The sequence below is a fragment of the Sphingobium sp. CFD-2 genome (assembly GCF_024611135.1).
Classification (GTDB): Bacteria; Pseudomonadota; Alphaproteobacteria; order Sphingomonadales; family Sphingomonadaceae; genus Sphingobium; species Sphingobium fuliginis.
The window spans coordinates 2,535,536-2,590,832 of record NZ_CP084405.1 but is presented as its reverse complement, the minus strand read 5'-3'; the positions used below and the strand labels follow the sequence as shown (position 1 = coordinate 2,590,832).

61 protein-coding genes (2 of these 61 cut by a window edge) are annotated in these 55,297 nt (G+C 66.1%); 51 read left to right on the top strand and 10 right to left on the bottom strand.

Features of this window, described 5'->3' with window-relative positions; all coding sequences use genetic code 11:
• The 4 genes from rsmI to LDB29_RS12780 all read left to right on the top strand — a co-directional run.
• On the top strand, positions 1–282 hold the final stretch of the coding sequence (gene rsmI, locus LDB29_RS12795) for a 16S rRNA (cytidine(1402)-2'-O)-methyltransferase (RefSeq protein ID WP_025547019.1). It extends 561 nt beyond the left edge of the window; the window shows 282 of its 843 coding nt (coding positions 562–843); its start codon lies off the left edge, out of view; its stop codon occupies positions 280–282.
• A gap of 14 nt (positions 283–296) precedes the next feature.
• On the top strand, positions 297–650 hold the full coding sequence (locus LDB29_RS12790) for a YraN family protein (protein ID WP_025547016.1): 354 nt from the start codon (positions 297–299) through the stop codon (positions 648–650).
• 135 nt (positions 651–785) lie between these two features.
• Positions 786–1,763, top strand: a complete 978-nt coding sequence (gene gshB / locus LDB29_RS12785; RefSeq protein WP_025547014.1) for a glutathione synthase — start codon at positions 786–788, stop codon at positions 1,761–1,763.
• Between the two features lie 76 nt (positions 1,764–1,839).
• Entirely contained in the window at positions 1,840–2,439 is a 600-nt protein-coding gene (locus tag LDB29_RS12780; protein WP_025547012.1) for a DedA family protein, read from the top strand.
• A gap of 57 nt (positions 2,440–2,496) precedes the next feature.
• Here LDB29_RS12780 and LDB29_RS12775 read toward each other — a convergent pair whose 3' ends face one another.
• Entirely contained in the window at positions 2,497–3,393 is an 897-nt protein-coding gene (locus LDB29_RS12775) for a tyrosine recombinase XerC (RefSeq protein ID WP_025547010.1), read from the bottom strand.
• Positions 3,394–3,458: 65 nt separating this feature from the next.
• Here LDB29_RS12775 and LDB29_RS12770 point away from each other — a divergent pair, with 65 nt between their 5' ends.
• Genes LDB29_RS12770 through nadC form a run of 5 tightly spaced genes read left to right on the top strand, consistent with a single transcriptional unit; the run spans position 3,459 to position 7,099 of the window.
• Complete coding sequence (locus tag LDB29_RS12770) at positions 3,459–4,337, top strand: MBL fold metallo-hydrolase (RefSeq protein ID WP_037481434.1); 879 nt, start codon at positions 3,459–3,461, stop codon at positions 4,335–4,337.
• A complete protein-coding gene (locus tag LDB29_RS12765; protein WP_025547006.1) occupies positions 4,322–5,041 on the top strand; it encodes a DUF4230 domain-containing protein in 720 nt (239 codons plus the stop codon). The genes LDB29_RS12770 and LDB29_RS12765 overlap by 16 nt, the downstream gene beginning before the upstream one ends.
• Positions 5,042–5,082: 41 nt before the next feature.
• Positions 5,083–6,069 carry a quinolinate synthase NadA gene (nadA, locus tag LDB29_RS12760; RefSeq protein WP_044660157.1) on the top strand — a complete coding sequence of 329 codons (987 nt, stop codon included), beginning with the start codon at positions 5,083–5,085 and terminating at the stop codon, positions 6,067–6,069.
• A gap of 8 nt (positions 6,070–6,077) precedes the next feature.
• A complete protein-coding gene (locus tag LDB29_RS12755; protein WP_257554304.1) occupies positions 6,078–6,254 on the top strand; it encodes a hypothetical protein in 177 nt (58 codons plus the stop codon).
• Entirely contained in the window at positions 6,251–7,099 is an 849-nt protein-coding gene (gene nadC / locus LDB29_RS12750) for a carboxylating nicotinate-nucleotide diphosphorylase (RefSeq protein WP_025547002.1), read from the top strand. The genes LDB29_RS12755 and nadC overlap by 4 nt, the downstream gene beginning before the upstream one ends.
• Positions 7,100–7,174: 75 nt before the next feature.
• On the opposite strand, the gene LDB29_RS12745 is transcribed toward nadC, so the two are convergent.
• Positions 7,175–7,597 carry a DUF4112 domain-containing protein gene (locus tag LDB29_RS12745; protein ID WP_025547000.1) on the bottom strand — a complete coding sequence of 141 codons (423 nt, stop codon included), beginning with the start codon at positions 7,595–7,597 and terminating at the stop codon, positions 7,175–7,177.
• 32 nt (positions 7,598–7,629) lie between these two features.
• Positions 7,630–9,144, bottom strand: coding sequence for an ABC transporter substrate-binding protein (locus tag LDB29_RS12740; RefSeq protein ID WP_020821201.1), 1,515 nt, complete (start codon positions 9,142–9,144; stop codon positions 7,630–7,632).
• A gap of 201 nt (positions 9,145–9,345) precedes the next feature.
• Between LDB29_RS12740 and LDB29_RS12735 the strand changes: the two genes are divergently transcribed.
• The 4 genes from LDB29_RS12735 to LDB29_RS12720 all read left to right on the top strand — a co-directional run bounded on the left by LDB29_RS12735 (position 9,346) and on the right by LDB29_RS12720 (position 11,791).
• The gene (locus tag LDB29_RS12735; RefSeq protein ID WP_025546998.1) at positions 9,346–10,284 is read left to right on the top strand and encodes a right-handed parallel beta-helix repeat-containing protein; all 939 of its coding nucleotides are present in this window, start codon (positions 9,346–9,348) and stop codon (positions 10,282–10,284) included.
• A 76-nt stretch (positions 10,285–10,360) separates the two neighbouring features.
• Entirely contained in the window at positions 10,361–10,777 is a 417-nt protein-coding gene (locus tag LDB29_RS12730) for a DUF5990 family protein (protein ID WP_025546996.1), read from the top strand.
• A gap of 80 nt (positions 10,778–10,857) precedes the next feature.
• Positions 10,858–11,061 (top strand): hypothetical protein, encoded by a 204-nt coding sequence (locus tag LDB29_RS12725; RefSeq protein ID WP_025546994.1) that lies wholly within the window; start codon positions 10,858–10,860, stop codon positions 11,059–11,061.
• A 121-nt stretch (positions 11,062–11,182) separates the two neighbouring features.
• Positions 11,183–11,791: a hypothetical protein gene (locus LDB29_RS12720; RefSeq protein ID WP_257554303.1), complete on the top strand. Its 609-nt coding sequence runs from the start codon at positions 11,183–11,185 to the stop codon at positions 11,789–11,791.
• 67 nt (positions 11,792–11,858) lie between these two features.
• Here LDB29_RS12720 and LDB29_RS12715 read toward each other — a convergent pair whose 3' ends face one another.
• Positions 11,859–13,256: a short-chain fatty acyl-CoA regulator family protein gene (locus LDB29_RS12715; protein WP_044660152.1), complete on the bottom strand. Its 1,398-nt coding sequence runs from the start codon at positions 13,254–13,256 to the stop codon at positions 11,859–11,861.
• Between the two features lie 149 nt (positions 13,257–13,405).
• Between LDB29_RS12715 and LDB29_RS12710 the strand changes: the two genes are divergently transcribed.
• The 9 genes from LDB29_RS12710 to LDB29_RS12670 all read left to right on the top strand — a co-directional run bounded on the left by LDB29_RS12710 (position 13,406) and on the right by LDB29_RS12670 (position 21,590).
• Positions 13,406–14,998 carry an isocitrate lyase gene (locus LDB29_RS12710; protein ID WP_025546991.1) on the top strand — a complete coding sequence of 531 codons (1,593 nt, stop codon included), beginning with the start codon at positions 13,406–13,408 and terminating at the stop codon, positions 14,996–14,998.
• A gap of 223 nt (positions 14,999–15,221) precedes the next feature.
• Positions 15,222–15,908: a glutathione S-transferase family protein gene (locus LDB29_RS12705; protein ID WP_025546990.1), complete on the top strand. Its 687-nt coding sequence runs from the start codon at positions 15,222–15,224 to the stop codon at positions 15,906–15,908.
• A 139-nt stretch (positions 15,909–16,047) separates the two neighbouring features.
• On the top strand, positions 16,048–17,502 hold the full coding sequence (gene leuC / locus LDB29_RS12700) for a 3-isopropylmalate dehydratase large subunit (RefSeq protein ID WP_099186126.1): 1,455 nt from the start codon (positions 16,048–16,050) through the stop codon (positions 17,500–17,502).
• A 109-nt stretch (positions 17,503–17,611) separates the two neighbouring features.
• Positions 17,612–18,205 carry a 3-isopropylmalate dehydratase small subunit gene (leuD, locus tag LDB29_RS12695; RefSeq protein ID WP_048575443.1) on the top strand — a complete coding sequence of 198 codons (594 nt, stop codon included), beginning with the start codon at positions 17,612–17,614 and terminating at the stop codon, positions 18,203–18,205.
• Positions 18,206–18,265: 60 nt separating this feature from the next.
• Positions 18,266–18,589: a DUF1476 domain-containing protein gene (locus LDB29_RS12690; RefSeq protein WP_025546988.1), complete on the top strand. Its 324-nt coding sequence runs from the start codon at positions 18,266–18,268 to the stop codon at positions 18,587–18,589.
• 19 nt (positions 18,590–18,608) lie between these two features.
• Positions 18,609–18,842: a BolA/IbaG family iron-sulfur metabolism protein gene (locus LDB29_RS12685; protein ID WP_025546986.1), complete on the top strand. Its 234-nt coding sequence runs from the start codon at positions 18,609–18,611 to the stop codon at positions 18,840–18,842.
• Positions 18,843–18,899: 57 nt separating this feature from the next.
• On the top strand, positions 18,900–19,232 hold the full coding sequence (gene grxD, locus LDB29_RS12680; protein ID WP_025546984.1) for a Grx4 family monothiol glutaredoxin: 333 nt from the start codon (positions 18,900–18,902) through the stop codon (positions 19,230–19,232).
• A 481-nt stretch (positions 19,233–19,713) separates the two neighbouring features.
• Entirely contained in the window at positions 19,714–20,082 is a 369-nt protein-coding gene (locus LDB29_RS12675) for a BlaI/MecI/CopY family transcriptional regulator (RefSeq protein WP_025546982.1), read from the top strand.
• Complete coding sequence (locus tag LDB29_RS12670; RefSeq protein ID WP_025546980.1) at positions 20,079–21,590, top strand: M56 family metallopeptidase; 1,512 nt, start codon at positions 20,079–20,081, stop codon at positions 21,588–21,590. Before LDB29_RS12675 ends, LDB29_RS12670 begins: the two co-directional genes overlap by 4 nt.
• Before the next feature lie 163 nt (positions 21,591–21,753).
• On the opposite strand, the gene hemW is transcribed toward LDB29_RS12670, so the two are convergent.
• The gene (hemW, locus tag LDB29_RS12665) at positions 21,754–22,929 is read right to left on the bottom strand and encodes a radical SAM family heme chaperone HemW (protein ID WP_025546977.1); all 1,176 of its coding nucleotides are present in this window, start codon (positions 22,927–22,929) and stop codon (positions 21,754–21,756) included.
• Here hemW and LDB29_RS12660 point away from each other — a divergent pair.
• Positions 22,928–23,563, top strand: coding sequence for a CAP domain-containing protein (locus tag LDB29_RS12660; RefSeq protein WP_025546975.1), 636 nt, complete (start codon positions 22,928–22,930; stop codon positions 23,561–23,563). The genes hemW and LDB29_RS12660 overlap by 2 nt on opposite strands.
• 57 nt (positions 23,564–23,620) lie before the next feature.
• Here LDB29_RS12660 and rnhA read toward each other — a convergent pair whose 3' ends face one another.
• The 3 genes from rnhA to ispH are packed head-to-tail and all read right to left on the bottom strand — an operon-like array spanning position 23,621 to position 25,993.
• Positions 23,621–24,067 carry a ribonuclease HI gene (gene rnhA, locus LDB29_RS12655; protein ID WP_025546973.1) on the bottom strand — a complete coding sequence of 149 codons (447 nt, stop codon included), beginning with the start codon at positions 24,065–24,067 and terminating at the stop codon, positions 23,621–23,623.
• Entirely contained in the window at positions 24,064–25,041 is a 978-nt protein-coding gene (thrB, locus tag LDB29_RS12650) for a homoserine kinase (RefSeq protein WP_025546971.1), read from the bottom strand. The genes rnhA and thrB overlap by 4 nt, the downstream gene beginning before the upstream one ends.
• Before the next feature lie 4 nt (positions 25,042–25,045).
• The gene (gene ispH, locus LDB29_RS12645) at positions 25,046–25,993 is read right to left on the bottom strand and encodes a 4-hydroxy-3-methylbut-2-enyl diphosphate reductase (protein ID WP_025546969.1); all 948 of its coding nucleotides are present in this window, start codon (positions 25,991–25,993) and stop codon (positions 25,046–25,048) included.
• A 154-nt stretch (positions 25,994–26,147) separates the two neighbouring features.
• Between ispH and LDB29_RS12640 the strand changes: the two genes are divergently transcribed.
• From LDB29_RS12640 to tatC, 9 genes are all read left to right on the top strand, one after another.
• A complete protein-coding gene (locus LDB29_RS12640; protein WP_037481428.1) occupies positions 26,148–26,756 on the top strand; it encodes a hypothetical protein in 609 nt (202 codons plus the stop codon).
• Between the two features lie 119 nt (positions 26,757–26,875).
• Positions 26,876–28,603, top strand: a complete 1,728-nt coding sequence (gene argS / locus LDB29_RS12635; protein ID WP_025546965.1) for an arginine--tRNA ligase — start codon at positions 26,876–26,878, stop codon at positions 28,601–28,603.
• A 19-nt stretch (positions 28,604–28,622) separates the two neighbouring features.
• Positions 28,623–29,339 carry an SPOR domain-containing protein gene (locus LDB29_RS12630; protein WP_025546963.1) on the top strand — a complete coding sequence of 239 codons (717 nt, stop codon included), beginning with the start codon at positions 28,623–28,625 and terminating at the stop codon, positions 29,337–29,339.
• 176 nt (positions 29,340–29,515) lie between these two features.
• Positions 29,516–30,529, top strand: a complete 1,014-nt coding sequence (gene nagZ / locus LDB29_RS12625) for a beta-N-acetylhexosaminidase (RefSeq protein ID WP_025546962.1) — start codon at positions 29,516–29,518, stop codon at positions 30,527–30,529.
• A gap of 37 nt (positions 30,530–30,566) precedes the next feature.
• Positions 30,567–31,349, top strand: coding sequence for a ScpA family protein (locus LDB29_RS12620; protein WP_025546960.1), 783 nt, complete (start codon positions 30,567–30,569; stop codon positions 31,347–31,349).
• Entirely contained in the window at positions 31,346–31,939 is a 594-nt protein-coding gene (gene scpB / locus LDB29_RS12615; RefSeq protein ID WP_025546958.1) for an SMC-Scp complex subunit ScpB, read from the top strand. The genes LDB29_RS12620 and scpB overlap by 4 nt, the downstream gene beginning before the upstream one ends.
• Before the next feature lie 130 nt (positions 31,940–32,069).
• Complete coding sequence (locus LDB29_RS12610) at positions 32,070–32,300, top strand: twin-arginine translocase TatA/TatE family subunit (RefSeq protein WP_007685564.1); 231 nt, start codon at positions 32,070–32,072, stop codon at positions 32,298–32,300.
• A gap of 30 nt (positions 32,301–32,330) precedes the next feature.
• Positions 32,331–32,768 carry a Sec-independent protein translocase protein TatB gene (tatB, locus tag LDB29_RS12605; protein WP_025546955.1) on the top strand — a complete coding sequence of 146 codons (438 nt, stop codon included), beginning with the start codon at positions 32,331–32,333 and terminating at the stop codon, positions 32,766–32,768.
• The gene (gene tatC / locus LDB29_RS12600) at positions 32,765–33,550 is read left to right on the top strand and encodes a twin-arginine translocase subunit TatC (RefSeq protein WP_025546953.1); all 786 of its coding nucleotides are present in this window, start codon (positions 32,765–32,767) and stop codon (positions 33,548–33,550) included. The genes tatB and tatC overlap by 4 nt, the downstream gene beginning before the upstream one ends.
• 36 nt (positions 33,551–33,586) lie before the next feature.
• Here the strand turns inward: tatC and LDB29_RS12595 are convergent, their stop codons facing one another.
• Positions 33,587–33,715 carry an entericidin A/B family lipoprotein gene (locus LDB29_RS12595; protein ID WP_025546951.1) on the bottom strand — a complete coding sequence of 43 codons (129 nt, stop codon included), beginning with the start codon at positions 33,713–33,715 and terminating at the stop codon, positions 33,587–33,589.
• Between the two features lie 385 nt (positions 33,716–34,100).
• On the bottom strand, positions 34,101–35,069 hold the full coding sequence (locus LDB29_RS12590; RefSeq protein WP_025546949.1) for a cell wall hydrolase: 969 nt from the start codon (positions 35,067–35,069) through the stop codon (positions 34,101–34,103).
• Between the two features lie 174 nt (positions 35,070–35,243).
• On the opposite strand from LDB29_RS12590, the gene LDB29_RS12585 reads away from it, so the two are divergent.
• The 19 genes from LDB29_RS12585 to ftsA form a co-directional block, all read left to right on the top strand.
• Positions 35,244–36,239, top strand: coding sequence for a cysteine synthase A (locus tag LDB29_RS12585; RefSeq protein WP_044662761.1), 996 nt, complete (start codon positions 35,244–35,246; stop codon positions 36,237–36,239).
• A 41-nt stretch (positions 36,240–36,280) separates the two neighbouring features.
• Positions 36,281–36,586, top strand: coding sequence for a hypothetical protein (locus LDB29_RS12580; RefSeq protein ID WP_020821203.1), 306 nt, complete (start codon positions 36,281–36,283; stop codon positions 36,584–36,586).
• Between the two features lie 43 nt (positions 36,587–36,629).
• Complete coding sequence (locus tag LDB29_RS12575) at positions 36,630–37,904, top strand: hypothetical protein (RefSeq protein WP_244968611.1); 1,275 nt, start codon at positions 36,630–36,632, stop codon at positions 37,902–37,904.
• Between the two features lie 185 nt (positions 37,905–38,089).
• A complete protein-coding gene (locus LDB29_RS12570; RefSeq protein ID WP_025546944.1) occupies positions 38,090–38,587 on the top strand; it encodes a division/cell wall cluster transcriptional repressor MraZ in 498 nt (165 codons plus the stop codon).
• Complete coding sequence (gene rsmH, locus LDB29_RS12565) at positions 38,584–39,564, top strand: 16S rRNA (cytosine(1402)-N(4))-methyltransferase RsmH (protein ID WP_099186124.1); 981 nt, start codon at positions 38,584–38,586, stop codon at positions 39,562–39,564. The genes LDB29_RS12570 and rsmH overlap by 4 nt, the downstream gene beginning before the upstream one ends.
• The gene (locus LDB29_RS12560; RefSeq protein ID WP_025550614.1) at positions 39,561–40,214 is read left to right on the top strand and encodes a hypothetical protein; all 654 of its coding nucleotides are present in this window, start codon (positions 39,561–39,563) and stop codon (positions 40,212–40,214) included. The genes rsmH and LDB29_RS12560 overlap by 4 nt, the downstream gene beginning before the upstream one ends.
• A complete protein-coding gene (locus LDB29_RS12555) occupies positions 40,215–41,915 on the top strand; it encodes a penicillin-binding protein 2 (protein ID WP_025550616.1) in 1,701 nt (566 codons plus the stop codon).
• A complete protein-coding gene (locus tag LDB29_RS12550; protein ID WP_025550618.1) occupies positions 41,915–43,357 on the top strand; it encodes a UDP-N-acetylmuramoyl-L-alanyl-D-glutamate--2,6-diaminopimelate ligase in 1,443 nt (480 codons plus the stop codon). The genes LDB29_RS12555 and LDB29_RS12550 overlap by 1 nt, the downstream gene beginning before the upstream one ends.
• On the top strand, positions 43,354–44,730 hold the full coding sequence (gene murF / locus LDB29_RS12545; RefSeq protein WP_025550620.1) for a UDP-N-acetylmuramoyl-tripeptide--D-alanyl-D-alanine ligase: 1,377 nt from the start codon (positions 43,354–43,356) through the stop codon (positions 44,728–44,730). Before LDB29_RS12550 ends, murF begins: the two co-directional genes overlap by 4 nt.
• The gene (mraY, locus tag LDB29_RS12540; protein ID WP_025550622.1) at positions 44,730–45,803 is read left to right on the top strand and encodes a phospho-N-acetylmuramoyl-pentapeptide-transferase; all 1,074 of its coding nucleotides are present in this window, start codon (positions 44,730–44,732) and stop codon (positions 45,801–45,803) included. Before murF ends, mraY begins: the two co-directional genes overlap by 1 nt.
• Positions 45,804–45,808: 5 nt before the next feature.
• Positions 45,809–47,134 (top strand): UDP-N-acetylmuramoyl-L-alanine--D-glutamate ligase, encoded by a 1,326-nt coding sequence (murD, locus tag LDB29_RS12535; RefSeq protein WP_025550624.1) that lies wholly within the window; start codon positions 45,809–45,811, stop codon positions 47,132–47,134.
• Positions 47,135–47,160: 26 nt separating this feature from the next.
• Positions 47,161–48,363: an FtsW/RodA/SpoVE family cell cycle protein gene (locus tag LDB29_RS12530; protein ID WP_025550626.1), complete on the top strand. Its 1,203-nt coding sequence runs from the start codon at positions 47,161–47,163 to the stop codon at positions 48,361–48,363.
• On the top strand, positions 48,360–49,541 hold the full coding sequence (murG, locus tag LDB29_RS12525; RefSeq protein ID WP_025550628.1) for an undecaprenyldiphospho-muramoylpentapeptide beta-N-acetylglucosaminyltransferase: 1,182 nt from the start codon (positions 48,360–48,362) through the stop codon (positions 49,539–49,541). Before LDB29_RS12530 ends, murG begins: the two co-directional genes overlap by 4 nt.
• A gap of 58 nt (positions 49,542–49,599) precedes the next feature.
• On the top strand, positions 49,600–51,021 hold the full coding sequence (gene murC / locus LDB29_RS12520; protein ID WP_025550629.1) for a UDP-N-acetylmuramate--L-alanine ligase: 1,422 nt from the start codon (positions 49,600–49,602) through the stop codon (positions 51,019–51,021).
• Entirely contained in the window at positions 51,021–51,218 is a 198-nt protein-coding gene (locus LDB29_RS12515; RefSeq protein WP_025550630.1) for a hypothetical protein, read from the top strand. The genes murC and LDB29_RS12515 overlap by 1 nt, the downstream gene beginning before the upstream one ends.
• On the top strand, positions 51,215–52,135 hold the full coding sequence (gene murB, locus LDB29_RS12510; protein WP_099186123.1) for a UDP-N-acetylmuramate dehydrogenase: 921 nt from the start codon (positions 51,215–51,217) through the stop codon (positions 52,133–52,135). Before LDB29_RS12515 ends, murB begins: the two co-directional genes overlap by 4 nt.
• Positions 52,132–53,097 (top strand): D-alanine--D-alanine ligase, encoded by a 966-nt coding sequence (locus tag LDB29_RS12505; protein ID WP_025550631.1) that lies wholly within the window; start codon positions 52,132–52,134, stop codon positions 53,095–53,097. The genes murB and LDB29_RS12505 overlap by 4 nt, the downstream gene beginning before the upstream one ends.
• Positions 53,090–54,037 (top strand): cell division protein FtsQ/DivIB, encoded by a 948-nt coding sequence (locus tag LDB29_RS12500; RefSeq protein ID WP_025550633.1) that lies wholly within the window; start codon positions 53,090–53,092, stop codon positions 54,035–54,037. Before LDB29_RS12505 ends, LDB29_RS12500 begins: the two co-directional genes overlap by 8 nt.
• Before the next feature lie 6 nt (positions 54,038–54,043).
• Positions 54,044–55,297: the 5' portion of a cell division protein FtsA gene (gene ftsA / locus LDB29_RS12495; RefSeq protein ID WP_025550635.1), read on the top strand. Its footprint extends 33 nt past the window's final position; only the first 1,254 of its 1,287 coding nucleotides appear in the window; it begins with the start codon at positions 54,044–54,046; the stop codon falls past the right edge of the window.

Below are 55,297 nucleotides of genomic sequence, written 5' to 3'. Positions count from 1 at the left end.
GCCGCCGTCTCGCGGGAGATCAGCAAGGCCTTCGAGGAAACCGCCACGGGCACGCTGAGCGAACTCTCCGCCCGCTATGCCGACGCCCCGCCCAGGGGGGAGATCGTCGTCACCGTCGGCCCCCCCGGCGAGGCGCCGCCCGCCAGCGCCGAGGATGCCGACGCGGCGCTGCTGGAGGCGATGGAACGCCTCCCCCTGTCCAAGGCGGCTGGGGAGGTCGCGAAGAAGCTCGGTCTCGACCGCCGCGCCCTCTATGATCGCGCGCTGGAACTCAGGGGGTGACGGGAACTCGGGGGGTGAAGCGCCGGGCAGCCGAAAAGCGCGGAAAACAGGCGGAGCGCATCGCCGGCTGGTGGCTGCGGCTCAAGGGCTGGCAGATCGTCGGCCGCCGCCTGCGCACGCCCGCGGGGGAGGTCGACCTCGTCGCCCGGCGCGGCAGGATGCTGGCCTTCGTCGAGGTCAAGGCAAGGGCGACGGATGCCGATCTTCACCTCGCCATAGACGAACGCCGCCTCTCCCGCGTCGCGGCGGCGGCGGAAATCCTGTTCCACGACCTTGCAAAACCGGGCGACGACATGCGAATCGACGTGATGCTCCTTGCGCCGGGCCGCCCGCCGCGCCATCTGGCCAATGTCTGGCACGGGGGGTAGGTTGAACCGATCCTCCCGTTCCGTTCGCCCTGAGCCTGTCGACCCGAAGGCCGAGCTTGCTCAACGGCGAAACTTCTCTTCAGGAAAGGGATGGGCTTCGACAGGCCCAACCCGAACGGTAGGAAAAGCAAGTCGATGACGACCGAACTCAACCCGCTCACCGTCGCCGTGCAGATGGACCCGATGGAGGGCATCAGGATCGGCGGCGATTCGACCTTCCACATCATGCTGGCGGCGCAGGCGCGGGGACACCGGCTCTATCATTATCTCGCCCCGGACCTCACCTATCGCGACGGCCGCGTGCTGGCGCGGGCGCGCCCGGTCAGGGTGCAGAAGGTGGAGGGCGATCATTTCGCCTTCGGGGAGGCGGAGGTGCTGGACCTTGGCCGGGACGTCGACGTGGTCCTGATGCGGCAGGACCCGCCCTTCGACCTCAGCTACATCACCGCCACGCACCTGCTGGAGCGCGTGCAGGAAGAAACGCTGGTGGTGAACGATCCCGCCTCCGTCCGCAATGCGCCGGAAAAGCTGTTCGTGCTCGACTATGCGCGCTTCATGCCGCCGACGATGATCACCCGCGACCTGGAGGAGGTGAAGTCCTTCCTCGCCCAGCATGGCGAAGTCGTGGTGAAGCCGCTCTACGGCAATGCGGGCAATGCCGTCTTCCATGTCGGGCGGTCCGGCGCGAATCTCTCCGCGCTGGTGGAACTGTTCAAATCCTCCTGGGTCGAACCCTTCATGGTGCAGGCCTTCATCCCCGGCGTCGCGGAAGGCGACAAGCGGATCGTGCTGGTCGACGGCGAAGTCGCGGGCGCGGTCAACCGCATTCCCGGCGCGGGCGAGATCCGCTCCAACCTCGCCGTGGGCGGTTCGGCCGCGAAGACGGTGCTGACCGAACGCGAACTGGAAATCTGCGAAGCGCTGGGCCCGGAACTCAGGCGGCGCGGCCTGCTGTTCGTCGGCATCGACGTGATCGGCGGCGAATGGCTGACGGAAATCAACGTGACGTCCCCGACCGGCATCGTCTCCATCGACGCCTTCAATGGCACGGACACCGGCGGGATGATCTGGGACGCGATCGACGCCCGGCTGGCGGCGCGGGCAGCCGCTTGAATCGATATGGCGTCATCCCGGCCGGGGCGGGGACGCCGTGCGGCAGGGCCGACCGCGCGACGGGATGGGCGATCGGATGACCGACTGGGTTCTCCGCCTGATCGATGCGGGCGGCTATTGGGGCATATTCGTCCTGATGGTGCTGGAAAATGTCTTCCCGCCGATCCCGTCCGAACTCATCATGGGCATTGGCGGCATCCGCGTGGGGCAGGGCCGGATGGAGATGGGATGGCTGCTGTTCGCGGGCACCGTCGGGACCACCATCGGCAATTATTTCTGGTATATGATCGGCCACCGGCTGGGCTTCGGCCGGTTGAAGCCGATCGTCGACCGCTATGGCCGCTGGGCGACGCTGGAGTGGAAGGATGTCGAGGCGCTCGATCATATCTTCGGCAAATATGGGCAGATCGTGGTGTTCGTGTTCCGCTTCATGCCCGCCTTCCGCACGATGATCTCGCTGCCCGCCGGCCTGTTCCGCATGGGGCATGTCCGCTTCCTGCTCTGGACCAGCGGCGGCGCGCTGGTGTGGAACATCGTCCTTGCCTATGCGGGCTATATATTGGGCCAGAATTTCCGCGACATCGACAAATATGTCGGACCCGTGGCGACCGCCTGCGTGGTCGGGGCGGTCCTCTTCTATCTCTGGCGGCTGGCCACCTGGAAGCCGAGGGGGTGATCCCGGATCGTCATGCTCCCGCGCGGGCAGGAACCCGGTCCGGACGAGGAAACGGCTTCACGCCCGGGGATGGGCGTTGCGATAAATATCCAGCAGATGCGCCGCATCGACCTGCGTATAGATCTGCGTCGAGGACAGGCTGGCATGGCCCAGCAATTCCTGCAACGACCGCAGGTCCGCCCCGCGCCCCAGCAGATGCGTCGCGAAACTGTGGCGCAGCGCATGGGGCGTCGTCCGGTCCGACAGGCCCAGCCGTCCCCTCGCGCCCTGCACGGCGCGGCGGATCAGCGCCGGCGAAAGCGGCCCGCCCCGCGCGCCCCGGAACAGCGGCCCGTCCTTCTCCTGCCCAAAGGGACAGAGCGACACATAGGCTTCCATCGCCTCCCGCACCTGCGGTAATAACGGCACGATCCGGGTCTTGCCCCGCTTGCCCGTGACGCGCAGGGTTTCCCCCAGGGGCAGCACCGCGCCGGTCAATCCCATCGCCTCCCCGATGCGCAGTCCCGCCCCGTAAAGCAGCAGCAGCACCGCCCAGTCCCGCGCGCCGATCCACGGCTCCCGCGCGGTTTCGGCTATGTCCCCGGCCAGCGCCACGGCCTCGTCGGGCGACACGGGGCGGGGCAGGCCGCGCTTCACCCGCGGCCCCTTCAGCATCGGGACGCGGGCATCCTCGCCGCCCACGAACCGCAGGAAACCGCGCACCGCCGACAATTCCCGCGCCGCCGAGACGTTGCCGATGCCGTCCATCCGCCGCACCGTCAGGAAAGCGCGCAGATCGGCCTGTTCGATGCCCGCCAGCATGGCCGCCGTCACCGCTTCGCCGCGATGCTCCTCCAGGAAGGCCAGTAACCGTTCGGCGGTCGCCACATAGGCGCGCACCGTATGCACCGACCGCCGCCGGTCCAGCGCCAGATGCCGCCGCCATTGTTCGCAAAGATCGTCCGAAGCCGCCATGGCGCCATGATAGGGCAGGGGATCGCCCTTGAAAACCGCCCGGAAATGGGCACATGGGATCGGACATGGCAACACCCTTCGATCCGGCCGACCTGCCCACCGGCGCGCTGATGCGGCTTTCTACGCTGGTGGGTCGCGTGCTCGCGCCCAATCCCTCGCCCTTCACCTATACGGGCACGCAGACCTATCTGGTGGGCGTGGAGGATGTGGCGGTCATCGATCCCGGCCCCGACGACGCGGCGCATCTGGCCGCGCTGCTCGACGCGATCGGCGGGCGTCCGGTCAGCGCGATCCTCTGCACCCACACCCATCGCGACCATAGCCCCGCCGCCGCGCCGCTCAGCGCCCGGACCGGCGCTCCGGTCGTCGGCTGCGCGCCGCTGACGCTGGACGACGACGGACCCCGCGCCGATGCCGCCTTCGACGCCGCCTATCGTCCGGACCGGGTGCTGGCGGATGGCGAACAGCTTGGCGGCCGGGGCTGGACGCTGACGGCCGTCGCGACGCCGGGCCATACCTCCAACCATCTCTGCTTCGCGCTGGCGGAGGAAAATGCCCTGTTCACCGGCGATCATGTGATGGGCTGGTCCACCAGCGTGGTTTCCCCGCCGGACGGAGACATGACCGCCTATATGGCCTCGATGCAGCGGCTGCTCGACCGGACCGACGCGGTCTATTATCCGGCCCATGGCGATGCGGTCGACAATCCGCAGCGGCTGGTGCGCGGCATGATGGGCCACCGAAAGCAGCGCGAAGGCCAGATATTGCGCTTTCTGGAACGCAACGGCGCATCGGAAATCCCCGCCATGGTCACGGAAATGTACAGGGGCGTCGATCCCCGGCTGCACAGCGCGGCGGGGCGTTCGGTGCTGGCGCATCTCATCGACCTCGACGGGCGCGGCATCGCCGCCGCGACGGGGGACGGACGATGGCAGTTGCGCTGAAGCGCTTCGCCGGCCCCGTTCTGGCCGTCCTGGCCCTGCTCGCCGCGGGGGCGGCCATGCTGGTCGGCTGGCACCGCTATGAACGCGACTATGCGGTGACGGTGGAGGAGGACGGCTCGGCCGTCACCAGGGTCATCGCGGAACGTTTCGCGGGCGCCTCCAGCCTCAAGGTGTCGGAACTGTCCGGCACGATACAGAGCACGGCGCAGGATGTGCGCGGCTTCGGGCTGCTGAAGTCGGACCAGCTGGTGAAGATGCCCTTTTCGGTCGCCTATTTCATCGACGTCGGCGGCATCGGCGCCGGCGATCTGGAATGGAATGAAAAGACCCGGACGCTCATCGTCAACGCGCCGGACGTGAAGCCGGGGCAGCCCAATATCGACGAAAGCCGCCGGACGCTGGTGCAGACCAACGGCCTGTTCGTGACCCGGCAGGCGGGGGAGGAACTCAGCCGCCGCACCTCGCTCCACGCGCAGGGACGCGCGGACAGGGAAGCGCGCTCGCCCGAACGCATGGCGCAGGCGCGCGATTATGGCCGCGCCGCGCTCGGCAGGCTGCTCGGCGCGCCGCTGGGGGCGCTGGGCTATGGCGACGCGCGGGTGATCGTCACCTTCCCGCCGGAACGCGCCGACCGCGACCGGGATCGATGGGACGTGACGACGCCCATCAACGATGTACTGGCCAACAGCCGCAACGCCCGTTAGGGGGCGCTGGACGAAGGCCCTTCAAGGAGCAGGGTAGGGACATGAACGCCATCACCGGAATCCCGCAGGGGATCGACCTGCGCGCGGAGATCGACCGGCTGCGCAAGGAACGCAACGCCGTCATCCTCGGCCATTATTACCAGAAGCCGGAGATCCAGGACCTGTCCGATTTCGTGGGCGATTCGCTGGAACTCTCGCGCAAGGCGGCGGAGACGGACGCCGATGTCATCGCCTTCTGCGGCGTGCGCTTCATGGCGGAAACGGCGAAGATCCTCTCGCCGGAAAAGATCGTGGTGCTGCCGGACATGGATGCGGGATGCAGTCTGGAGGACAGTTGCCCGCCCGCCCAGTTCAAGGCCTTTCGGGAGGCGCATCCCGACCATATCGCGCTCAGCTACATCAACTGCTCGGCGGAGGTGAAGGCGCTTTCCGACATCATCGTCACCTCCTCCTCGGCGGAAAAGATCCTGGCGCAGATTCCGAAGGATCAGAAGATCATCTTCGGCCCCGACAAGCATCTGGGCGGCTATCTGAAGCGCAAGCTGGGCCGCGACATGCTGCTCTGGCCGGGCGTCTGCATCGTGCATGAGGCGTTCAGCGAGACGGAACTGCTGAAGCTCAAGGCCCAGCATCCCGGCGCTCCTGTCGCCGCGCACCCGGAATGCCCGCCGCATATCGTCGACCATGCCGATTATATCGGCTCGACCAGCGGCATATTGGAATTTTCCAAGACCATGCCCGGCGACACGCTGATCGTCGCCACCGAACCGCATATCATCCACCAGATGCAGAAGGCGGTGCCGGAAAAGAATTTCATCGGCGCGCCCGGCGCGGACGGCAACTGCAACTGCAATATCTGCCCCTATATGGCGCTCAACACGATGGAGAAGCTCTATCTGGCGCTGCGCGACCTGCAGCCGCGCATCGAGATGGAGGAGGGGCTGCGCCTCGCCGCCAAGAAGAGCCTCGACCGCATGCTCGAAATGGCGAGCGGCACGGTCGGGCAGGGCGATCTGGGCACGCGCTGATGGAACGGATGGTCACGGCCGTGGAAGTCGCGCGCCGCCACCATATATCGGACAAGCGGTTGCGCGGCATTCTGCGCCGCGACTGGCCATGGCCGCGGCGCAAGCACGACTTCTGGACGTTCCCGGCCGGCAGCGAGCAGGCAGCCATGATGGAAATGATCGCAAAAAGGCTGGCGGCAGCATGACCTTCGCTCTCCCCGGCTTCGATCTCGACGCCTTCATCGCCTCGACCCTGGCGGAAGACCTTGGCCCCGATGGCCGCGACGTCACCAGCGAGGCGGTGATCCCCGCCGACGCGGTCTTCGACGGGGTGATGGACAGCCGCGACGCCGTGACGCTGGCGGGCCTGCCGATCGCTGCCGCCTTCTTCCGCGCGCTCGATCCGGCTGTGGAGATCGAACTGCTGAAGGAGGACGGCGATCGCGTGCCTGCGGGCACCGACATCATGCGCATCCGCGGCAAGGCCCGCGCCATGCTGACGGCCGAGCGGTCCGCCCTCAACACCGTCCAGCACCTGACCGGCATCGCGACCATGACCCGCGCCTATGTCGACGCGATCCTCGGTACCGGCGCGACGCTGCTCGACACGCGCAAGACCATTCCGGGCCTTCGCGTGCTGGAAAAATATGCGACCCGCATGGGCGGCGCGACCAATCACCGCATGGGCCTGTGGGACGCGGCGATGATCAAGGACAATCACGTCGCCGTCGCCGGATCGGTGGAGGAGGCCGTCCGCCGCGCCGCCGCCGCCGGAATCGCCAGCATCATCGTGGAGGTGGACCGCGTCGACCAGATCGAACCCGCGCTCGCCGCCGGGGCCACGCACCTCCTGCTCGACAATATGGACGCGCCCACCCTGCGCGGGGCGGTCACGCTGGTCGGCGGCCGCGTCCCCACCGAAGCATCGGGCGGCGTTACGCTCGACACCATCCGCGCCAGGGCGGAAACCGGCGTCACCTATATCAGCGTCGGCCGCCTCACCCAGTCGGCCCCCGCCGCCGACATCGGCCTTGATTTCGCCTTTGCCTGAAGTCGCGCATGCGCCCCGGCGCTTGCCCGCCGCTGGGCGCATTTGCAGGCCGCCAGGGCTGCATGTCGATACAGCCTAACCCTCGACGATCACGGTCGATGGATGATGCCGGTCCAGATGGTTGCGGATGATGCGCAGATTCTTCGTATTCGACTTGTAGAAGAAATCGAAAACATCCCCGGCAAAGGGAATGGCGCCGATCAGCGTATCGAAGCCGACATTGGCCGCCATGCGCGTGAGCTGCCATTTCGACATGCCCAGGTTCCGCGCTTCCCACACGATCCACGCCCCCATGGCGGCCGTGGCGAAATCGCCCACCACGGGGATCAGCCCCACCAGACTGTCCAGCCCGACCCGCCGGTTGGTGCCGGGAAGGACGAACAGCCCCTCCAGCATCGCCTCCATCATCTCGATCCGCCTGCGCACCGAAGCCGGATCGCGGCCGAATCCGGGCATGTCGCGCACGATCCGGTCGAACTGGTCCTGCGAAATCGCCATCATCCGTCCTCCAAGCATCGGCTTTCGTTGCTCTAGTTGGTGCTCCTGAACAGATGGTTCAATGGGTGCCGCGCCCGGGGCGAAGCCATGAAGCCGGTCAGCCGCCGCGCCACCAGCGACCAGCGCACCGGCGCGCCCAGCGCGATGAAGCCGTTATGCGCCTGCATCAGCGCCTCCGCCCGCGCCACGCGGGCCATGCGCTCGTCCAGGCTGGCGGAAAGGCTCGCCGCCTGCAATTGCGCCTCCGCCTCCGCCGAGCAATGCACCTTCCGGGCGCAGCCGATCCGCCCCAGATACCAGAGCGCGCTGTCATAGGCCGCAACCTCGTCGACCAGCCGCAGATCGGCATCGGCCGCCATGTCGACCCGCTCGACAGCCAGGCCGATCATGCCCAGGTCATGCCGCACCAGCCCGAACAGCAGGGTGGAGCCCGGCCCCCTGGGCAGTGCCACGCGCAACGCCGGCGGATCGCCATGCTCGCTGCGCCAGCGTTTCATGACCGCCTGTCCCTGCGCCCAGCGTTCATCCTGCGACAGGCGGGACCAATCCGGCACGGCGGGCGGCGCGGGCAGGTCGAGCTGGCCCGGCACGATCTGCTCCGTCGTGGCCCAGCCGCCGACGGGGAACATCACCGGCAGGCGGCTGCGGTCGATCGCCATGTTGATCGCCCGCCGCACGCCGTCATCCTCCAGCAGCTTGCCGCTCGCCCCGCTCCGGCCCGTCACCGCCAGTCCCAGCAGCCCCTGCACCGGATCGATCCGCACATCGTCGCGGTCGACCCCCGCCGGCACCAGCAGCGGCAGGTCGGAAAAGCGCCCGCCCAGCACGAGCGCGGCCTTGCCCTGCTGGAAACGGGTGATGGCGAGCGCGGCCCGCTCCGCCCGGACGATCCGGGTCTGCCAGGCGGGCACCGGCAGTTCGTCGCCGGATTCGTTCGTGGCCCGCTCCACCGGCGTCAGCACCAGCGCCTTCCCCGGAACGCCGCCCCGCTTCTCCCGCCGATAGGGGCCGGTTCCCCCCTCCCGCGACAGGATCGCCATCTGCGGCTGGGCCAGCATCTGCAACACATAGGGGCGCGGCGCCGCCAGCCTGATCTCGATCACCTCGCCCGTCATCGCCACCACGTCCTGCACCGCGTCCAGCGGCCCGGCGGGGTCCAGCCGGCGCAGCGCCTCTATCCGCGCGGTCAACAGCCGCCCGACATCCTTCGCCAGCACCTTGCTGCCATCGGGCCAGAAGGCGCGGCGCAGGCGGAAGATATAGCTGCGGCCATCGTCCTCCACGATCCAGCGCTGGGCGAGGGCGGGCAGGATCTCGCCGCCGGCATCGAACGCCACCAGCCCCTGCGCGGTGGTTTCCAGGAACAGCTTCGATCCGGGGTCCGGCAGATTCTCCAGGGGCGTGGCGAAATCGGCGGGGCTGCCGATCACGCTGACCGTCACCGGTCCACTCCCCTCGTCAGAGCAGCCGCCCGTCATCGCCGCCATCAGGGCGGCTCCGCAAAGGGTCAGCCAGGCGGGAAAGGGACGGGAGGGGGCGGAAACCATGTCCGGACAAGGCTTAACCCGCAACCGCGCCCGCGCCAACCGTCATGATGCGGCATGTGCGGGGACCGCTCAAAGTCGCGAAATCGCGGGAACCCAGCCGGGCGCAAGGGGGCGTTTTCCCGCTGTCCCATAGCGGAACAATATTTCATTAACCATGACTCCGCATTGGCCGCAGAAAGGCGCTCCTCTATATCCTTGGATATGCGCCTTTTTTCGACTCTCCTGCTTGTATCCGCCGCCGTGACGGCAACCGCGCTGGCGCAGGGGGTGACGTCGCCCTTCACCGTGGCGGAAAGCGGGCGAAGCTATGCAACGCTGGGGGACGCGATCAGGGCGATCGGCAATGGCCGCGGCACGGTGCTGGTGGCGCCGGGCAGCTATGCGCAATGCGCGGTGCAGCAGGGCGGCGACGTCACCATCCGCGCGCAGAAGCCGGGCACCGCCATCCTCGACGGCGTGGCCTGCGAGCAGAAGGCGGCGCTGGTGCTGCGCGGCCGGTCGAGCACCATAGACGGCCTCATCTTCCAGAATCTGCGCGTGCCCGATGGCAATGGTGCGGGCATCCGGCTGGAAAGCGGCAACCTGACCGTCGCCAACAGCCTGTTCCGCAACAGCGAGGAAGGCATTCTGACGGGCGACGCGCCGGGCAACGCGATCAGCATCGACAGGTCGACCTTCCGCCATCTGGGGCGCTGCGACCGCGACCTCGCCTGCGCCCACGGCATCTATGCGGGCCGCTACGGCAGCCTGACCGTCACCCGCTCCCGCTTCGACCAGGGCGATGGCGGTCATTATCTGAAAACCCGCACGCCCCGCGTCATTATCACCGACAACAGCTTCGACGACAGCGGCGGGCGGCTCACCAACTATATGATCGACCTTTCCAACGGCGCGAGCGGGACGATCAGCGGCAATGAAATGGTGCAGGGCCGCGACAAGGACAATTACAGCGCCTTCATCACCGTGGCGCCGGAGGGGCGGGAGCAGGACAGCACGAACCTCTCCATCGCGAACAACCGCGCCTCCTTCGTGCCGGGGTTGCAGCGCAACAGCAGCTTCGTCGCCAATTTCACCGACGATGCGGTGAAGATCGGCCCGAACCGTCTGGCAAGCGGCATCAGGATCACCGATCGCCGCTGACAGCGCCAAATTCCGCCATCGGCTCGCATTCTCCTATAGGTTGACCCTTTCCGAAGCGATTGGAGGGCAAGCGATCATGGCGAAGCGGACGATCATTCTCCGTCTGGTGATCGACAATCCGGTTCCGGATGTCACCTATAGCCTGCAAGACAGAAAGGGTGCGCCGGTAGGCCCTGTGGTCGCGCGCAACGAAGCCCTTCGCTTCGATGTGCCGGTCCAGCTGGCTCCGGGGCCGAAGCTCAGCGGCGAGTTCGTCCGCCGGGAAGGTCCAGAGCGCCGCTTCGTCTATATCGCCATCGGCGGTCAGGCCGGCGATCCTGCGTCACCGTGGAGCCGCCGTGCCAAGATCGACGTTCACGATATTTCTCATGATCTTCTGGAACAGGCTGCGCCGCCTGCGGCGCTGGAATGTCACTTGCCCGGCCGCGCCAGGGATGACGGCCCGTCCTGCGCCACCATTCAGCCGCTCGACGGCTGGCGGGTTGCGATCTGAGGAGCAAAGGTTGCTTCTCACCCCGAAATGCATCCGATCCGACTTGCATGGCCTGACCGCCGCGCCGATAATCCCCGCCCATGCGCACCACCTACAACTCGGCCACCGTCCGCCTCTATCATCTTAGCGACGCTGACGGCGGCGGCGCGGCGACGACGCTCTTTTACGGCCCGTTGAGCGAAGCCCTGCGCATCGCGGAGCAGCAGCCGCAGGATGTGCAGGACGGCCTTTTCCTCGCCACGGACAATGACGTGGTGGCTTATCTCGATCTTATGGAGGGTTAGCTTTCCGGGGCCATCGGCGCCTCTCTCGACCCCGGAACAAAGCCCGGCAAAACAGGTTGATCCCGTGCAGGCGGCGGGCGTCGACAGCGGCTTTGCGAAGGCCGTGGAGGAGAGAGATGTCATGGTCACTCTGACCCCGCTGGAAGTCGGCCTGGCGCTTCTGGCGCTTGTTCTTGTCGTGGCGGTCGCCGTCTTGGCCGTCGCCCATCGCCGCCGCGCCGATCTGCGCGCCCGGTTCGGCCCGGAATATGGCCGGACCGTGGAAATGACCGGCAGCGCGCGCAAGGCGGAGGCGGAACTGCAACAGCGTGAGAAGCGCGTCGCCGCCTTCCCCATCCGTCCGCTTTCGCCGCAACAGGCCGATGCCTTCACCGACGCCTGGGTGCGGGTGCAGGCGCAGTTCGTCGACGATCCGCAGGGCGCGGTCTCGCGGGCCGACGTGCTGCTGGCCGAGGTGATGGAGGTGCGCGGCTATCCCGTCGTGGACTTCGAGCAGCGTTCGGCCGACCTGTCGGTGGACCATCCCGAAGTCGTCCAGAATTATCGCGCGGCCCATGACATCGCCCTGCGCCATGCGCGGGGCGACGCGGATACCGAAGACCTGCGCCGCGCCATGATCCATTATCGCGCGCTGTTCGACGATCTGGTGCATGAGCCGGTCGATCACCGCATGGCGCCTTCGGTCTCGCGGCTGAGGCAGGACGATGTGCGCGGGCCTGATCCGCGCTGAAGCCAAAAAGGGGCGGACGGGTCCGGCGCAGGTCAGCCGGACCCGCCACGATCCGCCGCCGCCGCGCTCACCCGTCGGCGAAACCGAAGGGCGCGTGGGTTCGCCGGAAATCCTCCGGCAGCATGTCGCGCCCGATGGGCGGGGCGGATCGCGCCATGCACTGGCTGCGATGGCACAGGCGGCAGGTGACGCCGATCGGCGTGGGTTCGGGCGTGGCCTCGCCGGTCGTGTAGATCAGCCGATGGGCGTGCTCCGCCGCGCAGCATAGCGCGATCGCCCGCTCGATCTTCGGCGCGCCCCAGCCGCCGCCGCCCGCCGTCACCGTCCGCGCGATGGAAAAGAATCGCTGCCCGTCGGGCAGTTCTAGCCATTGCGTCAGCAGTTCCCTGGGCCGCTCGAACGCATGATGCACCGACCAGAGCGGGCAGGAGCCGCCATGGCGCGCAAAGGGAAAGCCCGCGCTGTCCAGCCGCTTGCTGACATTGCCCGCATGGTCGACGCGCAGGAAGAAGAAGGGAACGCGCTCCTGCCCCGGCTTTTGCAGCGTGGTGAGGCGGTGGGCCGTCTGCTCGAAGCTCGCGCCGAACTGACGGGCCAGCGCCTCCACATCGTAACGCCGCGCCTCCACCGCCTTGGCGAAGGCGGTATAGGGCATCAGGATCGCCGCCGCGCCATAGCTGGCCAGCGCCCGCCGGGTCAGCCGCCGCCCGCTCTCGCTCGCGAACTGGCCGTCCTTCAGCACCGCGTCGAAATCGCGGCGCATCTCCAGATAGGCGATCTGCAACGCCAGTTGGAACTGGGTGCTCGCCCCGTCCAGCGCGTCGTCCAGCAGCACAGCGTCGCGGTGCCGGTCCAGCCGCCGCATCGATCCCGCCATGACGTCGGGCGGCAGGCGCCGGACCCGCAGATTATGCTTCGCCTTCAGCCATGCCGACAGGCTCCCCGCCGCCTCCACCTCCTGCGCCAGCTTTTCCCCCGCATCGTCCAGCAGCGGAAAGCTGTTGCGCCGCGCGCCCAGGAATCGCCGCGATTCGGCCACCGGATCGGGCGCCTCGGCGGCATCTTCCCGCTCCACGCCCCGGTCCGCCAGCGCCAGTTGCTCCTCGCGATAGGCGGTGTGCAGCCGCAGCAAAGCCTCTGTGATCCCCGGATAATTGACCGCGACATCCCCGGTCGCCAGCACCGGCAGGTCGATGTCCGCGAACATCGGGTCCCTCAGCACCGCCTGCAATCGCGCGGTCTGCTCGGCGCCGCCGTCGCCCGCCAGCTCGCTCATGTCCATCTTGTAGGTGCGGGCAAGGCGCAACAGCATGTCGGCGGTCAGCGGCCGCTGGTTGCGCTCCAGCAACGCCACATAGCTGGCGGAAATCTCCAGATCCGCCGCCATGTCCGCCTGCGTCAGACCCAGTTCGCGCCGCAGCCTGCGCAGCCGCGGCCCCATGTAAACCGGTCGATCCTTGGCCATTCGTCAAGCGCTCCTGTGCAGCCTTTACAACTTTACACGCAATTCTTGTAAAGTTCTACAACTGAACTTCACGCCCCCTGCCGCACCCGCGAAAGCCCGATTAGAAAAACGCCATTCATTCACCACATCGTTCATGGGATCGAGCTGTCATGACCTACCAACAGGAAATCACGAAGGCTGGCGCCACCATCGGGGGTCAGGGCCATTGGGACGGCATCGCGGCCGAATCGGTCGCCCGCATGCGTCTCCAGAACCGTTTCCACACCGGCCTCGACATCGCGCGCTACACCGCCGGCATCATGCGCCGCGACATGGCCGCCTATGACGCCGATCCGGCCAACTACACCCAGTCGCTGGGCTGCTGGCACGGCTTCATCGGCCAGCAGAAAATGATCAGCATCAAGAAGCATTTCGGCACGACCAAGGGCCGCTACCTCTACCTCTCCGGCTGGATGGTCGCCGCGCTGCGCAGCGAATTCGGCCCGCTGCCCGACCAGTCGATGCATGAGAAGACCAGCGTCCCCGCGCTGATCGAGGAACTCTACACCTTCCTCCGCCAGGCCGACGCCCGCGAACTGGGCATGATGTTCCGCGACCTCGACGCCGCCCGCGAAGCCGGCGACGAAGTCAAGGCGCAGAAGATCAGCCATGACATCGACAATTACGAAACCCATGTCGTCCCGATCATCGCGGACATCGACGCGGGCTTCGGCAATGCCGAGGCGACCTACCTGCTGGCCAGGAAGTTCATCGAGGCGGGCGCCTGCTGCATCCAGATCGAGAATCAGGTTTCGGACGAAAAGCAGTGCGGCCACCAGGACGGCAAGGTCACGGTTCCGCATGAGGACTTCCTCGCGAAGATCCGCGCGGTCCGCTACGCCTTCCTGGAGCTGGGCGTCGACGACGGCATCATCGTCGCCCGCACCGACTCGCTGGGCGCCGGCCTCACCAAGCAGATCGCCTACAGCAAGGAAGATGGCGACCTGGGCGACCAGTATAACAGCTTCCTCGACGTCGAGGAGGTCACCGACTTGGGCAGCCTGCGCGGCGATGTCGTCCTGGCCCGCGGCGGCAAGCTGTTCCGTCCCAAGCGCCTGCCGTCGAACCTCTTCCAGTTCCGCACCGGAACCGGCGAGGACCGCGTCGTGCTCGACTGCATCACCTCGCTCCAGAACGGCGCGGACCTGCTGTGGATCGAAACCGAAAAGCCGCATGTCGAGCAGATCGCCGGCATGGTCGACCGCATCCGCGAAGTCGTGCCCAATGCGAAGCTGGTCTACAACAACTCGCCCTCGTTCAACTGGACGCTGAACTTCCGCCAGCAGGTCTTCGACGCCTGGACCGCCGAGGGCAAGGATGTCAGCGCCTATGACCGGGCGAAGCTGATGAGCGCCGATTACGACGCGACGGACCTGGGCCGCGAGGCCGATGAGAAGATCCGCACCTTCCAGAAGGATGCGGCGGCGCGGGCCGGCATCTTCCATCACCTCATCACCCTGCCGACCTATCACACTGCCGCTCTGTCGACCGACAATCTTGCCAGGGAATATTTCGGTGAGGCAGGCATGCTCGGCTATGTCGAGGGTGTTCAGCGCAAGGAAATCCGCCAGGGTATCGCCTGCGTCAAGCATCAGAACATGGCCGGTTCGGACATTGGCGACGACCATAAGGAATATTTCGCGGGTGAAGCGGCGCTGAAGGCCGGCGGCGCGCACAACACGATGAATCAGTTCGCAGCCTAGGGGCTGCGGCGGGAACCAGTTTGCAGCCCGAAGGCTGCCGAACGGTCCGGATCGCGGGAGTGCAGTTCCCGTGATCAGGGTGGAAGGACTTGGCGGCCCGGAGCCTCGCGCTCCGGGCCGTTTTTTTGCATAAGGCCAGCTTGTGAAACCCTTGTCCCGTTCCGGCTTTCGCCGGGCGGCAGGCAGGTCTATTCCGGACGCTCCGTTCCACCGGGAGAAGCCGATGTCCTACACCCTCGTCACCGCCAACCGGAATTATTCGAGCTGGTCGCTGCGCCCCTGGGTGCTGATGAAGGCGCTGGGCATAGCCTTCGAAGACCGGATGGCGCCATTCGCCGCCGCCGAAAACTACGCTGCCTTCCGCGAATTTTCGCCAACGGGCCAGGTGCCTGCCCTGATCGACGGGGACCGGACCGTCTGGGATTCGCTGGGCATCACGCTCTATCTGGCGGACAGGCATGCGGAAGTCTGGCCGAAGGAAGAAGCGGCGCGGGCGTGGGCGCAATCGGCCGTGGCGGAAATGCACAGCGGTTTCGCCGCCCTGCGCAATGATTGCCCGATGAATGTCGGCGTGCGGGTGGAACCGCACCTGCCTTCGCCCTCCCTGAACCGCAACATCGCCCGGCTCACCGAATTATGGGGGGAGGGGTTGTCCCGCTTCGGTGGGCCGTTCCTGGCCGGGCCCGCCTTCACTGCCGCCGACGCCTTCTATGCACCGGTCGTTTTCCGGGTGCGCACCTATGGCCTCGATGTCGGTCCGGTGGCGCTTGGCTGGGTCGATCATATGCTGGCGCTGCCCGCGATGCGCGAATGGGAAAGCGCGGCGCTGGCCGAAACCTGGCGCGAGGAAAGCCATGAAGCGGAACTCGGCGCTGCGGGGCGCATCGTGCGGGACGACCGGGCGATTTGAGCCCGATGTCCAGCGTGCACGCCGCGTCCGGCTAACCCGTTGGCGCGGCGTCCTGCGGTCGGGCTATCTCCAGCGTCAGCAAAAAATGGCCGCTTTTCCCCTTTTCCCCTGTCCTGTCTGGGTCTAGGGGGAAATCACTATGGTCAAGCCCCGCACACTCTATGAGAAGATCTGGGACGCGCATGTCGTCGAGCGCCGTCCCGATGGAACCTGCCTGATCTACATCGATCGCCATCTCGTGCATGAGGTGACGAGTCCCCAGGCGTTCGAGGGGCTGCGGATCGCCGGGCGCAAGGTGCGCCGTCCCGAACTGACGCTGGCGGTGCCGGATCACAACCTGCCGACCACGGCGCGGCGCGACGCCGCGGGCCGCCGCATTCCCATTGCCGATCCGGAAAGCGCGCAGCAGCTTGCGGCGCTGGAGCGGAACGCGCCGGAATTCGGCGTCCGCCTGATCGGGGATGCGGACCCCGAACAGGGCATCGTGCATGTCGTCGGGCCGGAGCAGGGCTTCACCCTGCCGGGGACGACTTTGGTCTGCGGCGACAGCCATACCAGCTCGCACGGCGCGCTGGGGGCGTTGGCCTTCGGCATCGGCACGTCGGAGGTCGAGCATGTGCTCGCCACCCAGACGCTGCTCCTGAAGCAGTCCAAGACCATGGAAGTCGTGGTCGAGGGCGAATTGGGCTATGGCGTCACGCCCAAGGATGTCGCGCTGGCGATCTGCGGGCGGATCGGCACGGCGGGCGGCACCGGCTATGTCATGGAATATCGCGGATCGGTGTTCCGCGACATGTCGATCGAGGGACGGCTGACCGTCGCCAACATGTCGATCGAGGCCGGCGCGCGTTCCGGCCTGTTCGCGCCTGACGAAAAGACTTTCACTTATCTGGAAGGCCGCCCGATGGCCCCCAGGGGCGCGGAGTGGGATGCCGCCGTCGCCTATTGGAAGACGCTGGCGACGGACGAAGGCGCGGTTTTCGACAAGAGCGTGGTCATCGACGCCGCCGACATCGTGCCGAGCGTCACCTGGGGCACCAGCCCCGAAGATGTCGTGCCGGTCACTGGCGTGGTGCCCGATCCGGAAAGCTTTGCCGACGCCTCCAAGCGCGCGGCCGCGCAGAAGTCCCTCGACTATATGGGCCTCTCCGCCGGACAGCGGATGGAGGATGTGGCGATCGAACATGTCTTCATCGGCAGTTGCACCAACAGCCGGATCGAGGATCTGCGCGCCGCCGCTGGCCTGCTGAAGGGCCGCCGGATCGCCAGCGGCATCAAGCATGCCATGGTCGTGCCCGGTTCCGGGCTGGTCAAGCGCCAGGCGGAAGCCGAAGGCCTGGACCGCATCTTCACCGAAGCCGGTTTCGAATGGCGGGAGCCGGGCTGCTCCGCCTGCCTGGGCATGAACCCGGACAAGGTGCCCGCCGGCGAGCGCTGCGCATCCACCAGCAACCGCAATTTCATGGGCCGGCAGGGGCCGGGGTCGCGGACGCATCTCGTCTCGCCCGTCATGGCCGCCGCTGCCGCGATCACCGGACATCTCACGGACGTACGCGAACTGATGGGTGAAAAAAGGGGAGAGGCGGTCGCATGAAGAAGGTATTCTGGCTGCTGGCGCTGGGCGCGCTGGCAAGTGCCGCCATGGCGGCGACCCTGGGGCGCGCGGAAGACACGCCGCGCCCGGCGAGCAAGCAGGCGCATTGATGGAAAAGCTGAATATCGTCGACGGCCGGGCCTATCCGTTCGGGATGAAGAATGTCGACACCGACATCGTCATCCCGGCGCATTGGCTCAAGACCATTTCCCGTGCGGGCCTGGGCAAGGGCGCCTTCGAAGTGCTACGCAAGGAACCGGGCAATGTCTTCGACGATCCCGACTATGCGGGCAGCCCGATCCTGATCGCGGGCGACAATTTCGGGTGCGGGTCCAGCCGCGAGCATGCCGCCTGGGCGCTGGCCGACCTTGGCATCAAGGTGGTGATCGCGCCCAGCTTCTCGGACATTTTCTCCGGCAATGCCTTCAAGAACGGCATATTGACGGTCGTCCTGCCGCAGGAGGCGATAGACCGGCTGATGGAGGTGGCCAGGACGGACCCCATCCATGTCGATCTGGAGCATCAGACCGTCACGACACAGTTTCAGGACCGCTTTCAGTTCGAGATCGATCCCTTCCGCAAGCATTGCCTGCTCGGCGGTCTGGACGAGATCGGGCTGACATTGGGGCAGGCGGACGCGATCGGCGCGTTCGAGGCGAAGGACGCCGGAACGCGTCCCTGGCTCGTCCCCGCCGTTGCGTAAGCGTCCCGATCTTCCTATTTCGGATCGGATGATCCATTTCACCTTTTACAGGGCACAGGCATGACAACCTTCGACGACCGCGAAAAGGCCTTTGAAAACATGTTCGCGCACGATCAGGAGATGCAGTTCCGCATCCAGGCGCGGCGCAACCGCCTGCTCGGCGAATGGGCGGCGGCGAAGATGGGCCTGACCCCCGAAGAAACGGACGCCTATGCCAAAGCGGTCGTGCAGGCCGATTTCGAGGAAGCGGGCGACGAGGATGTGATCCGCAAGCTGCTGGGCGACATGACGCAGGCGGGCATCGACATCGACGAGGCAGGCGTTCGCGCCGCCTTGGACGAGCAGCAGGTCATCGCCCGCCGCATGTTCATCGAAGCCCAATAAGCGTCAGGACCCTTTCGCCATGCCGATGGCAGCCGAGGAAATAGCGGACATGATCCGCGCCGCGATCCCCGATGCGGAGGTCGAGATCACCGACCTTGCCGGTGATGGCGATCATTATGCGGCGCGTGTCGTGGCGGAGAGTTTCCGGGGCATGAGCCGCATTGCGCAGCAGCGGGCGGTCTATGCCGCGCTGGGCGGCCGCATGGGCGGCGTGCTCCACGCCTTGCAACTGACCACCGCCGTTCCCAATTAACGGCCATTGGACGAAATGCGCCTTGATAGCGGCGCCTGACAGGAATGGACCCAGATAATGACCGACGCCGTGCAGCAGCGGATTGCGGAGATCGTCAACGGCAATGATGTCGTGCTTTTCATGAAGGGCACGCCACTATTCCCGCAATGCGGCTTTTCCAGCCGCGCCATTGCGATCCTGGAACATCTGGGCGTCGCCTATGAAAGCGTCGACGTCTTGCAGGATCAGGCGGTTCGCCAGGGGATCAAAGCATTTTCCGACTGGCCGACCATTCCCCAGCTCTATGTGAAGGGCGAATTCGTCGGCGGCAGCGACATCATGATGGAAATGTACGAGGCCGGCGAGTTGCAGCAGTTGATGGCCGATCAGGGCGTCGCCGCGGCCAATTGAGCGCTGGCTAAAGCGAATGGAGCGGGCGGTTCGGTCATCCGGGCCGCCTTTTTCATGCCTGTCAGGTCCTGATGCGGCCCTTCGGATGACGGGATGCTGAGAGGGGACGGAGCTTGTCGAAGGCCGTATGGGAACATGGCCGTCGAGACCGGTCCTTCTTCGACGAGTTCGGCCGCCATCGAGGCAAGGCAGTCGACAGGTCTGGTTTAAGGCCTGGCGCTGCACGGGAAACCCGGGTGGGAGGATGCGGCGGAGACTGGTGCCGCATCCTCCCGGGTAGTCGAACGATCGGGTATGTCTGAAACGACGCAAAGCCTGTGCCAACCATCGCGAATAGCCCGTTCCCGCGCTTTGAAAAGGTTAATGCCTGTCCGGCCGATACCGGCGCTGTAAACCGCACCGACAGTTCATGACATGCACTTGACTACAGATGTAATCAATGCGATTACGTCTGTAGTCGATTCTGATGCGGACGAGTCCCTTGAGCGAGAAGATCAGCGAAGCGGAACTGGTGGTGATGGAGGCGCTGTGGGAACGTGCGCCGCAGACCGCCGCTGATGTTGCGGACCGCGTCGCCGCCGGGCGCGACTGGAGCGTCCAGACCGTCAAGACGCTGCTGTCCCGGCTGATGGCCAAGGACGTCATCGCCGCCGATCAGGATGGCCGCCGCTTTTTATATCGCCCGCTCGTCGCGCGGGAGGAGTATGTTGCCAGCGAGTCGGGGCGGTTGGTGAACCGGCTGTTCGGCGGACGCGTGTCGCCGCTGGTGGCTCAGCTCGCCAGCCAGGACCAGTTGACGGCGGAAGATATTGCCCAGCTTGAGGAAATCCTGAAGGGGTTGAAATCATGAGCGTCTGGATCGCGGAAACGCTGATCGCCATGACCCTGCTGATGGCGCTGGTCATGCTGCTGCGGCAGCCGGTGGCGCGCTGGCTGGGTGCAGGGGCGGCCTATTGGCTATGGCTGCTGCCCTTCGCTCGCATGGGCTTGCCGGCCCTGCCGCGAGAGGTCGCCAGCCCTTCGCCCCTGCAACGGGCGGTTGACCAGGCGGGCTTGCCGACCTTGCTGGATGCGGCGCCGGTGGCGCTTCCGGTCAGGTCGGACTGGAGCATTCCCTGGCTGGAGATCGCGGTGTCGATCTGGCTGCTGGGCGTGGTCCTTTTTCTGATCGTCCAGGCGGTCGGCTATGTCCGCTTCCGGCGTTTCATCCTGAAGGGCGCCACGCCGATCGGGGAAGAAGGCCGCATCCGCATCGTCACCGGCCCACGGGCGGGCGGACCGCTCGCCTTCGGAGTGTTCCGCCCCGTCATCGTGCTGCCCGTTGATTTTGCGTTGCGTTTCGATCCCCAGGAACAGGCCATGGCCATCGCCCATGAGCGCGCCCATCATCAGGGCGGCGACCTAGTCGCCAATATGGTCGCGCTGTTGCTGCTGGGCCTGCACTGGTGCAATCCCGTCGCGTGGATTGCCTATCGCGCCTATCGGGCGGATCAGGAACAGGCCTGCGATGCCCGGGTCCTGTCGCTCTACGGCCGGGATCAGGCGCATGCCTATGGCCGCGCCATCTTGAAGGCTGCGGGCGGCCGCCAGTTTGCCGGCGCCTGTCATCTCAATCGCATAACCGCACTCAAAGGGAGGCTGAAAATGCTCTCTGCCCATGAAGTGTCGCTGCGCCGCATCAGCTGGGGCATGGCGGCGGTCGCCCTGGTGACCGCGTCCGGCTTGGCGCTGACCGCGTCCGGCAGCCGGGCGGCGCAGCAGGTCGCCGCGATCACCGACAAGGTGGATTCGATGAACTTCGGCAGGCTGGCCGATCTGGTCGCCCAGCCTGCCTCCGCCAGCGAGATCGCCCTGACCGAAGCGCCGAAAGCCGCGGCCACGCCCCCGTCCCCGTCCTCGTCCGATGCGAGAGATGCTGAGGAGATGGCCGTCCTGCCGCCGGCGCCTCCTGCTCCGCCTGCTCCTCCGGCGCCCGTTGCCGACATGGCGCTGCCGGCGCCGCCGGTTCCCCCGGCGCCGCCCGCCGGCCTGCGCGACGAGGGCGACCGCGCCTTGAGCCACGCCATGCCGAGCGAGGCTGAAATCCGCCGCATGGTGCCGCATGTCGACGTCGCCAATGGCTGCGAGAACGGCAAGAGCGTAAGCCAGCGGGAGACGGTGGATGCCGATGGCCGCCGCCATATCCGCGTCCGCATCTGCCAGGACCAGATCGAGGCGCAGGCCCATCGCGCCGCCCGGGCCGGATTGATGGCCGCCCGCGCCCAGATCGCTGCGGCTGCGCGGATGTCGGACAAGGTCCGGGCCGAGGTGTTGCGCGATCTGGACAAGGAGATCGCGCATATGGATGGCGAGGATTGACGGGCGAGATCCGGAGGGCGCCGCCGCCACTATCCCATGCGCCGGCCTCCTCGGATTGTTCCGGCATCCATTTCTCTCCGCAGGCATAAGCTGCCTGAAGGCAGGATGGATGCTGAAAACGGGTTCAGCATGACGCGTTTGTAGCGGATGCCGCGCCCCTCGTTCAGACCGCCACGATCTCCGGCAGGATGGCGTCGAGCAGCAGCATCCCGGCAGGCTCGATGCGGAGCCGCTGACCCTCTCGCCGCACGAGCCCATGGCTGGCCAGCCGCGTCACCGCCTCGGCATCCACCAGAGCCTCGACCGCCATCCTCGACATCCGCGCAATCCTCTCCAGCTCTACGCCTTCGCCCAGCCGCAGCCCCATCAGCAGCGCTTCCCTGGCCCTGTCATGCCCGTCGAGCGGGTCTTCGCTTTGCAGGCCATGGCCATTGCGCGCGACGGCGTTCATCCAGTTTTCCGGTTTCCTGTGCCGCAGCGTCGCCAGCCCATCGCGCCGGCCATGGGCGCCGGGGCCTATGCCGACATAGTCGCCATAGCGCCAATAGGTAAGGTTATGCCGGCTTTCCTGCCCCGGCCGGGCGTGGTTGCTGATCTCATAGGCGGGAATGCCGGCGGCGGCCGTCATCGCCTGCGTCCGTTCGTAAAGGTCGGCGGCATGGTCCGGATCGGCGGGATTCAACTCGCCCCGCGCCACCAGCGTCGCAAAGCGGGTGCCAGGTTCGATGGTGAGCTGATAGAGCGAGAGATGATCGGTGCCGAAGGACAGTCCGCGCGCCAGTTCGCTTTCCCAATCCGCCAGGCTCTGGCCGGGACGGGCATAGATCAGGTCGAAATTCACCCGGCCGAACACCGATTGCGCCACGTCTAGCGCGGCCAGCCCCTCCCGCACGTCATGGGCGCGGCCGAGGAAATGTAGCGCCTCATCCTCCAGCGCCTGAAGGCCCAGAGACACACGGTTCACCCCGGCCGCCGCCAGATCCGCGAAGCGGGCGGCCTCGACCGAACTGGGATTGGCCTCCAGCGTGATCTCGATGTCGCTCGTCGGCCGCCAATGGCGCGTGGCCGCGTCGATCAGCGCCTCCACGATGTCGGGCGGCATCAGCGACGGCGTGCCGCCGCCGAAGAAGATCGAGGAGAGCGGCCGGCCGCCGCTCAGCGCCGCTTCATGGGCAAGGTCGCTCAGCAGCGCCGCGCGCCAGGCATCGCTGTCGATCTCGGCCCGAACATGACTGTTAAAATCGCAATAAGGACATTTGGAAACGCAAAATGGCCAATGCACATATAAGGCCAGGGGCTCATCGGGCGCGGCAGCGGGGATAAAGGGGTCGGGCGACATGAATGGGGGCCTTCTTAAACGGCTTTGGCCTGCGCGGCTAGCGCTGCTCGGCCTGTTGGCGGCAGCGCCGGGGCAGGGCGGCGCGGAGCCGTCGCCCGGGGCGCGGCAATTGCCTCCCGCCCGGCCCGCTTCCTATTACGGTCTTGAGGAAGCGGATCGGGACGAGGGTCTGATGCGCGACGTCGTGCTGGGCATGCACAATGAGGAACGGGAATCGCTGGGGCTTTCGCCCTTGGCCTGGGATAGCGCCCTGGCCGCCGATGCGGCCCGCTATGCCCGGCAGATGGCGCAGACCAACATCTTCCGCCATTCCGCCCGCGCCAGCCGCGCCGTTCCCAGCGGCGAGAATCTCTGGATGGGATCGCGCGGCCTCTATGATTATCAGCTGATGGTGGGCTCCTTCATCGATGAGAAGCGGCTGTTCCGGCGGAGCGGCAAGCTGCCCGACCTCAGCGTCACCGGCCGATGGGAAGATGTCGGCCATTATACCCAGATCATCTGGCGCGGCACCCGCAAGGTCGGCTGCGCCCTGGCGGAGGGGCAGAGCTACGACTATCTCGTCTGCCGCTATTATCCGGCGGGCAATATATTCGGCCGCAACCCCCTGGATGGGGAGGATGGCGTCCAATCCTGACGGGATGGAGCCAGTCGAGGGGGCCAGCGGCGCCGCCCGTCGGTTGGGTCAACCCATTTACTTGCGGAATTGCTCCGCCGCCGCGCAGGCGAGTTGATCGGCCCGCTCATTTTCGGGGTGGCCGGCATGGCCTTTCACCCATTGCCACGTCACCTTGTGGCGGGCTGCGGCCCTGACCAGCTCCTGCCAGAGTTCCGCATTCTTCACCGGCTTCCTGTCGGCCGTCTTCCATCCATTCTTCTGCCAGCCGAACACCCATTTTGTGATGCCGTCCATCACATATTTGCTGTCGGTATAGAGCGTCACCTGGCATGGGCGCTTCAACGTCTCCAACGCCTGCATGGCCGCCATCATCTCCATGCGATTGTTGGTCGTCTGCGCTTCACCGCCGGAGATTTCCTTCTCCGTCTCGCCAAAGCGCAGCACGGCGCCCCAGCCGCCGGGGCCGGGATTGCCCTTGCACGCGCCGTCGGTGAAGATCTCGACCTGGGGAAGGGTGCTCATGCGCCGAGCAGCATGGCCGGATCGGCAGCGGCGTAGAATTCCAGGCGGCGCAGATAGGCCAGCGGGTCCTTGCGCGTCACCAGCGCATCGGCGGGCGTATTGATCCAGTCATAGGCGCGCGTCAGCAGGAAGCGGAGCGCCGCACCCCGGCAGAGGACGGGAAAGGCGGCCCGTTCGGCTTCGGTCAGGCCGTGCGTTTCCCGATAGCCGGCAGCCAGCGCCGCCGCCCGATCGCCGTGCCATGTCGCGCCGTCATTGCTGAACACCCAGGCGCTGTGGGTGACGGCCAGATCATAGGCGCGGATATCGGTGCAACTGAAATAGAAGTCGATGAGGCCCGTCACCCGATCGCCCAGCATCAGCACATTGTCCGGGAAGAGGTCGGCATGGATCACGGAGCGAGGCAGCTCGGCGGGCCAGTGGGCGTCGAGGAAAGCGAGTTCCTCCGCCACGCGGGCCTTGAGACCCGGCGCGATCCGGTCGAAGTCCGCGCCGCATCTGGCGGCCAGATCATGCCAGCCGGGGAGATCGAGGGCATTGCGGCGCGTGCCGGCAAAGCCCTCCGCCGCCCGGTGCATCGCGCCCAGCGCCGCGCCCGCGGCCCGGGCCTGGCCCGCGGTCGGTTCGGTCACGGAGATGCCGGTCAGGAACTCGATCAGGCAGGCGGGGCGACCGGCAAGCTGTTGAAGCCGCCTGCCTTCCCGGTCCGCGATGAAACGGGGGACGAGGCAACCGCGTGCGCCCAGATGGTCGAGCAGGTCCATGAAGAAGGGCAGGTCCGCCTCGTTCACCCGCTTTTCGTAGAGGGTGAGGATATAGCGATGACCATTGCCGTCCGGGCCGGTGGTCTCCAGCAGATAATTGCTGTTCTCTACTCCCTCCGCAATGCCCTTGGCGGAAACGAGGCGTCCGGCGTCGTAGCGGGTGAGGAAAGCGTCGATCTCTTCGGCGGGAACCTGGGTATAGACGGCCATGGAGTTATGCGGCCTCCAGTCCGCGGGGGAGTTTGAACGCAATGCTTTCCCGCGCGGTTTCGACCTGTTCCTCCGCCACGGAAAATCTTTCGCCGATCCGGTCCACCACTTCCCGCACCAGCACTTCGGGGGCGGATGCGCCGGCGGTAAGGCCCAGCGTGTTCACGCCCTTCAGCCAGGCGAAGTCGATCTCGTCCGCGCGCTGGATCAGGCGAGCGGGCGTGCCTTCGCGCTCCGCAACCTCGACCAGCCGCAGCGAGTTGGAGCTGTTGGGCGCGCCGATCACATAGACGGCGTCGCACCGGGCGGCAATGGCCTTCACCGCCGCCTGCCGGTTGGAGGTGGCGTAGCAGATGTCCTCCCCCTTGGGCGCATGAATGGTGGGGAAGCGGCGCTGGAGCGTGGCGACGATCGCGGCGGTGTCGTCGACGGACAGCGTCGTCTGCGTCAGGAAGGCGAGATTGTCGGGATCGGCAGGGGTAAAGGCCTCTGCATCCTCCACCGTTTCGACAAGGGTCATATGCCCCGCCTCGACCTGACCGAAGGTGCCGATCACCTCCGGATGGCCCTTATGGCCGATGAAGAGGATATGGCGCCCCGCTTCCACCTGCCGTTCGGCCTGGCGGTGGACCTTGCTGACCAGCGGGCAGGTGGCGTCCAGATAGTCGAGCCCGCGCTCCTCCGCCTTGGCCGGGACCGTCTTGGGAACGCCGTGGGCGGAAAAGACCACGGGCAAGCCGTCGGGAACCTGGTCCAGTTCCTCGACGAAGATCGCGCCCTTCGCCTTCAGCCCGTCGACCACATATTTGTTGTGGACGATCTCGTGCCGGACATAGACAGGCGCGCCATATTTCTCGATCGCCCTTTCGACGATGACGATGGCGCGGTCGACACCGGCGCAAAAGCCGCGCGGGGCGGCGATCAGCAGCTTCATGGGCGGAAGATCGGTCATGCCTGCCGCTTAGGCCAATGTGGCTTTGGAGGAAAGCCGCTTCCTTGCCGCCCTGTGCAGTTTGAGTTGCGTGGGGGACGGGCTATGGATAAGAAGCCCAACGCCTGTTCCCAAGGGATTGCCTGTGACCTTTTCTCGATTTGCGCTGACCGGAATGATCGCCATGGCCCTTGCGGGCTGTTCCCAGCGGGGCGAAATCGATCCCACCGGCGGCATCGTGGCCGTGCGATCGGCCTGTCCCGTCGCGGCGATCCCGGCGCAGACCGGCGACGTCACCCTGTTCAATCCGGCGGGCAGCACGGATGCCCGTGCGATCGACGTGGTGGCGGAGATCACCAACCTGCGCTCCACCTGCTCGGAAGGGGACCAGCTTTACACGGAGGCGACCTTCACCGTGAACGCCCGCCGCAGCGATGCGGGCGCGGCGCGGCAGGTGACGCTGCCTTATTATTCCGCCGTGGTGCGGGGCGGCAACGCCGTCGTCGCCAAGCGTGTGGGCCAGGTGGTGCTCGACTTTCCGGCCGGGCAATATCGCGCCACCACGACCGCCAAGGCCGGCTCCTATGTGAACAGGGCCGCCGCGACGCTGCCGGCCGACATCCAGCGCAAGATCACGGAGAAGCGCAAGGCGGGGGATGCCGACGCGGCGATCGACCCCTTCGCGCAGCCGGACGTCAAGGCGGCCTTGCAGCGAACCAGCTTCGAGCTGCTCGTGGGTTTCAACCTGACCCAGGATCAGCTCCGTTACAACGCGACCCGCTAAGCTTAGCTCAGTTCATTTCCCCGTTCGGGCCGAGCTTGTCGAAGCCCTTGTTTCTTGAAGAAAAAGGGCGACCCTTCGACAGGCTCAGGGTGAACGGGTCCTGGTAGAAAGTTCGCCCAGTGTCTCTTTACAACCGCTTCACCGCCCATCTCGATGCCGTGCTCGACGCGCTGGAGGCTGACGGCACGCTGCCCGCCGGCCTCAACCGCAAGCCGGTGACGGTCGAACCGCCGCGCGATCCAGGCCATGGCGACCTTGCCACCAACGCCGCCATGGTGCTGGCCAAGCCCGCCGGCAGCAATCCGCGCGCACTGGCGGAGAAGATCGTCGCGGGCCTGGAAAGGCTGGACGAGGTAGAGAGCGCATCGATTGCCGGCCCAGGCTTCATCAACCTGAAGCTGACCGACGCCACCTGGCGGGCGGAACTCGCCGCGATCCATGCGGAGGCGGAGGAATATGGCCGCTCCTCGACGGGCGAGGGCGTGACGGTCAACGTCGAATATGTCTCCGCCAATCCGACCGGCCCGATGCATATGGGCCATTGCCGGGGCGCGGTGGTGGGCGACGCGCTCGCCACGCTGCTGGAGCATGTCGGGCACAAGGTGATCCGCGAATATTATATCAACGATGCCGGCGGGCAGGTGGACGTGCTCGCCCGGTCGGCGCATGTGCGCTATCGCGAGGCATTGGGCGAGGCGGTAGGAGAGATTCCCGAGGGTCTTTATCCCGGTGATTATCTGGTACCGGTGGGGCAGGCGCTGGCCGCCGAATATGGCGACAAATATGTCGGTGCGCCGGAAAGCGAATGGCTGATGCCGTTCCGCACCAGAGCGGTCGCGGCGATGATGGAGATGATCCGCAGCGATCTGGCGCTGCTGGGCATCCATCATGACATATTCTCTTCCGAGGCCGAGTTGCAGGCGGCAGGCAAGCCCGAAGCGGCCGAAAAATGGCTGCGGGCGCACGACCTCGTCTATGACGGCGTGCTGGAAGCGCCCAAGGGCGAGACGCCGGAGGATTGGGAGCCCGTCGAACTGCCGCTGTTCCGCTCGACGAAATTCGGGGACGATCAGGACCGGCCGATCAGGAAGTCGAACGGAAGCTGGACCTATTTCGGCGCCGACATGGCCTATCATTTCCAGAAGGCGCAGACGGCCGACCAGTTGATCGACATCTGGGGCGCGGACCATGGCGGCACGGTGAAGCGCATCCAGGCCGCCGTCGCCGCGCTGACGGAGGGCAAGGCGCGCTTCGACGTCAAGCTGATCCAGATGGTCCGCCTGCTGCGCGACGGCGAGCCGGTGAAGATGTCCAAGCGCGCCGGCAATTTCGTGACGCTGGCCGATGTGGTTCGCGAAGTGGGCAAGGATGTGGTCCGCTTCACCATGCTGACGCGCAAGGCCGACGCGCAGATGGACTTCGACTTCGCCAAGGTGGTGGAGGCGTCGAAGGACAATCCGGTCTTCTATGTGCAATATGCCCATGCGCGCATTTCCTCGCTCGGACGGCGGGCGGAGGAGGCGGGGATCGACCTGCCCGTGCCCGACCTGTCCCGCCTTGGGACGGAGGAGCTGGGGCTGGTGAAGCTCGCCGCGCAGTTCCCGCGTGTGGTGGAGGGGGCGGCTTCGGCCCGTGAACCGCATCGCATTGCCTTCTATCTCAATGACTTGGCTTCGGCCTTCCATAGCTGGTGGAATCTGGGCAACGACAATCCGCGGGCGCGGGTCATCCTGACGGACGACCCGGCCACCACTTCCGCGCGGCTTTTCTTGAGCCGGGGAATCGGGCAGATCATCCGCAACGGGTTGGCGCTGATGGGCGTTGCGGCCCTGAACGAGATGCAATGACCGGCGGAGTTTGATCGAGATGGGCGATTATGCGCGGGGAAGGCTGGACCTGGACGATGAGGAGCGTCTGCCCTGGCTGGAACCCGCCATCGAGGATGAGGAGGAGCCGGGGCTGTCGCCGCTGCGGCTGCTGGGCTTCATTCTCTTTGGCCTGGTGCTGATCGGCGCGGTCGTCGCGGGGGTCTGGCTGATCCAGAACCGGACGGGCGGCGCCGGGGGCGAGGGTAAGCTGATCGCCGCGCCTGCCGGCGACTATAAGATTCCGGCCAAGGAAGCCGACGCCAAGAAGTTCGATGGTGAGGGCGATGCCAGCTATGCCGCGAGCGAGGGCGTGGCGCGTGACGGGCGAATCGATCCGACCCGCGTGCCGGAGGCGCCGATCACGCCGACCGGGACAGCGGATAATGCGCGCCCTGCGGTGCAAGGCAAGCCGTCGCAGAGCGTCACGGCGCGCGTGGCGGACGAGACCAGCGCCAGGCCGGCGACGGCGGCGGCCCGGCCGGCGGGCGGCGGCATGATCCAGCTTGGCGCCTATGGCAACCAGGCTTTCGCCAAGGATGCATGGAAGCGGCTGTCCAAGCGCTTCACCTATCTGGAGCCGTTGCCCATGTCGATCGAGCAGGCCGAGGTGGGCGGCAGCACCGTCTACCGCCTGCGCGCGGCGGCGGGCGGGCAGGCGAGTACGCTCTGCGGCAAGCTCAAGGTCGCGGGCGAAAGCTGCATGGTGGTGAATTAGGGGAATGGGGACTTGGCCGGGAATGGCCGTCCTGAGGCATTCCTCCTCCCGCAGGCGGGAGGGGGAATGTCTTGGACCCGCCCATTTATGTCCCTCGGCCAAATCCCACCGATCCTGCGGCAAGGCCGGAACAACCCCTTCGACAGAGCCGCTTTCAGCCGCTACCATCGCTCCGCATGAAACCCGTTATCTTCGGCCTTTCCGGCGAGACACTGACTTCCGATGAACGCGCCTTCTTCGCGGAGGCCGATCCGGCGGGTTACATCCTCTTCCGCCGCAATATCTTGGATCGGGGGCAACTTCGCGCGTTGACCGACGATCTGCGCGCGCTGCATGGCCGGGACGATCTGCTCATCATGATCGATCAGGAAGGCGGCCGGGTCGCGCGGATGCAGGCGCCGGTCTGGCCCAGCTTTCCTCCTGGCGCGGTGTTCGACAAGCTCTACGAAATCGCTCCGTCCAGCGCCATCGCGGCGGCCCATGCCAATGCGCGGGCCATTGCCATCACATTGGCGGAAGTCGGCATTACCGTCGATGCGCTGCCGTTGCTCGACGTGCGGCAGGAAGGGGCAAGCGACATCATGGGTGACCGCACCCTTGGCGCGGAGCCGATGCGGGTCGCCGCGCTGGGGCGGGCGGTGATCGAAGGGCTGGCCGATGGCGGCGTGGTCGGCATCGTCAAGCATATGCCCGGGCATGGCCGGGCGATGGTCGACAGCCATCATGAACTGCCCATCGTCACCGCCGACGAGGATGCGCTGGCGATCGATCTGGCGCCGTTCCAGGCGTTGAAGGATGCGCCCATGGGGATGACGGCGCATGTCGTCTATACGGCCTGGGACCCCGACCTGCCGGCCAGCCTCTCCCGTTCCGTGATCGACACGATCATCCGTGGGCGGATCGGCTTCGCCGGGCTGCTGATGTCCGACGATCTGGACATGAAGGCGTTGAAGGGCAGCATCCCGGAACTGGCGGCGGCAACGGTGGCGGCAGGCTGCGATCTGGCGCTCAATTGCTGGGGGCGGATGGACGATATGGTCGGCATTGCCCGCCTGCTGCCGGACATCGGGACCGAGGCGAAGGCAAGGCTGGACCGGGCGATGGCGTCGAGCGGCGCACCGCCCGGGGGACCGCCGCTGGAGGAACTGCTCGCCACCCGCGACGCCTTGCTGGCGATGGTGCCGGCGTGAGGCGGGGCGCCGATTGCCGGAAAGCGCCCTGCTAGCGATGGACGACCTCTTCGCCCCTGCCGCCGCGGCCCGGCCCGACATGCTGACCGTCAGTTTCGAAAGCTGGGAGGGGCCGCTCGACCTGTTGCTGGCGCTGGCGCGGACGCAGAAGGTCGACCTGCGCGAAATCTCCATCCTCGCGCTGGTCGAACAATATCTCGCCTATATAGAGGGCGCGCGGAAGCTGAAGCTGGAACTGGCGGCCGACTATCTGGTGATGGCGGCGTGGCTGGCCTATCTCAAATCCTCGCTGCTGCTGCCGAGGGAGGCGCAGCCCGAACCCAGCCCCGAGGAACTGGCGCTGCGTCTGCAATTGCGGCTCCAGCGGCTTCAGGCGATGCGGGAGGCGGGCGCCCGGCTGATGGCGCGCGACCGCATCGGCCGCGACGTGTTCGTCCGCGAAAGGCCCGAAGGCCTGCGCCTCGTCCGCAAGGCGAAATGGGCGGCCAGCCTGTTCGACCTGATCCAGTCCTACGGCCAGGTCCGTGCGCGGACGCAGCCGGTGGTGCATATGGTCGCGGTGCGGCCGGTCATGACCCTGGACGAGGCGATACAGCGCGTCGGCGCGCTGGTGGGGGCGGCGATCGACTGGACCGCGCTTGAAGCCTTCCTGCCGAGCGGGCAGGATGGGCCGATGGCACGATCGGCATTGGCCAGCAGTTTCGTCGCCGCGCTGGAACTGGCGCGGCAGGGGCGGCTGGAAATCCAGCAGGACGGGATTTTCGAACCCATTTTCCTGCGGGCCGCCGTGCCGGAACCGAATGCGGGGCGCCTATTGTGATCGAGGAACAGGACGATTTCCTTCGTGCGGTGGAGGCCGTGCTGTTCGTATCGGAACAGCCGCTGACCCTGGGCGAAATCAAGCTGCATGTGGGGGAGGCGGGCGATCTTGCCGCCGCGCTGGCGACGATCAGCGGTCATTATGCGGGGCGCGGCGTCAATCTGGTCGAGCGGGGCGGGCGCTGGCATTTCCAGACGGCGGCCGACCTTTCCCATATCCTTCGCCGGGAGAAGGACGAGACGCGCAAGCTGTCGCGCGCCGCCATGGAGACGCTGGCGATCATCGCCTATCATGAGCCTGTCAGCCGGGCCGAGATAGAGGCCATTCGCGGCGTTCAGGTGGCGAAAGGCACGCTGGACGTGCTGATGGAGGCGGGCTGGGTCAGGCCCGCCGGACGCCGGGAGGTGCCGGGAAGGCCGCTGATCTACGCCACCACGGTAGAATTTCTGTCACATTTCGGCCTTAGCAGCCGCAGGGACCTGCCGGGTATCGACGACTTGCGGGCCGCCGGCCTGCTCGATCCCGTCGATTTGGCGCTTGAGGGTCTGGGCGCCCAATCCGTTGTGGAAAATGATGAGGAAGACGCCTAGATCATGCTTGGGCCCCTGCCGGGCCGAAACATGATCTGCGGGTTTGTTCGCCGTGATTTCCGGGCCGTGAAATATTTCCATTTCACGCGAAATCACTCTAGATAAGACGCAGTTTCAGGAGTGTGTTCAAATGGGTTCCTTTTCGCTGATGCACTGGGTCATCGTTCTCCTGGTGGTCATGCTGCTGTTCGGCGGCGGCCGCATCTCCGGGTTGATGGGCGACGTTGCCAAGGGCATCAAGAGCTTCAAGAAGGGCATGGAGGACGACGACGTGCCCACCAAGCCCGCCACGCGTATCGAGGGCCATCGCGTGCCCGAACAGGACGCGCCCACCGCGACGGAAGAAAAGACCAAGGCCTGATTTTTCCTTCGGCCGGGGCGGTAGGCACGCATGTTTGGTATCGATTCGTCTGAACTTCTGGTGATCGTCATCATCGCGGTGATCGTCATCGGCCCGAAGGACCTGCCGCGCGCGCTCTACAAGGTGGGGCAGATCGTGGGCAAGGCGCAGTCCATGGCGCGCCATTTCCGCACCGGCATCGATGCGATGGTCCGCGAGGTGGAGCTGGAGGAACTGGAGAAGAAATGGGCCGCGCAGAACAAGCGGATCATGGAAGAGCATCCGCCGGAGACGCTTGCGCCTGAAACCGCCGGTGAAACCGGAGCCTTGCCGGCACCCGCCGCCGCAGCGGCAGCCGGAGAGGTGCCGCCCTTCGTCGCTGAATCGGCCCCGGCGAGCGAAGCGCCCCCCTATGTCGCCCCGCCAGCGACGGACGGACCGCCCTATGTGGCGCAGGAACCGGTGCGGAAGGACGACGCGGCGGCATGAAGGACATCGACGACAGCAAGGCGCCTTTGCTCGACCATCTGATCGAGCTGCGCGGACGGCTGCTCAAATGCGTCTATGCGCTGTTCATAACGGGCGCGATCTGTTTCTATTTCTCCGAGCAGTTGTTCGCGATCCTGGTCCATCCGCTGAAGGAAGCCTTTGGCGACGATGGCGGGCGGCTGGTCTACACCAAGCTGTATGAAGCCTTTTTCGTTCAGGTGAAGATCGCGGTCTTCGGCGCTTTCTGCCTGTCCTTTCCGATCATCGCGAACCAGCTCTGGGCCTTTGTCGCGCCGGGGCTCTATGCGAAGGAAAAGAAGGCGCTGCTGCCGTTCCTCATCGCCACGCCCTTCCTCTTCGCCATGGGCGCATCGCTGGCCTATTTCGTGGTGATGCCCACGGCCTTCCACTTCTTCCTTGAATTTCAGGGCAACAGCAGCGGCCTGCAGGTGGAGGCGTTGCCCAGCGCGGACAGTTATCTGGGGCTGGTGATGCAGTTCATCCTCGCCTTCGGCATCAGCTTCCTGATGCCGGTGCTGCTGATGCTGCTCAACCGCGCCGGTTTTGTGAGCCGGGCGCAGTTGATTGGCCTGCGCCGCTACATGATCGTGGCCGCCTTCGTGCTGGCGGCGGTGCTGACGCCGCCGGACGTGGTCTCGCAGCTCATGTTGGCGATTCCGCTGCTGGCGCTTTATGAAATCACCATCGTCGCCATCTGGTTCACCGACCGGAAGCAGGCCAAGGATCTGGCCACCAGCGAAGCGGCGGACGCTGCGGGTTGAAAAAAGGCTCGCTGTGAAGCGAGCCTTTCCATCGGATCAGTTGGCGGCGTTTTCGACCGCCTGGCCGGCGCTTTGCACGTCCTTGCCGGCGCCTTCGACCGTGTTGCAGGCCGCGACCATCAACGAACCGGTCAATAGAAGGGCGGCCAATATCTTCCTGGTCATCATCGTCTCCTTTTCAGAGCCTTTGTCCTGCATAGCTGGCAGGAAATGCTTCAACCGGGCGTCATGCCGGTGACCACTGAACAACCCGCTGCCCGGAAAAGCGTTCCGAGAGCGAAAATATCTCTGATTTCCGGGAGTTGTCTAAAAAATTCTGAGCCCGGAACGCGTCGGGGGGGGAGATGCGTTCCGGGCTCATGTTTTTTTGGATAGCAAGAGCGGGGGGCAAAAGATTTGCTATCCGCAGTGCAGAACCCATGAAGGAAGGATTAGGTTCCCCAGGTCCGAAAAAATGATGAGAAATTTATTTCGTTATTTTTCAACGGTTTGATTGGTTTCTAAAACGGTAACCATAAAATAATCGGCATTTTTCCGCAAAAAACGCTCGTCAGATCAGCGGTCGGCCGCTGTTGCGATATTCGGGGCGGATCGTCGATTGGGGAAGGCCCGGCGCATCGGGGGACAGAGGGACAAAAGGCCCGGTGACGGGCACGGCGGGCGCGGGGGATGCCGTGACGGGTTCCGCCACCATGGGATCGAACATCGGGGACTTCGCGGTCAATGCCAGTCGGGCAGGCCCCGACTGTGTTTCGCGCCCCGAATAAGCCATGCGGAAAGCGGCGGCCGTGCCACCGGCACCGGGCGGGCGGTAGAAGATATGCGCGCCGATCACGGCAACCGGCCGCATCGCGCCGGCCCATTCGGGTCGCACCGCCAGCGTATGATAATAGGTGGCAAGGCCGACGGGCCGATAGACCATGCCGGAAAGCGCCTGAGCGGCGATGCGGCGGGCGCGCGCCCATCCGTCCGCGCTCGCGCCGCGCGCCATGGAGCCGTCGCAGCTGAAGGTGAACTGGCAGCGATAGTCGGTGCGTTCCGACCCCTGGTAGATGACGCCGCACACGCTCTTGGGCCAGGCGGGGTTGCGGACGCGGTTCAGCACCACCTGCGCCACGGCGCGTTGCCCGTCCTCCGGCTCGCTCCCCGCCTCATAATAGACGGCGGATGTCAGGCAGTTGAGCGCCCGATAGCTGTCGAGCGCGGTCAGGCCCCGGAAAGCCATGGCGGGAGCAGCCTGCACGGCATCAAGCCCAAGTACATGCTCGCTTCGCAGCGTTGCGGCGCCGGGCGCGGGATCGAAGGCGCCCTGCGCGAAGAAGAAGGCGGATCCGGGGAAATTCTCACCGGGCTTCTCCGCGGGATCATCCTGCGCATGGTTGGCGGCCAGCAGGTCAAGCGGTGCCGCTGTGATCAGGCGCGGCGCGGCGAGGGCGAGCAGCGCCAGCGCGGCGACGACACCGTGCCTCACCCCTGTCCGCTGGCCCTTCAAAGCCCCGTTTCCCCCGAAAATCCGCATGTTGGCGCTTATCATAGGGGAAAAGCCTCGCCAGTTCCCCCGCGGAATCCGGCCTGTCCCGCTCTGAGACGGTGGAGGATGCAAAGCTTAACGAGTCCAGCGACAATCCCGACTTTCGTGCGGCCATCAATCCGTTGCTTGGCAAGCGCGTATCTGGTCCGCTATGCGGAAGCCATGCTGGTTCAGAAAGATAGTCTCGCCCTGATTGGCAACACGCCGTTGGTGCGCCTTGCCGGCCCTTCGGAAGAGACGGGTTGCGACATTTACGCCAAATGCGAATTCGCCAATCCCGGCGCTTCGGTAAAGGATCGCGCGGCGCTGTTCATCGTCAACGATGCGGAGGAAAAGGGGCTGTTGAAGCCCGGCGGCACCATCGTCGAGGGGACGGCGGGAAATACCGGCATCGGGCTGGCGCTGGTTGCCAACGCCAAGGGCTATCGGACGATCATCGTCATGCCCGAGACGCAGAGCCGCGAGAAGATGGACACGCTGCGCGCGCTGGGCGCCGAGCTGGTGACGGTGCCGGCGGCGCCCTATTCCAATCCCGGCCATTTCGTCCACACCTCCCGCCGCCTGGCGGAGGAGACGGAAGGCGCGATCTGGGCCAACCAGTTCGACAATATCGCCAACCGCAAGGCGCATATCATTGGCACCGCCGAGGAGATCTGGACCCAGATGGACGGGCAGATCGACGGTTTCACCTGCGCGGCGGGCACGGGCGGGACGATCGCGGGCGTGGGGCTGGGCCTGAAGGCGCATGACGAGAATATCACCATCGCGCTCAGCGATCCGCATGGCGCGGCGCTTTACAATTATTATGCCCATGGCGAGCTGAAGGCGGAAGGGTCTTCGGTGGCCGAGGGCATCGGGCAGGGACGCATCACCGCCAATCTGGAGGGCGCGCCGATCGATACCCAGTTCCGCATTTCCGATGAGGAAGGGCTGCTCTGGGTACGGCGTCTGCTGGCCGAGGAAGGGCTGTGCCTGGGCCTGTCGTCGGGCATCAATGTCGCGGGCGCGGTGGCGCTGGCGAAGCGCCTTGGGCCCGGCAAGCGGATCGTCACGATCCTGTGCGATACCGGATTTCGTTATCTTTCAACGCTTTATAATCGCGAATGGCTGGAATTGAAGGGCTTGACTGTCTTCCCCTGGCTCGCGCAAACTCGTTGACCGCCGACACAGGTCGCGGCGGCGATAAAAAAGAGCGCTTCATGGCTGAAACACCCCGCCAACAGGAAGGGTTGCAGCGTGTCCAGATTGGCCTCACCGGGCTGGCGGGCGTGGTGTTGCTCGTGGGTCTGGCGAATATCGTGATCGACAAGGCGCGGATAGACGATCCGGCGGTGCCGCCGCCGACCGTGCCCACGCTGGACGTGAATGCGGTATCGCCCAAGGAGCCGCTGGCGGAACTGGGCGTGCAGCCCGCGCCGGAGCAGGCGCCGATCGTGCCGGACCTGCAACCCGACCCCAATCTCAAGAAACCCATGGATCGCGAGATTCCGCCGGCTTCGCGCTGATGCTGGCGGGTTCGGCTTGAAGGCTGCGCTTCGGACATTTTTGATGCTGGCTCTGCCCGGGCTCCTGGTGCTGCTCGGCGGGTTGCCCGCGCTGCTGCGGACCGGGCAGGTCGATCCTCGGGGCTGGATGGTTCCGGCATTGCTGGCGATCCCGATGGCCGCTGTGCTGAAGGCGCGGCGGGGGGACGGGGCGGCGTGGTGGGCCGGGCTGGGAACGGTTGGGACGGTGTTGTCCTGCGCGTTTCTGGCGGCTTGGCGCGTGCCGGCTTTGCTGCCCGTGCTTTGGTTGCTTGCGGTGGTGCTGGCGGCCACGTTTGCGGGATTGATGTTCCGTGTTCCCACCAAGGCGCTTGAGAGAGACGAATGGCTTGCGACCGCCCCGTCCAAATGGCGGGACTGGGTTCCTGCCTTCGCAGGAACAGGGCGGATTGCTGCGATGGGCCTGGCCTTGCTGGCTCTCGCGGCGTGCTGGCTGGCTCAGGAGCCGGCTGTTCAGCGCGCGCCTCATCCTCCCAAATTGTCCATCATCACCGGACTGCCGCTGTTCTGGCGCGATGGCGCCCAGGTGGATGCGCCCATCGTCACCGTCCTCCGCCAGCGATTCGACCTGAGCCCCCTCGATTCGCCGCTCGTTCTGGAAAACAGCCCTGCCAAGACGCTCCTCCTCGCCCAGCCGCGGGCTTTTTCGATGGATGAACTGGTCGCGTTGAACGGATGGATCGGCCGGGGCGGCAAGGCGCTGGTCCTGGCCGATCCGGAACTGCGTTGGCCGATGGACCTGCCGTTGGGCGACCGGCGGCGACCGCCGGCCGTCACCTTGCTCGCGGCGATGATCGAATATTGGGGCGTCAGGCTGACGCCCCCCAGCGCGGGCGAAAAGCGTCATTTTCTGGGCGATGGGCGGGTGTTGACCGTCTATTCCGCCTCCGGTTTCGAGGATGCTGGGCCGGAGTGCCGCATCGTGGGGCGGGGGTTGGTGGCGCGCTGCATGGTGGGGAAGGGCAGCGTAACCATCGTCGCGGATGCCGATCTGATCGACGATAGGCTCTGGCTCGCGGATGCCGCCGCGTCGTTGGAGCCCGGACAATGGACCGCCGATACCCCGCAGTTCGTGGCGGAAGCTTTGGGCGCCACGCTTCCGGCAGGGCGGCGCTGGGTCCGGTCGGGTGACGCGCTGGTCAACGCCGTTCGCTGGGCGGTCCTCGTCGGGATTTTCTGGGCGGCCTTGGGAACCGTGTTTTTCCGGCGGCGCGGGGCGGCTCCCTTGGACCTTTCTTCGCCACGTCCTGCCCGGCCAACGCCATTTAAAGAGGGTTAATTACCAGAACAAAACAGGATTTCCCGGCTTTTCCCAAAATATCCCTTTTCTTGCACCCCGTGGCTTGGTATTTGAAAGCCATAGGGGTTTGTCAGGCTTTGCTAGTCCTGTGAGCCGGTTCGTCTCTGCGCGAATCCGGCTGGCGATAGCCTGCGCCCCGGGAACAGAGGGGCAGCAGTCCAAAAGTGTCGGAAGTCATTCTCTATACGGGCAACGCATTCAGCGTCGCGGACGGCAAGGGCCGTTTCGTGCTGCCCCTGGAGATGCGCCGGCAGGTCAAGCTGTCCAGCGGCAATGAAACCCGGCTTTTCCTCTCGGTCCATGGCGGCAACCCCTGCGCCACTGGCTTTGGCGAATCGCACCGCCGCCATCTGTTCACCGAAGTCGAGGAACTGGCCCGCGAAGCGCGCGCCGCGGGGCGCGACTATGATGCCGATCTGGAACTGGAGCGCCGCCTCGGCACGATCGAGGAGGTCAATTTCGATGACGGCGGCCGCTTCGCCATGCATCCCGACATCAAGGAGGAATATGGCATCGCCGACGCCGTCTTCTTCTATGGCGTGGGTCGCTACATCCAGATCTGGAAGCCGGAAACGCTGGTCGACAGCAAGGACCGGCCGGAACTGATCCGCAACAAGGTTCGCCGCTGGCTGGACCAGCGGACGGCTGGAGGGGCTAGGTGAGCGCTTCCGCCGATCATGCCAAGGACCCCGAGCGCCATATTCCGGTGCTCATCGACGAAGTGCTCGACGCCCTCGCCATCAACCCCGGCGAGGTCCATGTCGACGGCACGTTCGGCGCGGGCGGCTATTCGGGCGCCATGGCGGACAAGGGGGCGAGGGTCTTCGCCTTCGACCGCGACCCCGACGCGATTCGCGAAGGGCAGGCGCTGGCCGACGCAAAGGGCATCACCCTGATAGCGGGCGAATTTTCGCGGATGGAGCAACTGCTGGCGGACCGGGGCGTGACATCGGTTTCCGGCGTCACGCTGGACATCGGCGTTTCGTCCATGCAGCTCGACCGGCCGGAGCGGGGCTTTTCCTTTCAGGGCGACGGGCCGCTCGACATGACGATGAGCCAGAGCGGGATGAGCGCCGCCGATTTCCTGAACAATGCCCCCGAGCAGGAGATTGCCGACATCCTCTATCGCTATGGCGAGGAGCCCCGCTCGCGCCGCGTGGCGAAGGCGATCGTCGAGGCGCGGCCGCTGGAGCGTACCGGGCAGCTTGCCGGCGTCGTGCGCAAGGCGCTTGGCCACAAGCCGCATGACAAGAAGGACCCCGCGACCCGCACCTTCCAGGCGATCCGCATCCATGTGAATCGCGAGCTGGAAGAACTGGAGCGGGGGCTGGAAGCGGCCGAGGCGATGCTGGAGGAAGGCGGCCGGCTGGCGGTCGTCACCTTCCACAGCCTGGAGGACCGCATCGTCAAGCAGTTCCTGCGCAACCGCAGCGGCAGCGAGGCGAGCGGATCGCGCCATTTGCCCCAGCTCCAGTCCGGTCCCGCGCCGACTTTCGAAAGGCCAGCCAAGGCGGTGCGGCCCGGCATGGCGGAACTGGCGCGCAACCCCCGCTCCCGATCCGCCACGCTGCGCAGCGCCGTTCGCACGTCCGCCCCTGTTTCCCCCCGCCGAACCCAAGACAGGAAACCCCGCTCATGATCGCGGTCAAGAGATTGCAGAGCCTGATCTGGATCCTTCTGGTCGCGCTGGGGGCGCTGGGCGCTTATCTGGTGTCGCTCAAGGTCGCGACCGAGCGTAATGAGTTGATGAAGGTGCGGGCGCAGATTGCGCGGGCGAAGGCCGACATCCGCTATCTGGAGACCGAGTTCAGCGCGCGGGCGAACATGCGGCAGCTTGAGCGCTGGAACCAGGACGATTTCATGTATGCGACGCCCACCGCCCAGCAATATCTGGCGGGCGAGCGGGCGCTGGCGCATCTCGACGGGGTGCAGCCCAACGGGCCCGATTATGTCGCGCCGCCGGTGATGGTGGCGATGGTGCAGACGCCCGCCGATCTTCCGTCGGCGCCGCAGGCCGCACCCGCCAGCCCCGCGCCGACCCAGATCCGCAGCGACATCGCCGTGATCCGGGAGGCGCATGCGGCGGACAATGTCGACAAGATCGCCAAGGCGCCGCCCGTCAAGACGCCCAAGGAAAAGGCGAAGGAGGACGCCGACACGACGAAGCCCAATCCTGTCGCCCGCCGCGCGGAGCGGATGGCGATGCTGGACGCGAAGCTGCTCGACGACAGCACGCTGGGGGACATCAGCGCCAAGGCGAAGCGCGAGCGCGCCAAGGGGGATCGCTAGATGGCGACGATCATCGTTCAGCCGGGCGGCGCGAGAGCGGGCAAGCAGCGCGTCGACCTGACGGCGATCGCGCATAACCGGCTGATGTTGCTGCTGATCCTGTTCATGGCGATCACGGCGGTATTGATCCTGCGCCTGACCTGGGTGGGGGTCTTCGCCGGCAACGGGCGGGGCGGCGACGCGATGGGCGGCCTTCCTGCGCGGGCCGACATTGTCGACCGCAACGGCGTGCCGCTGGCACGCACCATGGATGCCTATTCGATTGCGGTGCGGCCTTCGCGGCTGATCGGCGACCCGTCCGAACTGGCGCGCAAGCTGCACGAGATATTCCCCGACGAACCGGAAGCCGCCTTCCACAAGAAGTTGACCGGGCGCGGCTGGGCCTATCTGCGCCGTCGCGCGTTGCCGGAAGAGGTGGCGGCCGTGAACGCCCTGGGCGAGATCGGCATCGAATTCCCGCGCGAGAAGGAGCGGCTCTATCCGCAGCGCACCTTGGCGGCGCATGTGATGGGCTTTGCGCCCAATACGGACGGCAAGGGCGGCATGGGCGTGGAAGCGGCGTTCAACGACCGGCTGACCGATGCGGCGCTGCGCGGTCAGCCCTTCGCCATGTCCATCGACAGCCGCGTGCAGGGCGCGCTGGAAAGCGAGCTGTACGCGCAGCTCGTCCAGACCCGCGCAAAGGGGGCGGGCGGCGTGATACTGGACGCCAATACCGGCGAGGTGATCGCCATGGCGTCGATTCCCGTGTTCGATCCCAACAAGCTGCAAAATTATGCGGGCAAGAGTTGCAGCGAATCGCCGCTCTGCAATCATATGGTGCAGGCGCGCTATGAACTGGGATCGGCGTTCAAGCCGCTGTCCATCGCCGCGGCGATGGATCGCGGCGTCGTCACTTCCATGTCGAAGACCTATGACGCGACGGCGCCGCTCGCCATTGCGGGCTTCCGGATCAAGGACGACCATCCGCTCGGCCGCTGGATCAACGTGCCGGAAATCCTGGTGCACAGTTCCAACATCGGTACGGCGCGGATCGCCGACCAGATGGGCGCGGAGCCTTTGCAGCATCTTTTCCGGGAGTTGCACTTCGATCAGCGCGCGCCGATCGAGCTCAATGAACGGGCAGGCACGCTCTGGCCGGCCAATTGGGGGCGCATCACGACGCTGACCGTTTCCTATGGCCATGGCATCGCCGTAACGCCTTTGCATCTCGCTTCGGCTTATGCGGCGTTGGTGAACGGCGGACTGTGGCGGCCCGCTACCCTGCGCAAATTGAAGGCGGACGAGGTGCCGGAGGGCCGCCGCGTCTTCTCCGCCGCGACCAGCGCGCGCATGCGCCAACTGTTGCGCATGATCGTGGCGGCGGGTACAGGTCGCAGCGCCGACGCCAAGGGATACCGGGTGGGCGGCAAGACGGGTTCCGCCGAAAAGCCCCAAGAGGGCCGGTATAACAAGACTTCGCTGGTGACGACTTTCGCTTCTGCCTTCCCGATGGACAATCCGCGCTATGTGGTCCTCGTCACCATGGACGAGGCGACGGGTCAATATGGCCTGCGCACGGCCGCCTGGACGGCGGCGCCGGTCGTGAAGCGGGTGGTGGAACGCACCGGGCCGATGCTGGGCGTGCTGCCCGACGAGCGGCGCGACGTCGACATTTCCGACCTCATGCCGCTGCTGCACGGCGACAAGGAGAAAGAATAATGCGCCTCGGGTCGCTTATCGAGGGGCTGGATGCGAAGCTCGATACAGGCGCGTCGCTGGACCTGCCGGTATCGGGCTTCGCGATCGATAACCGGAAGGTCGCGCCGGGCACGGTGTTCGGGGCCTTCCAGGGAGCGCGGGTCAATGGCGAGGACTTCATTCCCGCCGCCGTGCAGGCAGGGGCAGTGGCGGTCGTCGCCCGGCCGGAGGCGCGGGTGGACGGCGCGATCCATATCGCCTCGGACAACCCCCGCCGCCTGTTCGCGCAGCTTGCCGCGCGCTATTTCGCGCCGTTTCCGGAGGTGACCGTTGCCGTCACCGGGACCAACGGCAAGACCTCCACCGTCGAACTGACCCGGCAGCTCTGGCGGATGCTGGGGCATAAATCCGCCTCCATCGGCACCCTGGGCGTGACCACCTCCGTGGATCAGGTTTCCACCGGGCTCACCACGCCGGACATCGTGACCTTCCTCGCCAACATGTCGGGCCTGAAGCGCGAGGGCATCACCCATGCCGCGTTCGAGGCGTCGAGCCACGGGCTGGCGCAATATCGCACTGAAGGGCTGCCCGTGTCGGCAGCAGCCTTCACCAACCTGTCGCGGGATCATCTCGATTATCATGGCGACATGGACAGCTATTTCGATGCCAAGATGCGGCTGTTCGACGAGGTGGTCGAGCCGCAGGGCGCGGCGGTCGTCTGGGCCGATGACGCATGGTCGGAAAAGGTTATCCAGCGGGCTACGAAGCGGGGGCTTCGTGTGCTGAGCGTCGGGGTGCAGGGGCAGGCATTGCGCCTTGCCAACCGCACCCCGACCCAGTTGGGCCAGACGCTGGACGTCGAGGTTGAAGGCAAAAGCCACAAGGTCAACCTGCCGCTGATCGGCGCCTATCAGGCGGCCAATGCGCTCACCGCCGCCGGCCTGGTGATTGCCGGCGGCGAGAATGCGGGCAAGGTGCTGGAACTGCTGGGCCGGGTGCAGCCCGTGCGCGGGCGGCTGGAGCGGGCCGTCATCACCCGGACGGGCGCGCCGGTCTATGTCGACTATGCCCATACGCCCGACGGGTTGCGTGCCGCCATCGAGGCGCTGCGGCCGCATACGCGGGGTCGGCTGATCGCGCTGTTCGGCGCGGGCGGGGATCGCGACGCGGGCAAGCGGCCGCAAATGGGCAAGGTGGCGGCGGACCTTGCCGACCATGTCATCGTCACCGACGACAATCCGCGTTCGGAGGAGCCCTCCGCCATCCGCGCCGCCGTCATGGCGGGCGCGCCGGGCGCGGAGGAGATTGGCGGTCGCCGCGCCGCCATCGCCGCCGCCATCGCTCAGGCAGGCGCGGACGACATTGTCCTCCTGGCAGGCAAGGGGCATGAGCAGGGCCAGATCATCGGGGACCGGGTGCTGCCCTTCGACGATGTGACCGTGGCGCGGGAATGCGCCGGATGAGCGCACTCTGGACCTCCGAAGAGATTGCGCAGGCCACGGGGGGCGTCGCTTCGGCGCCCTTCGCCGTTTCTGGCGTGGCGTTCGACAGCCGCGAAGTGACGGGCGGCGACCTGTTCGTCGCGATGAAGGGCGAGGCCACGGATGGCCATCGCTTCGTCGACAAGGCGTTCTGTCAGGGCGCGGCGGGCGCCATCGTCAGCCAGCCGATCGCGCAGCCGCATGTGCTGGTCCCCGACAGCGCGGCGGCGCTGGAGGATATTGGTCGCGCCTCCCGCGCGCGGATGCAGGGCAAGGTGGTCGGCGTCACCGGATCGGTGGGCAAGACCGGCACCAAGGAGGCGCTGTTCCATGCGCTCGACCGCATCTGTCCGGGGGAGGTCCACCGCTCCGTCAAGAGCTACAATAACCATGTCGGCGTGCCGCTGAGCCTGTCGCGCATGCCGCGCCAATCCGCCTTTGGCGTGTTCGAAATGGGCATGAACCATGCCGGCGAACTGGCGGCGCTGACCCGGCAGGTACGGCCTCATGTCGCCATCGTCACCGCCATCGCGCCGGCCCATATCGAATTTTTCGGCACCGAGGAGAAGATCGCGGAGGCCAAGGCCGAGATTTTCGAGGGGCTGGAGCCGGGCGGCACGGCGGTCATCCCCTATGACAGCCCGCATGTCGCGACCCTTTATGCCAAGGCGGAGAAGCATGCGGCACGAATCCTGACCTTCGGCTTCGATCCGGAGGCCGATGTCCGCGCCCGCGAAACCGTGCCTGCGGTGGGCGGCGGCACGCTGGTAACGGCGGCGCTGCCGGGCGTCGAACTGTGCTTCACCGTGGGGGCTCCGGGCGAACATTGGGTTTCCAACGCTCTGGCGGTGCTGGCGACGGTGGAGGCGCTGGGCGGCGATCTGGCGGCGGCGGGACTGGCGCTGGCGGAAATGCCGGGCCTTCCGGGTCGGGGTCAGCGGAGCATCCTGCCTGTCGAGGGCGGCGAGGCGTTGCTGATCGACGAAAGCTATAACGCCAATCCGTTGAGCATGACGGCGACGCTCAGGCAATTGGGCCGGGAGCAGGCGGAGCGCCGCATTGCCGTGCTGGGCGGGATGCGCGAACTGGGCGACCGCAGCCGCGAATTGCATGCCGGGCTGGTCGAACCGCTGACGGCGGGCCAGGTGGATTATGCGGTGCTGGTGGGCGAGGAGATGGAGCCGCTGGCGCAGGCGCTGGGCGGCGTCATCGCCTTCGACCATGTATCCGACGCAGCCAGCGCCACCGACCTCATTCGACATGAAATACGCGCGGGCGATGCGGTCCTGGTGAAGGGATCGAACGGCATCGGCCTCTCGCGCCTCGTCGCCGCGCTACAGGAAGCAAAGAACTGATGCTCTACTGGCTTGCCCAGACCATGGATTTCGCGGGTGTGTTCAACCTCATCCGCTATTTGAGCTTCCGGGCGGGCGCGGCGATCGCGACCGCGCTCATCATCGGCCTGCTGATCGGGCCGCGCTTCATCGGATGGCTGCGCGTGCGGCAGGGCAAGGGGCAGCCGATCCGCGACGACGGCCCGCAGACGCACCTCGCCAAGCGCGGCACGCCGACGATGGGCGGCCTCATGATCCTGACGTCCATGGTGTCGTCGGTGCTGCTGTGGATGGACCTTTCCTCCATCTATGTCTGGGCCTGCCTGTTCGTGACGCTGGGTTTCGGCGCCATCGGTTTCCTCGACGATTATGACAAGGTGACGAAAGCCAGCCACAAGGGGCTTTCGGGCAAGATGCGCCTGGCCTTCGAGTTCCTGATCGCCGGTTTCGCGGCGTGGCTGATCGTCAGCCAGCATGGCAATACCGCGCTGTACGTGCCCTTCTACAACGGTCCGGCCATCGAACTGGGGCCGTTCTATTTCCTCTTCGCGGCCTTCGTGATCGTGGCGTTCGGCAATGCGGTGAACCTGACCGACGGTCTGGACGGGCTTGCGACGATGCCGGTCATCATCGCCTGCATGGCGTTCATGGCCATCGTCTATCTGGTCGGGCGCGCCGACTTTGCGGGCTATCTTGGCATTCCGCATGTGCCGGGGGCGGGCAACCTCACCATATTGTGCGGCGCGATCATCGGGGCGGGCCTCGCCTTCCTCTGGTTCAACGCGCCGCCCGCCGCCGTCTTCATGGGCGACACCGGCAGCCTGGCGCTCGGCGGCACGATCGGCGTGATCGCCGTCACCGCGCATCATGAGATCGTGCTGGGCGTGATCGGCGGGCTGTTCGTGGTGGAGGCGATGTCCGTCATCATCCAGGTCTTCTTCTACAAGCGCACCGGCAAGCGCGTGTTCAAGATGGCGCCGATCCACCATCATTTCGAACAATTGGGCTGGGCCGAGCCGACCGTCGTGATCCGCTTCTGGATCATTTCCTTCGTGCTGGCGCTGGCCGGCCTCGCCACGCTGAAGCTGCGGTGAGCGCCATGGGGATCGTTTCCGACGTCTTTGCAGGCAGGAAATATGCGGTGCTGGGGCTGGCGCGGTCCGGCCTCGCCACGGTCGAGTGCCTGGCGGCGAGCGGGGCTGAGGTCGTGGCATGGGACAGCCGGGACGAGGCGCGCGCCTCCGTTAAGGGCAAGGCGGAGTTGGCCGATCCCACCGAAATCGACCTCAAGGGCTTCGACGGCGTGGTGGTGTCGCCCGGCGTGCCGCTCAACAAGCACCCCATCGCCATGCATGCGAAGCTCGCGGGGGTGCCGGTCATTGGCGACATAGAGCTGTTCGCGCTCGCCCGGCCCAGCCTGCCCAGGCATCGGGTGGTGGGGATCACCGGAACCAACGGCAAGTCCACCACGACCGCTCTGGTCCATCATATCGTCGAGACGGCGGGCATTCCCACGCGGATGGGCGGCAATATCGGGCTGCCGATCCTGGGACAGGACCCGTTGCCGGAGGGCGGCGTCTATGTGCTGGAGCTGTCGAGCTACCAGATCGACCTGACGGGCAGCCTGGATTGCGATGTGGCGGTGCTGCTCAACATCACGCCGGATCATCTCGACCGTTATAATGGCTTTGAAGGCTATGTAGCCTCCAAGGCGCGGCTGTTCGCGATGCAGTCGGCCGGGCATGTCGCGGTAATCGCGACGGAAGATGAGCCGAGCCGGGGGATATTCTATTCCGTCCGTCATTCCCGGCAAGGCGGGAATGACGGGGTTGTGGAGGTGCGATCGGGCGACATCGCTCCCTCCGCTCAGGCCGGCTGGCCCGCATTGCAAGGCCCGCATAACGCCCAGAACGCTGCCGTCGCCATCGCGGTCGCCCGCGCGCTGGGTATCGGCGAAGCGACAATCGAACAGGGCCTGCAAAGCTATGCCAGCCTTCCCCACCGAATGCAGCGGGTGCGGGAACTGAACGGCGTCCTCTACGTCAACGACAGCAAGGCGACCAATGCCGCCTCGACCGCGCCGGCGCTGGCCGCCTATCCGCCGGTCGATGGCCGCAAGCGGCTGCACTGGATCGTCGGCGGCCTGGCCAAGACCGACAATCTGGACGAGTGCGCGCCCTGGTTCGCCAATGTGGCCCAGGCCTATACCATCGGCGAAGCGGGCCCCATGTTCGCTGAGCTGTTGCGCCCGCATATGGCGGTGGACGATTCGGAAATGCTATCGGCCGCCGTTCGCCGCGCTGCGCGGGTGGCGCAGCCGGGTGACGTGGTGCTGCTGTCGCCAGCCTGCGCGAGTTTCGACCAGTTCCGCGATTTCGAGGCGAGGGGCGATGCCTTCGCCGCTGCCGTCGCCGCGCTGGAATAAAGGGAATCGGAGGAGCTTTGGGGGGCATGTCGAGGGCAGGCGATCTTGTAAAGGAGTTCAGGAACCGCACCGTCCCGCGTGAGCGTACGGCGCTGGCTATCTGGTTCTGGGAAATCGACCGCGTGCTGCTGTCGCTGATCGTCGCGTTGATGGCGATCGGGCTGGTCGCCGTGGCGGCGGCCTCCCCGGTGGCGGCGATCGACCGGTCGACCAGCACGGTTTCGGTGACGCCGCTCATCTATTTCTACCGTCAGTTGATGTGGGTGTTCATCGGCCTGCCGATCATGCTGGTTATTTCCATGCTGCCCCGGACGCAGGCGCGCCGGCTGGCCTTTATCCTGTGCATCGTCTTTGCCGTGGCGCTGCTGCTGGTGCCGGTGCTGGGTTCGGTGGTGAACGGCGCCAAGCGCTGGATCGACCTGCCGGGTTTCCGGTTCCAGCCGTCGGAATTCCTCAAGCCCGTCTATGTCGTCACCATGGCCTGGTTGCTGTCGCTGCGCGGCAAGGACATGACGTTGCCCGTGATCCCGCTGACCGGCGTGCTGACGCTGCTGATCGCGGCGATCCTGATGAAGCAGCCGGACTTCGGCCAGACGGTGATCTTCCTCGCCTGCTGGGGCGGCCTGCTGCTGCTGTCGGGCGTGTCCATGCGCTTCATCGGCGGGATGGCGGGCGCGGGGCTTGGCGGGCTGGTGCTGATGTACATGTTCTATGAGAACGGGCGTCAGCGCATCAACGACTTCCTGGGCATCGGCGTTGCGCAGGATGTCGGGCCGGACCAGACCGAACTGGCCTTCCGCACCATCACCCATGGCGGCTTCCTAGGCGTCGGGCCGGGCGGCGGGCAGAACAAGTTCCGCCTGCCCGAAGCGCATACCGACTATATCTTCTCGGTCATCGGGGAGGAGTTCGGCCTGCTCGCCTGCATCGGCATCGCCTGCGTCTATCTGGCGATCGTCGTGCGGGTGTTCCTGCGCATGCTGGACGAGGACGATAATTTCACCATTCTCGCCGCGGCGGGTCTTACCACCCAGTTCGGGCTTCAGGCGATCATCAACATGGGCGTCAACGCCCAGATATTTCCGTCCAAGGGCATGACGCTGCCCTTTATCAGCTATGGCGGCTCCTCTATGCTGGCGCTTTGTATCGGCGTCGGCCTGTTGCTCGCATTCACGCGGCGCAACCCCTTCATGGGTCGGCACACGGTCGTCAAATGGAGTGGTCGATGAGCATTTCCCGACACTTCGTCCTCGCCGCCGGCGGGACGGGTGGTCATATGATTCCGGCGCATGCCGTTGCTGAAGAGCTGATGCTGCGCGGCCATCATGTCGCGCTGGTGACGGATGAGCGCGGCGCCAAGATACCTGGCATTTTCGACAAGGCCCCTGACAACCGGGCACAGGTCCATGTCATGCCCGCCGGGCGGATGACCCGGAATCCCAGGAGCTGGCCGGGCGCGTTGAAGGCGATTTTGGCGGGCCGGGCGATGGCGCGGCGTCTGAACGAGACGTTCCGCCCGACGGCCGTTGTGGGTTTTGGCGGCTATCCGGCCATGCCCGCGTTGCTGGGCGCACTGGCCGATGGCATTCCGACCGCCATTCACGAACAGAATGCCGTGCTTGGCCGGGTGAACCGCTATCTGGCGGGACGGGTGGATGCCATCGCGACCGCCTATCCGGATGTCGAGCGGCTCAAGGACAGATATGCCGGCAAGGTCCACCTCGTCGGCAATCCGGTGCGCGAGGAGGTGAAGCAGCTTCGCGAGGAGGATTTTCCCGCGCTGACCGACGAGAGCGTGTTCCGTGTGCTGGTCATCGGCGGCAGCCAGGGGGCGACGATCCTTTCCAGCGTCGTGCCCGATGGCCTGGGCATGCTGCCGCTCAGCCTGCGCCGGCGCCTGCAGGTGACGCAGCAATGCCGGGCGGAGGATATTGAGCGGGTGCGCCGGCTCTATGCCGATCTCGAAATCCCGGCGGACCTGGCGACTTATTTCAACGATGTCCCGGAAAAACTGGGCTGGTCGCATCTTGTCATCGCGCGGGCGGGCGCTTCGACGCTGGCGGAACTGACCTGTGCGGGGCGTCCGGCGATCCTGATACCGCTGCCGAGCGCGATGGACGACCACCAGACCGCCAATGCCCGCGAGATGACCGAGGCCGGGGGCGCCCGCACCATTCCGCAGGCGCGCTTCACGGCTGTGGAACTTGCCAAGCAGATGCAGAAGATGGCGCTGGAACCCGGGGCGCTCCAGAATGCGGCCAAGCGCGCCCGCGCCTGCGGTCGCCCGAATGCGGCCCGAGACATGGCCGATCTGCTGGAAAGCATTGGCCCGGCGCCCATCATCAATGACCCGCTGCGTGTCGGCCCGACGCCCACCAGCCTCAATTTGCAGGGTGTTCCTGCATGAAGAACGCCAAACTCTCCCCCCACGGCTCTCTCTATTCTGTCAGCAAGGAATCCCACGCATGAAGGGTGTCGGCACCGACATCGGCACGATCCATTTCATCGGCATCGGCGGCATCGGCATGTCCGGCATCGCTGAGGTGATGCATAATCTGGGCTACAGGGTTCAGGGCAGCGACGTCGCCGAAGGCTATGTGGTCGAGGGGCTGCGCAAGAAGGGCATCCCCGTGATGATCGGCCACAAGGCTGAAAATCTGGGCGATGCCGCCGTGGTCGTGACCTCCACCGCGATCAAGAAGGGCAATCCGGAGGTCGATCTGGCGCTGGAGCGCCGCGTCCCCGTCATCCGCCGGGCCGAAATGCTGGCGGAACTGATGCGCCTCAAATCGACCGTCGCGGTCGCGGGCACGCATGGCAAGACCACGACCACATCGATGGTCGCGGCGTTGCTGGATGCGGGCGGGGTGGACCCGACCGTCATCAATGGCGGCATCATCAACAGCTACGGCTCCAACGCCCGCCTCGGCAATAGCGAATGGATGGTGGTGGAAGCCGACGAGAGCGACGGCAGCTTCCTGCGCCTGGACGGCACGCTGGCGGTCGTCACCAATATCGATCCCGAGCATCTCGACCATTATGGCAGTTTCGACAAGGTGAAGGACGCATTCGTCGAATTCGTCGAGAATGTGCCTTTCTACGGCGCGGCGATGCTGTGCCTCGATCATCCGGAGGTGCAGGCGATCCTGCCGCGCGTGCAGGACCGGCGCATCGTCACCTATGGCTTCTCCGCCCAGGCCGATATTCGCGGCGAAAATGTGCAGCCGATTCCCGGCGGCAACCGCTTCGACGTGCAGATCCGGGAGCGCGACGGTTCGCTCCGCCGGATCGAGGGTATCGAAATGCCGATGCCGGGCCGCCACAATGTGCTGAACGCCATGGCGGCGATCGGCGTGGCGTTGCAGATGGGCATCGATGACGCGACGATCCAGACCGGCTTCGCCAAGTTCGGCGGCGTCAAGCGGCGCTTCACCAAGGTCGGGGAAATCGCGGTCGGTGGCGGCGCCGCGACGGTGATCGACGATTACGGCCACCATCCGGTCGAGATCAAGGCGGTGCTGGCTGCCGCCCGCGAAGGGGCGAAAGGCCGGGTCATCGCCGTGGTGCAACCGCATCGCTTCACCCGCCTGCGCGACCTGATGGACGAGTTCCAGCAGGCCTTCAACGATGCCGACATCGTCTATGCCGCCCCGGTCTATCCAGCCGGCGAGCAGCCGATCGAGGGCGTGGACAGCGCGGAACTGGTCGCGGGCCTCAAGCGCCGGGGCCATCGCAACGCCGCGACGGTCGAGGGCGCGGACGATCTTGCCCGCCTGATCGCCGCCGATGTGCAGGCGGATGACATGATCATCTGCCTGGGCGCGGGCGATATTACCAAATGGGCGGCGGGGTTGGCCTCCGCCGTTGCGGAGAGGGAAGCCGCCTGATGTTCGAACTGCTCAATGTCGGGCTGGAAATGCAGAAACGGATGATCGACATCCAGATGCAGGGCGTCGAAGCGGCGCAGCAGATGGTCGACGCCGCCCAGCGCAATGTGGATGCGGGCCTCGCCGCGACCCGCGCGGGCGAGGCGGGCATGAAGGCGATGAAGGGCTGGATGCGGCTTTGGGGGATGCGCGATTGACGCTGGCGGCGACGTCCCTTCCTCCGGTTCGCGGTTCGCTCAAGGCCGATGCGCCGTTGGCGCCGCTCGTCTGGTTCAAGGCGGGCGGCGTCGCGCAATGGCTGTTCGAGCCGAAGGACGCGGACGATCTTTCCGATTTCCTCACCCGGCTGGACCCGGCGATCCCGGTGATGGCGCTGGGGCTCGGCTCCAACCTGATCGTGCGGGACGGCGGCGTTCCGGGCGTTGTGGTGCGTCTTGGCAAGCCCTTTGCCAAGGTGGAGCAGGTCGATGCGACCAGCCTGCGCTGCGGGGGAGGGGCCTCGGGCATCCTCGTTTCATCGACCGCGCGGGATGCAGGGATCGCCGGGCTTGAATTCCTGCGCTCCATTCCGGGCACGGTCGGCGGCTTCGTGCGGATGAACGGGGGCGCCTATGGTCGTGAGACCTGCGATATTCTTGTGGAATGCGGGGTTGTGCTGCGGTCCGGCGAGCGGGTGACATTGCCGGTCGATGCATTGGGCTACACTTACCGCCACAGCACTCTTCCCGACGGCGCTGTCGTGGTGAGCGCAGTTTTCCGGGGCTTTCCCGGCGAGCCCGCGGCCATCCAGGCGGAGATGGACCGCATCGCGACCGCCCGTGAGGAAAGCCAGCCGCTCCGCAGCAAGACCGGAGGCTCCACCTTCAAGAACCCGGCCGGTCACAAGGCCTGGCAGTTGGTGGATGAGGCCGGGTGCCGGGGGCTGCAACGGGGGGGCGCGCAGGTTTCGGAAAAGCACACCAATTTCCTCCTCAACCTGGGCGATGCGACCAGCGCGGATATAGAGGCGCTGGGCGAGGAGGTACGCCGCCGGGTGAAGGAAAAGAGCGGCATTGACCTCGAATGGGAAATTCAAAGGGTGGGCGTTCAGCTGGTTGAAGGAACAGATACATGACTCGTGGCCCCTGGCATGTTGCCGTCCTGATGGGGGGCTGGTCCGCCGAACGGCCTGTTTCGCTTTCGTCGGGCGAGGGTGTCGCCAAGGCGCTGGAATCCCGCGGCCACAGGGTTACGCGGATCGACATGGACCGCGACGTCGCGCTGCGCCTTGCGGAGGCCAGGCCCGATGTCGTGTTCAACGCCCTTCACGGCGTGCCCGGCGAGGATGGCACGGTGCAGGGCATGATGGACCTGATGGGCCTCACCTACACCCATTCCGGCCTAGCCACCTCGGTCATCGCCATCGACAAGCAGCTTACCAAGCAGGCGCTGGTGCCCCATGGCATCCCCATGCCCGGCGGTCATATCGTGCCCAGCGAAAGCCTGTTCGAGGGCGATCCCCTGCCGCGCCCCTATGTGGTGAAGCCGGTCAATGAGGGCAGTTCGGTCGGCGTCGCCATCGTGACCCGGGACGGCAATTATGGATCGCCCATCGGCCGGGATGTCGAGGGACCGTGGCTGCATTTCGAGGAATTGCTGGCCGAGCCCTATATTCGCGGCCGGGAACTCACGACCGCCGTGCTGGGCGACGAAGCGCTGCTGGTTACGGAATTGCGCCCGAAAAGCGGCTTCTACGATTTCGACGCCAAATATACCGACGGCATGACCGAGCATGTGTGTCCCGCCGATATTCCGCAGGAGATCAGCGAAGCCTGCAAGGCAATCGCGTTGCGCGCGCATCGGTTGCTGGGCTGCAAGGGGGCGTCGCGCGCCGATTTCCGTTGGGACGACGAACAGGGGATCGACGGGCTGTTCCTGCTGGAAGTGAACACCCAGCCGGGCATGACGCCGCTCAGCCTCGTGCCCGAACAGGCGGCCAGGCTGGGCATTGACTATGCCGAGCTGGTGGAGCGTATAGTCGAGGACGCGCTGAACGGCGCCCGAATTGCAGCCAATGGGGGGGCGAAGCATGGCTGAAGCACGCATCCGGCGTGGCGGAACGGCGCGGCTGACGCGAACGACCGGCGCGCGCGGCCGCAGCGGGGGGCGAGGGCGTTCGGTCAAGCAGCGGAGCTGGATCGACGGCCTGATCGACCTGCTGCCGGTAAGCGAGGAAACGCTCCAGCGCATGGCGAGCTGGACCATCGTCGGCATCGTGCTGGCCGCGCTGGTCGGCATCGCCATGCTGATGGGCGTTCCCGCCATGGCCGGGCAGAAGGCGTCCGAACTTGCCGCCCAGGCCGGTTTCGAAGTCGAGAAGGTCGAAGTGCGCGGCGTCGAGCGGATGGACGAACTGCCCATCTACAATATCGCCCTGGGCCAGGTGAGCCGGTCCATGCTTTCGCTCGACCTGCCCAAGGTGCGGGCCGACATGCTGAAGCTCGGCTGGGTCAAGGATGCGCGCATTTCCCGCCGCCTGCCCGATACGCTGGTGGTCGACATCGTCGAACGCGATCCTGTCGCGGTGTGGCAGCATGATGGACAGCTTCACCTGATCGACGTGGCCGGCGTGGTGCTGCAATCGGTGTCCGCCGGGGCGATGCCGGACCTGCCGCTTGTGGTCGGTCCCAACGCCAATCGCCAGACCGCGGGCCTCAACAGGCTGATGGAAAATGCGCCCGCGCTCAAACCCATGCTGGCGGGCGCCACCTGGGTCGGGAACCGGCGCTGGGACTTGCGCTTTCAGTCGGGGGAGACGCTTTCCCTGCCCGAAGGCGACAAGCCGTCGGCCACGGCGCTGGTCAACTTCGCGCGGATGGACGGGGTGAACCGCCTGCTGGGCCGGGGCATCGTCAAGTTCGACATGCGCGATCCCGACCGTTTCGTGCTGCGCCTGCCGCAGGGCCAGGGAAGCGGTTCGTCCGGCGACAAGCCCGATGCGAGCGCCGAAGCGCCCGCCAAGGGCGAGGAAGGCTGAACCCCCATGGCTCAACCCAAGGTCGAGAAGTTCGTCACCGCGATCGACATCGGATCGTGGAAGGTGTCCGCGCTGATTGCGGGGCGCACCGAAAATGGCGAACTGGCGATCCTGGGCACCGGCCAGCGCGAAAGCCGGGGGGTGCGGCGCGGCTTCATCGCGGACATGGAGCGGACCGAACTCGCCGTCCGGGAAACCGTGGAGCAGGCGGAACGCGTCGCGGGCACGAATATCGAGGATGTGTGGGTCAGCTTCTCCGGCGGCTCGCTGGTCAGCGATGTCGTCACGGTCGAGCGCGACATGGGCGGCTATCGCGTCGAACAGGCGGACATCGATGACCTTCTGACCACCGGCCAGCAGGGGATCGATCCGGACGGGCGCGTGGTTCTGCATGCCCAGCCGACCTGTTTCACCATCAACGGCCGCGTGCCGGTGAAGAAGCCGCTAGGCATGCATGCAGACCTGCTGGGCGTCGACATCCATGTCGTGCTGGCAGACGGGGCGCCGCTCGCCAATCTCGACCTCTGCGTGCGCGGCGCCTATCTCAACGTCAACTCCATCGTGGCTTCCCCCATTGCCACAGGCCTCGCGTGCCTGTCGGAAGAGGAGCGGGACCTGGGCGTGGCGTTGGTCGAACTGGGCGCCGGCGTCACCAATGTCTCGCTCTATGCGGGCGGCATGCTGGTCGGGCTGCACAGCATTCCGATCGGCGCGTCCGACATCACGGACGACATCGCCTCCGCCTTCGGCATCCGCCGCAGCCAGGCGGAGCGGATCAAATGCTTCTATGGGTCCGCCATGCAGAACCGCCGCGACTTCCGCGACATGATAGAGATCGCGGCGCCCCATGGCGACGTCGCCATTCCGGGGCAAAGCGCCGGCCCCAATGCCGATGGCGGCAAGATCACCCGCGCCGCTTTGGTGGCGGTGATCTGCGAACGGTTGAACCAGATCATGGTGGAGGTGAATGCGGCGCTCGCCGGCATGGGCTTCAACACGCCTACCGGACGGCAGGTCGTGCTGACTGGCGGCGGCGCGGAAATGAAGGGCATTGCCGACTATGCCCAGGGCGCGCTGGGCCGCGCGGTGCGGATCGGACGGCCGCGCGGCCTGGCCGCGATGCCGGAGGCGCATAGCGGCCCGGCCTTCGCGACGCTGGCCGGACTTGCGCTTTACGGCGCTTCGAACCCGGTTGATCTTAGAACGATAGCGCCCGCTCCCCAGACCGTTCATCGTATCGGCGCGCCAGCATGGTGGCAG

Coding starts and splice junctions, on each gene's coding strand:
- LDB29_RS12610 (WP_007685564.1), top strand. CDS start 32,070: ATGGGTTCCTTTTCGCTGATGCACTGGGTCATCGTTCTCCTGGTGGTC.
- nadC (WP_025547002.1), top strand. CDS start 6,251: ATGACCTTCGCTCTCCCCGGCTTCGATCTCGACGCCTTCATCGCCTCG.
- LDB29_RS12725 (WP_025546994.1), top strand. CDS start 10,858: ATGCGCACCACCTACAACTCGGCCACCGTCCGCCTCTATCATCTTAGC.
- LDB29_RS12660 (WP_025546975.1), top strand. CDS start 22,928: ATGAATGGGGGCCTTCTTAAACGGCTTTGGCCTGCGCGGCTAGCGCTG.
- murG (WP_025550628.1), top strand. CDS start 48,360: ATGAGCATTTCCCGACACTTCGTCCTCGCCGCCGGCGGGACGGGTGGT.
- LDB29_RS12590 (WP_025546949.1), bottom strand. CDS start 35,069: ATGCGGATTTTCGGGGGAAACGGGGCTTTGAAGGGCCAGCGGACAGGG.
- LDB29_RS12720 (WP_257554303.1), top strand. CDS start 11,183: ATGGTCACTCTGACCCCGCTGGAAGTCGGCCTGGCGCTTCTGGCGCTT.
- LDB29_RS12555 (WP_025550616.1), top strand. CDS start 40,215: ATGGCGACGATCATCGTTCAGCCGGGCGGCGCGAGAGCGGGCAAGCAG.
- LDB29_RS12755 (WP_257554304.1), top strand. CDS start 6,078: ATGGTCACGGCCGTGGAAGTCGCGCGCCGCCACCATATATCGGACAAG.
- LDB29_RS12780 (WP_025547012.1), top strand. CDS start 1,840: ATGACCGACTGGGTTCTCCGCCTGATCGATGCGGGCGGCTATTGGGGC.
- LDB29_RS12515 (WP_025550630.1), top strand. CDS start 51,021: ATGTTCGAACTGCTCAATGTCGGGCTGGAAATGCAGAAACGGATGATC.
- nadA (WP_044660157.1), top strand. CDS start 5,083: ATGAACGCCATCACCGGAATCCCGCAGGGGATCGACCTGCGCGCGGAG.
- leuD (WP_048575443.1), top strand. CDS start 17,612: ATGGAAAAGCTGAATATCGTCGACGGCCGGGCCTATCCGTTCGGGATG.
- rnhA (WP_025546973.1), bottom strand. CDS start 24,067: ATGAGCACCCTTCCCCAGGTCGAGATCTTCACCGACGGCGCGTGCAAG.
- mraY (WP_025550622.1), top strand. CDS start 44,730: ATGCTCTACTGGCTTGCCCAGACCATGGATTTCGCGGGTGTGTTCAAC.
- LDB29_RS12505 (WP_025550631.1), top strand. CDS start 52,132: ATGACTCGTGGCCCCTGGCATGTTGCCGTCCTGATGGGGGGCTGGTCC.
- LDB29_RS12585 (WP_044662761.1), top strand. CDS start 35,244: ATGCTGGTTCAGAAAGATAGTCTCGCCCTGATTGGCAACACGCCGTTG.
- leuC (WP_099186126.1), top strand. CDS start 16,048: ATGGTCAAGCCCCGCACACTCTATGAGAAGATCTGGGACGCGCATGTC.
- LDB29_RS12530 (WP_025550626.1), top strand. CDS start 47,161: ATGTCGAGGGCAGGCGATCTTGTAAAGGAGTTCAGGAACCGCACCGTC.
- tatB (WP_025546955.1), top strand. CDS start 32,331: ATGTTTGGTATCGATTCGTCTGAACTTCTGGTGATCGTCATCATCGCG.
- tatC (WP_025546953.1), top strand. CDS start 32,765: ATGAAGGACATCGACGACAGCAAGGCGCCTTTGCTCGACCATCTGATC.
- LDB29_RS12705 (WP_025546990.1), top strand. CDS start 15,222: ATGTCCTACACCCTCGTCACCGCCAACCGGAATTATTCGAGCTGGTCG.
- LDB29_RS12580 (WP_020821203.1), top strand. CDS start 36,281: ATGGCTGAAACACCCCGCCAACAGGAAGGGTTGCAGCGTGTCCAGATT.
- LDB29_RS12710 (WP_025546991.1), top strand. CDS start 13,406: ATGACCTACCAACAGGAAATCACGAAGGCTGGCGCCACCATCGGGGGT.
- LDB29_RS12500 (WP_025550633.1), top strand. CDS start 53,090: ATGGCTGAAGCACGCATCCGGCGTGGCGGAACGGCGCGGCTGACGCGA.
- LDB29_RS12745 (WP_025547000.1), bottom strand. CDS start 7,597: ATGGCGATTTCGCAGGACCAGTTCGACCGGATCGTGCGCGACATGCCC.
- LDB29_RS12630 (WP_025546963.1), top strand. CDS start 28,623: ATGGGCGATTATGCGCGGGGAAGGCTGGACCTGGACGATGAGGAGCGT.
- hemW (WP_025546977.1), bottom strand. CDS start 22,929: ATGTCGCCCGACCCCTTTATCCCCGCTGCCGCGCCCGATGAGCCCCTG.
- LDB29_RS12730 (WP_025546996.1), top strand. CDS start 10,361: ATGGCGAAGCGGACGATCATTCTCCGTCTGGTGATCGACAATCCGGTT.
- murD (WP_025550624.1), top strand. CDS start 45,809: ATGGGGATCGTTTCCGACGTCTTTGCAGGCAGGAAATATGCGGTGCTG.
- murF (WP_025550620.1), top strand. CDS start 43,354: ATGAGCGCACTCTGGACCTCCGAAGAGATTGCGCAGGCCACGGGGGGC.
- gshB (WP_025547014.1), top strand. CDS start 786: ATGACGACCGAACTCAACCCGCTCACCGTCGCCGTGCAGATGGACCCG.
- LDB29_RS12765 (WP_025547006.1), top strand. CDS start 4,322: ATGGCAGTTGCGCTGAAGCGCTTCGCCGGCCCCGTTCTGGCCGTCCTG.
- LDB29_RS12560 (WP_025550614.1), top strand. CDS start 39,561: ATGATCGCGGTCAAGAGATTGCAGAGCCTGATCTGGATCCTTCTGGTC.
- LDB29_RS12575 (WP_244968611.1), top strand. CDS start 36,630: ATGCTGGCTCTGCCCGGGCTCCTGGTGCTGCTCGGCGGGTTGCCCGCG.
- ispH (WP_025546969.1), bottom strand. CDS start 25,993: ATGACCGATCTTCCGCCCATGAAGCTGCTGATCGCCGCCCCGCGCGGC.
- nagZ (WP_025546962.1), top strand. CDS start 29,516: ATGAAACCCGTTATCTTCGGCCTTTCCGGCGAGACACTGACTTCCGAT.
- LDB29_RS12735 (WP_025546998.1), top strand. CDS start 9,346: ATGCGCCTTTTTTCGACTCTCCTGCTTGTATCCGCCGCCGTGACGGCA.
- LDB29_RS12550 (WP_025550618.1), top strand. CDS start 41,915: ATGCGCCTCGGGTCGCTTATCGAGGGGCTGGATGCGAAGCTCGATACA.
- LDB29_RS12740 (WP_020821201.1), bottom strand. CDS start 9,144: ATGGTTTCCGCCCCCTCCCGTCCCTTTCCCGCCTGGCTGACCCTTTGC.
- LDB29_RS12770 (WP_037481434.1), top strand. CDS start 3,459: ATGGCAACACCCTTCGATCCGGCCGACCTGCCCACCGGCGCGCTGATG.
- LDB29_RS12640 (WP_037481428.1), top strand. CDS start 26,148: ATGATCGCCATGGCCCTTGCGGGCTGTTCCCAGCGGGGCGAAATCGAT.
- murC (WP_025550629.1), top strand. CDS start 49,600: ATGAAGGGTGTCGGCACCGACATCGGCACGATCCATTTCATCGGCATC.
- LDB29_RS12620 (WP_025546960.1), top strand. CDS start 30,567: ATGGACGACCTCTTCGCCCCTGCCGCCGCGGCCCGGCCCGACATGCTG.
- LDB29_RS12690 (WP_025546988.1), top strand. CDS start 18,266: ATGACAACCTTCGACGACCGCGAAAAGGCCTTTGAAAACATGTTCGCG.
- LDB29_RS12595 (WP_025546951.1), bottom strand. CDS start 33,715: ATGACCAGGAAGATATTGGCCGCCCTTCTATTGACCGGTTCGTTGATG.
- grxD (WP_025546984.1), top strand. CDS start 18,900: ATGACCGACGCCGTGCAGCAGCGGATTGCGGAGATCGTCAACGGCAAT.
- LDB29_RS12775 (WP_025547010.1), bottom strand. CDS start 3,393: ATGGCGGCTTCGGACGATCTTTGCGAACAATGGCGGCGGCATCTGGCG.
- LDB29_RS12685 (WP_025546986.1), top strand. CDS start 18,609: ATGCCGATGGCAGCCGAGGAAATAGCGGACATGATCCGCGCCGCGATC.
- thrB (WP_025546971.1), bottom strand. CDS start 25,041: ATGGCCGTCTATACCCAGGTTCCCGCCGAAGAGATCGACGCTTTCCTC.
- LDB29_RS12670 (WP_025546980.1), top strand. CDS start 20,079: ATGAGCGTCTGGATCGCGGAAACGCTGATCGCCATGACCCTGCTGATG.
- LDB29_RS12715 (WP_044660152.1), bottom strand. CDS start 13,256: ATGGCCAAGGATCGACCGGTTTACATGGGGCCGCGGCTGCGCAGGCTG.